This is a genomic window from Nocardia cyriacigeorgica GUH-2, assembly GCF_000284035.1.
Lineage (GTDB): Bacteria > Actinomycetota > Actinomycetes > Mycobacteriales > Mycobacteriaceae > Nocardia > Nocardia cyriacigeorgica_B.
On record NC_016887.1, the window covers coordinates 4,410,509 to 4,467,067 of the forward strand.

A 56,559-nucleotide genomic window follows, 5' to 3' on the forward strand; every position below is an offset into this window, starting at 1 on the left:
CTTGAGAACGTGTGGTTCACGAACCTCGGAAACGGCGTACATCTCGAGGTACCGGAGAATCAGCCTGATCTTGCTGCGATAGCCGTTGTAGGTGCCGCGATCGATCGCTTGCAGCTCGAGCCACTCCCAGCACCATTGAGACATCATCACCCGCGACGCTTCTTTGGTGATGTGCCGCCCCGACTTGATCGCCGCTACCTGCTCCTGCGCCCACGTCTCAGCTTCGCGTGACGTATCGAATCCTCGGGTATGCGGCGCGTGCCGGATCCCATCCTGATAAGCACCGCGCCACTGACGGTTACGCCCGTAGCTTGCCGACCGGATTTTCCGGCCGTTCTCGTCCTTTTCCTTGAGGTGCCAGGTGTCATATGGCTTGAGCGCACGCAGCGGGGGTACAGGTTTCTGTCGAGTCACCATTCCTACCTCGTCGAGCGATTCGGCGGCACTCCTCCGGGAACGTTACAGCCCAGCGGCGCAATAGATTTCCGGAGTCAGCTCGCTTCCCGCCATCCATCGGAGACTCGCGCCGAGTCGCCACCGGTGGTGAGCGATTGTTCCCACGCGAGTAAGTCAGACCACCGATAACGGCGGAATCTACCGATTCGAACGTAGCGTGGACCCTTGCCTAGCGACGCCCAATTAGCGAGTGTTTTTGGAGGTATTTTCAACCTATTCGATACCTCGACGGTGGTCAGCCAGAAATCATCTTCACCTTGCATTCCGCCACCTTCAGACATGCGTTTTACCCACTCTTTCGATATTCAGCAAAGAACTCTCATACCCGGTCACCTCCGCCGGGGCGCGGTCAGTGGATATCGGTCAGCGGCGCCCCGCGGCCCCCTCCTTTCGCCAAGCCATAACCTCGGGCAAGTAGTGCACATACGGACACCATCAGAAGGGCGCCGTTTCAACGCACCGATCGAAACTCTCAGCTGCCCCGACCACCGACTACGGCAGAGCTGAACGAGCTGGGATGTGTCCGGGCAGGTGTTGGCCTCAAGACGCATCGGGGATCGACGCGCAGAATTTCAAAACGCGCGCCCAACCGGTCAACCTCGGGTTCGTTGACCACACGCGGAGTTGGGCGCAATCCGGGTCTTCTAGCGTTGACCAGCAGGTATCGGATTCGCACGCGAAATCTGGTCCATTCAGCTTGACATTCCGCGCCGTATCGAGCGTCCATGAATGCGGGAACCCCACCGGCACCTGCCGGAATCGCGGGTAACCGTCCCGGCCGGGACATGACCATCCATCCCTACTCGAATGGCCGAGGAGCCGTCATGTCCACACCAACGATCGATACCGCAACGACCAGCGCGCCACCGGAACTGCGTACCGACACCGAGAAAGCGCTCTGGGCCGCCCTGAACAGCAACCCCGGTTCGACCGCTGCCGAACTGGCGAGAACCGCCGAAATCGGCGCATCGACCGCGCGAAAAACACTGGCACGCTGGGTCGCCGACCACCACGTCCACCGCGAACCGAAGTCCGACCCCCGCAGCGCCGACACCTGGTCCGCCACATCATGCCCAGCCGACTCCGACACACGCATAGACCAGCCCGAACCCACCACCGAGACCGTGGACCCGGGAAACGAGGGCGAAACCCGCACCGAGCAAGCCGCTGCCGACACCGCCGGTGCCGCACAGAAACCCGAGGGCTCAGAGCCGACCGTCGTCGACAACGGGGAAGCGAAGCCGGACAAGCTGCCGCCGGGCGGGCTGCGTGGACAGGTCGAGGACTATCTGCGTGATCACCCCGGGGAATCGTTCACCCCGCACCAGATCGGCAAAGCCCTCGAACGCTCCTGCGGCGCGGTGCACAATGCCCTGGTCAAACTCGCCGCCACCGGCGTCGCCGACCAAACCAACGACGCCCCCAAGAAGTTCGCACTCAAACCGTAGCGCCGAACACCGGATCCGACGAGACACGGCCTGACCGCCGAAGTCCCATGGATTCCTCCAGGTCCGGTCGAGACATCCATCCCAGCCCTGGCCCGAGTTTTCGGGACCGAGAGTCGGGCACCACAACAATTTCGTGAACTCGAGAGGATTGATCATGTTCGATAGTTCGATGGCAGCGCATGAGATCGCGGCAACCGAGGCGCACCCGTACCGCGTCATCACCGAACCTGTGCCCTACTGGGATGACCTGCTGCTGACCGTCTACGCCATCACCACAACCGGCGAACGGATCCGCGTCGGCGCGATCCGCTCCGAGAACGGCACGCGGTGGCGCTGGCTCGACAAGGCCAGCGAACTGCCCGTCGGCACCGAATTCCCCTCGGCCACTGACGCCGCCGACGCCATGGCTGCCGACTTCTACACGGCATGGAACGGTGTACCCGCGCACCGCGCCATCCCGGCCGTCTAACAACCCACCACTCCGAAACGGACGTAACCCCGCCACCGGTATCCCCGGTGGCGGGTCGCCTTCGTGTGTCAGCGATCGTCGCACCGTTCGGCAGCATGCCGCCGCCCCTCGCCCCGCGAAACGGACACACGCAGGGACGTGAAACTCGTCTCCCGGAGCAGCTCGAGCACCGCCACTCGGCTCGCATCCACCGACACAGGCGGTTACATCGCCGCCCAGAGCGAAGACCTACGCGCCAACACCAGGCTCAACGCAATCAGTCCCTCCACTCGACTACAAACATAGTTGTCGACTATGTTTGTAGTCATGAGTGAGCGTGTGCGGGTCCTGGCCGATGCCGCAATCCGAGTGATCGCAGCATCCGGGCTGCGCGGATTGACCTACCGGGCGGTCGACGTCGAGGCAGGGTTGCCAGCCGGCTCCACATCGAACCGGTTTCGAACGCGCGACGACCTGATCGCTGGGGTAATCGAGCGCATGGCCGATCTCGAGCTCGCAGACCTCGACGCCGCCGAAGGATCTGCTACCAGTGCATTCGACAAATGGGCCGCAGGAGGACTGAGTCAGACGCTGACTCGCTTCGAGTTGATGATTGAAGGTGTCCGGTCTCCACGGGTAGCCAAAGCACTCGAGGAGCAGCGAGCCCGATTCGCAGCCTTGGCCGAGAGTTCGGCTGTCGCCATCCCTTTCGGCCTGACCAGCCCCGAATTGGTGGCAGTGTTCGCCGGTCTTCAGTTCGCTGAGATCACCACCGGGGAGAAAGTCCTGGAAAAGGCACTTACGTGGATCGCCACTCGAGATGATGCAACAACCCAAGCCGATCGTGAACGTTGAAGTGTTGGTTTGAGCGAGGGGGAAGAAATGAGTGTAACCACTAGGTCGGCGCCTGAGGCGCCGTCCGTGAACCGGCCGTCACGTGCCACGGACCGACAGACGGCGAAAGCCTTTCTCGTCGTGGCTGCCACGATTGTTATCCCATATGCGCTCTGGCCCGTGATCATCATCTGGGCGGTGTTGTACTTCGGCGCCCGCGGATTCAAGCGCCTCTTCCTCTGCAGTAGTTGAGTCGGACACAGCTAACGACGGCGGCGGCATCGCCGAACAAGCACAGCAGGTACGGGTTCAGCTCTGTCTAACCAGGCGATAGACCTGACCGTCCGACAGACGCATCCCACGCCCGGCCAACTTCGGGGCAGCCACGCCGGGCATACGGACGACTGCAACATTCTGCGTGATCAGGGTGGCGTCCTCCACGAACAAGATGGGCTTTCCGGGGCCGGGCGACGGCCCGCTTACGGGACCGCTGGTGAGCCGCTGCACGGGGCCGGGGTGAGTGGCGCATCGGCATGTCCGGCGGCGGTCAACGCTTCCAGCACATAACCGACTTAACCAGATGAACAGCCCAGCAGGTGGGCGATTCACGCGCCCGCATTCGGTAACGGAATTGTCGGCGAGCACCTTGGCGACAATGGCCGCGAAACTCGATCTTCGCCAAATCTCAGCTCGCCACGCGCCTCAAACAGACTTTCTCACCAAAATTTCGGGCAATTTCCACCGGCCACGGCGCGTTCGCGCAAGCGACGGACGATACAAGAACGAATCAGCGGCCGGCGCTGCTTTAGCTCAGGAATTACAGGGGGTGGATTGAATAGAAATGAACCCGGGCACGGGAATGGCAGCTGGGTCGATTAGTACATTCACCAGCAAGCCCAGCAATGCCAGCCGACTGAGACCGGCCGCGGGCCGCGCCGCCCCCGCCGACCATGTGCTTCTTTGTCCCCGTACGGGGAGCCTGGGAGACGGTTACGCCGAAAAGTGGCCCGTGAGCTGGGCTTATCGGCGGCGCGCATGGGGCGTCTTAATGGCCCCACCGACCACCCCACCGAACGCCCCACGGAACGCCCCACCGAAAAGCCACCGTCCACAACCCGACCGGGAATCAATATTCGGAACCGATTCAAGAAGTCGCACAGAATCGAATTAAGGGAATTGCACACTCAACTCGAAAAATTGCATGCCAGTCACCTTGGGACCTGCATTATGGCAGTGAAGCGGCGCCCGGAAATCGCGACTCCCTGCGGCCAATATAGCGAATTTGCCGCCACATATCGATGCCTATCTAATTGCTCGATTCCGCTCACGCAGAGTGCGACTGCCGTCTTTCGTTTCGAGGCGGAGCCCGAGGGTGCTCAGATTCCACCTCCACCTCCGGTATCGCCCTGGTCGCCGTTTTTTCCTCTCCGCTCGAACTTTCTTTTCTATCTCTGGTCGGTGCGCCTTTCGAGCAGGTCCAGCGTTTCCGCGGGTGGCGGTCGACGAGCGTGCCCGCCAGCGAGCCCCAGCGCGATGGCGGCATCATGGCGCACGGCCTCGCGCAGCGGCAGCACCCACTCGCCGGCCGCGTCCGCGGCGAGCGTGCCGCGCCAGGAGACGTCGAGCACGCGGCGCGCGGCACGGTCGGAGTCCGAGTCGCCGATGGGTAGCCAGTAGTTCCCGGCTCCGCCGCTGCAACGAAGCGCGACATCCCTTTCCCGGCGGAGTACGCAGGAGCAGGAACAGGTGCAGGCCGGTGCGCAGCCCCACAGCTCCGGCGGGCGCTGCGCGTAGAGGTTCGCTCACCCGTGACCTTGCTCAACGAATCGGCCAGGGCGAGTGACCGAACGGCGTTCACGCGGCATCGTCGAGACCAGACACGGGCCGGGCACATATGCCTGTTCACGGCCGAAACCAGTACCTGACTATCGAGGCCCGACTGAAGGCATTTGAGGCGGCGGTCGCCGAAATTCGACGGCACCTCGGCCTAGGCGAAGAAGCAGCCGGGTGGGCCGGTCTCGGGTATCAGCATCCTGGCCGCAACAGGTGAAACGGCGGCGACCCGTCATACAGGGCGGGTCGCCGTGGTGCTGTAGACCGAACTTTCAGGGCCGGTCGAACTCACCGGCGTGGACTCCGGCGAGGAACGCTTCCCATTCGCTGGGCGTGAAGATCAGCGCTGGTCCGGCTGTGTTCTTGCTGTCACGTACTCCGATATTGCCCCCGTCGAAAAACGCGACCTCGACACAGTTGCCGCCGTTCCCGCTGTAGCTGGACTTGCGCCAGGTCGGGCTGCTGTGGTCGGTGGTCATTGTGAGCCTTCCTCGATTGCTGATGCGATGAGCTTCTTGGAATCAGTGGTGCTGAGGGCGGCCTTCTTCAGGTCGCGCCACACCAGTTCGTAGGCCGAGACTTCCTCGGGTTTTTGGAGGTACAGGGCGCCGGTCAGCGTGTCCATGTAGGCCAGCGACGGCTCGAGCGGCTCGCCATGCTGGTCTTTTGGGAAGTCGAGCAGTGTGAACGCTCCGGAGACCATCCCTGCGTGCATGCCTGCCGTCCACGGCACGATGCGGATCGAGATGCCTTTGCGGTCGGCTGCGTCGAGCAGGGCCTGGAGCTGGCGCCGGAAGACTTCGGGCTCACCGAACGGCCGGCGTATGACGGCTTCGTTGAGAATGACTTCGAGGCGCGGCGCCTCGGGTCTCGATAGCAGGGCTTGACGGTCCATTCGGACACGCACGCGTGCGGCGATGCGATCGTCGCTGACGAAACCGACGGGGGTCCGTCCGAGGCCGGCGGCGTACTCCTCGATCTGTAGCAGGCCAGGCACCAGTTCAGATTCGTATTGGCGTATTGAGGCTGCGGAGTCTTCGAGCATCACATAGAGCCCGAACCAGTCGGGGATCTCGGTTTCGGTCCGGTCGTGCCACCAAGCTTTCTTGCGGCCGTTGCGCGTTTCGGCGGTCAGTGCAAGCAGCAGGTCGCGGTCGGCGTCGGGGGCGCCGTACAACTCGAGCAGCGCCCGCACGATCGGCTCCTGGAACTTCACGCCTTCCGCGCCCTCTTCCATGCGGATGAGCGTCGATCGCCCCAGTCCTACGTGCTGCGCGGCTTCACCCTGCGACAGCCGCCGCGGCTTGCCTTTGCCGTCGACCGCCGGCGCGCTTTCGCGCAGGCGGGTGAGCTGGCGTCCGATGTGGCGCCGCAGAACCGCAGTGCTGACCGACTCCAGTGCCACGTGAGCTCCTCATCGCGTCGGTTGGTGTTTCACCCAAATTAAACATCTCCGCCACGGAGACGGACAAGGACGGTTGCATTCGATCAACAAGCATACTGAACGGTATGAAATACGACTTACTATTTTGATACTGTTTCAATTCAACCATTGCCATATTACGCTGACCGGAGCACACTGTTTCACTAGTGGTTCGGGCCACAGCTCACACCGAGATGTCAAGCGCTGGGCCCTGATTGCGCATAGATGACGACCTGGATTCCTGACATTCAGGAACCTCCGACTGCCAGGGGTGGAGCATGAAGCTCACGAGTCGAGAACTCCTCATCACGCTGGATGGCGGCGAGACCGCACGAGACCGCTGTCGGCGCTATCGGCGCGAACTGTTGCTTCCAGCGGTCGTCCCACCAGGCACGGACAAGATCATCGTCCCGTTGCTGGACGGCGTCATGAACTCGGTGACCGCGCCGTCGAGCTTGGCGATCGGCGCTGTCGAGATACTGGCAATTCGCGGAGAGCTGGGACCGGTCGTGAAAAATGGGCGCCGGATGACGTTCCTGACAACGCCGTCGGTCTACGACAACGACGCGCTGGTCTATCTCAACATCACCGTGGGCGGACAAATCGCGTCCCTGCCATCACCTGCCGATGAAGCCGCTGGGCGACGGCAATGGGTCGTCCAGACGATCGCAGAGGGTGGCCTCCCATCCACGCGGACCGTACTGCGTGCGCTGACTGGGGTGGCACGGCGATGAGACCAACGTTGTTCGGATACCTACGCACCGAGCTCGTCGGCAGCTACATCGTCGAGGTGCATGAGATGATGCGCGAGTTCGCCGAGGGCGAGGGCTTGGTCCTGGGGATTGTCCGGCACGAAACCGGCGCGAATACCAGCGAGCTGTGGCAGTTGCGGCAGGATCTGCTGCGCGCTGAATCGAGGCATGTCATCACGCCGACGCCGACCCACATGGAGGAGGGCCGCGGCCCTGAGCGGATCAGGCAGGTGCGCCAGCTCACGCGCATCCCTGGGGTGCAGGTGTGGTACCTCAGCCCGAGCGAGAATGTGGCTATGGTGCGCCACCTGCGCCGCAATCGCGATATCCCCGCCCCGCAGGTACGCCAGGTGGGCGATTCGCGCAGCGTGGTTGGGCATTTCACGCTCGGCGTGAATTTGGCCGCGCGCGGAATCGTGCAGCTCGAGGTTCACGAGAAGCTCACTCGCGCAGGCCTGCGCCATCTGTGTGCTCCGGCCGAACAGGTCATCCAGGCGGTACTCGAGGAGGTTGCCGCTGCGGCCCAGCCACAGATCTATGCGCGAGTGGCCGCTGGCTACCCGGATCTGGCCCCGCTCGAGCTGGAGGTGTGGCTGCTGCGTGGCCAGGCATGGCTCGAGGTACAGGTGCATGAGCACGGCGATCGGACAGCGGATCCGGTGAGTACCGGTGTGGCTGCTGCGTGGCCAGGCATGGCTCGAGGTACAGGTGCATGAGCACGGCGATCGGACAGCGGATCCGGTGAGTACCGGTGTGGCTGCGGTCGGTGAGCACGGGCGGTGCAAGTCAGCGGTCGGAGGCATGCTCACCTGGGCGCGGCTGCCGTTGACCGTCACACCATCGGTCTTGCCGAGTACTGCGACCACCATGCGGGGCGTGGTCTAATGCGCGCCGTAGGCTTTGTCCGCGAAGACCTCTCCGACGATGTTCCCGAGACAATGCGTGAGCTCCGCGCTGTGGCAGCAAGCCACCATCTGTTGGAGCTTCGTGTCTGGGTCATCGCTGATCCGGCTGTCGCCTTCGCCCTCGCCGCGGATGCCGATGTGGTGCTGGTGCCGACAGAGGCGCATATCCGCGGCTGGATGGACGCCGTGCGGGTTTCCGCCGATGTGTACACCGTCGACCCACCACGTTGTTGGCCGCGCGGCGGTGGACCCGCCCGGCGCCTCGTCAGTGCGCGCAAGCCGAGCTCGGCGGCTCGATGATGGCCGCGCCGACTGTTCATCTGACCGTGCGGTTTCCGGGCACCAACACCGTGTTGCACTACGCGGCCACCTCTGACGCTGCTGAGGCGTTTGCGTCGGCTGCTGCCGCCCAACGCCTCGCTGACGTGCAGATCGACGAATTCGTGACCGACGAGCTTCCCGCACTGCCGTGCCCGGGCCTGTGGCCATAGGCCGGTCATTCCACCGCTCCACCCAACTCTCAGCATGAACGGCTTTCTCAACCCAGATGTCAAGCGGAGATGTCCGGGTAGCCGTTGGCGTCGCTGGCCCCGGCTTACCCGCTGTACTGACAACGATCCGATAGCAGCGGGCCCGGAATCTCCTCTGGTTCCGGGCCCGCTGCCGTTTCGTGGTCGTCTACACCGTGGTGTTCTCCAGTGAGCCGAAGAAGGTTTCGAGGATGGCGTTGTCGGCGTAGGCGAGTTGGGTGTTGGCGGCGTCGGCCTGGCTGAACCAGCGCAGTTCCTGGCCCTCGGTCAGTACGACGTCGTCGATGTCGAAATCGACTGCGGCGGTGAAGGTGTGCTCGATGCCGAAATCGAGGTCGCGGGTGCAGAGGAATTGGACGGTGTCCGGGTCGAGCTGGACGCCGATCTCTTCTTCGATCTCGCGGACGACGCATTCGGCCGGTGTCTCGCCGGCTTCGATCATCCCGCCCAACAGGCTCCACATGTTCGGGTAGAGGATGTCGGGTTTGTCGTCACGCAGGTACATCAGCACCTCGTGATGCGGGTTGACCAGGATGATCTGGGTGCCTTCCTTCTTCGCCATTTCGGGTTGGGTTCCTTTCAGCGTTGGTAGGCGATGGCGATCTTGGTGACTGCGGCGGCGACGTCGTCGACGTCGGTGGCGGTCATCGCGGGGTAGAGCGGCAAGCTGAGGATCCGGTCGGAGACCTCGCGGGCGACCGGGGCGGTGTCGCCGGTCAAGCCGTGTTCGCGCTGATAGTACGGCTGCCGGTTGAGTGCGATGAAGTGAATGCCGGTATTGATGCCCTCCTCACGCAGCGCGGCCACGACCTTGTCCCGGTCGATGGTCAGGGCATCGATGTCGATGTCGACGATGTAGAGGTGATGGGCGTGGCGGACACCGGGCCGGCGGTGGAGTGGGCGGATTGCGGGCAGGTCGGCCAGCAGCCGGTCGTAGCGGTCGGCGAGTGCTGTGCGGGCGGCGATGAAGCCGTCGAGCTTGGGCAGTTGGTGGATGCCGAGCGCGGCCGCGGTGTCGGGCATGTGGAATTTGTGCCCGGCCAGGTACTGCTGCCAGTGCGGGGATCCGCCGACGGCGTGCCGTTTCCAAGCGTCGCGGGAGATGCCGTGCATGACCAGCATCCGCGCCTTCTCGGCGAGGCCGTCGTCGTCGGTGACGAGCATGCCGCCTTCACCGCAGCTGACGTTCTTGGTCGCGTAGAACGAGAAGCAGGTCATCGTCGACCAGGACCCGATCCTGCGGCCGTCCTGCTCGGCGCCGATCGCGTGGGCCGCGTCCTCGATGACGGTCAGCCCGTACTCGGCCGCGAGCGCGCCGATGGCGGCGATGTCGGCGGGTTGGCCGGCCATGTGCACCGGCATGATCGCTCGGGTGCGTGGGGTAATGACCTTCGCGATCGTCTCCGGTGTGATCATCAGTGTGTGCGGGTCGACATCGGCGAAGACCGGTGTGGCGCGGTTGTGGATGATGGCGTTGCCGGTGGCGGCCAGGTGATCGGTGAGGTGATCACCTCGTCCCCTGCGCCGATCCCTGCGGCGGCGATGGCGGCCTGCAACGCACCGGAGCAGGAGTTGGTGGCGATCGCGTGTTTGGCGCCGACGTAGTCGGCGACCATCGCTTCGAACTTCTTCGTGCGCGGGCCGGTCGACAACCTGCCCGACCGCAAGGTCGCGATCACCTCGTTCTCTTCCTCCGGGCCGAAGGACGGCAGCGCGAACGGCAGCGGCTGGGTGCGGATCGGGCGGCCGCCGTCGACGGCCGGGACGACGAGCTGGCGGCGCAGGCTGGCCTCGGTGGATAACGCCGGCTCGGCGGCCGCGGCGTCGAGCCGGGCCGGATCCTCGCGGAACCAGTCGCGAACTTCCCGGACCCCGTCCCGGATCGAATGCGTCGGGGTGAACCCGGTGGCGGCGGTGAACGCGCCGCCGGAGAGCCGGTAGTCGCGGGAATCGCGCGGCCCGCCGGTGAATTCGATTGCGGTGTTGCCGAGCTCGCCGGCGACGGTGCGGGCCAGCGTGCGGATGCGGATGTTCTCGCCGACCACGTTCCAGATCGGGGCCGTCGGCAACTGGTCGGCGGGGATGTGAAGGCAGCGCAGGTAGGCTGCGGCCGCGTCCCGCACGTGCAGCATGGGCCGCCACTGGGTGCCGTCGCCGTCGACGCGGACCTCGGCGCGGGTCATCGCCCGGTAGACCATGGCGTGCACGGCCAGATCGATCCGCATCCTCGGCGACACCCCGAACAGCGTGCCCAGCCGCAGCGAGATCGGGGTGAAGGTGTCGGTCGCGAGCTCGGTCAACGACTGCTCGGCGGCGCGTTTACTGCGCGCGTACTCCGAACGCGGCAACAACGGTGAATCCTCGTGCAGCAACGCATCCGATGCCCCGTAGACCGCGGCGGTGGAGGCGTGGAGGAAGCGGCGCACTCCGCGCTCGCGGGCAGCGAGGGCCAGGCGGTGGAGGCTGTCATGGTTGACCGAGGTGGTCCAGGTGGCGTTCAGTTCGCCAGCAGGGTCGTTCGACACAGCGGCCAGGGCGATGACGGCGTCGGCGCCGTCGAGCAGTTCGGTGCCGAGGCTGCGCACGTCGACGGTCTCGATGCGCAGGTTCGGGTGCGGATCCAGGCATGGGCCGTGCGGGAAGGCGTCGGCGGCGACCACGGTGTGGCCGTGGTCGAGCAACATGGGCACCAGGACCGATCCGAGGTATCCGGCGGCACCGGTCACCAAAATGGTGGCGTTCACGGTGGGCTCCTTTGTGAGGCGGGACCATTACGCCTTTCAGGGGATCGGTGACCACGTGAGTGATCGAGGTGATCACATGAGCCTTCACAAACTCTCACCAGCCCGGGTGTGGCAGGCATATCGTGGTCGGACAACCACATTCGGCAGCCAGGTGGGGTCGGGATGCACGAGACACAATCGACGTTGGGTTCGATGCTGGGGAAAGCCCGCCTCGATGCGGGGATGACCCAACAGGCGGTCGCCAGTCAGTGCCGTGTTTCCCGCTCCTACATCGCCCATATCGAAGCCGGGCGAGCAACGCCGCCGGATCGCCGGTTCTGGATGGCCGCCGATGCGGCCGTGCGCGCCGGCGGAACGCTCGTCAGCGCATACGACGCGCACACCGGGCGACGGTTCACCGTGGACCCCAACCCGGCGGACCTGCACCTGTCCCTCGACCTGAAGGCGTGGATCGACATGAACCGACGAGAGCTGTTGAGTTTCCTCGCCGCCGCCGGGACACTTCCGGCGGCCGCGGTGCTGGCCGGGCTCGACGAGCCCGAACGCGCCCGGCTCGGGTACGCGCTCGGCGGCCGAGTCGACGAAGCCGCGATCCGCCAGCTCGAGGCGGTCTGCGATGTGACCGCCCAGCAATACGAGGCATTCGGCCCGCGAGCGGTCGCCGCGATCCGGCGCGGGCAGGCCGAGCTCGTCGAAACGCTGCTGCCCGACTGCCCTTCCAAGCTCAAACCGCGCCTGCACGCCGTGCGGGCCTCGCTGGCCCGGGTGATCGGCTGGCAAGCCTACGACGCCGGCGACATCCGCACTGCGACCACGCATTACGAGGTCGCCCGCAAAGCCGCCGACGACGCCGGAGACCCGGCACTGACCGCACTAGTGCTCTGCAACGCCTCCCTCGCCGCCACCCGCGACGGACGCCCCGGCCTCGGAGTCGACCACGCCACCGCCGCACACTGGTGGGCCACCCGCGCCGGCGACCGCCTACTCGCCGCCTACGCCCTCGACATGGCCGCCGAAGCCCACGCCGAACGCGGCGACGCACGCGAAACCCGCTCCGCCCTCGCCGAAGCCGACGACCTCGTCCACACGGCCGAATCCGACATGCCGAGCTGGGTATTCGATCGCGCGATCCACGCCGGATTCGCCTCCGAATGCCTGGTCAAACTCGGTGACCGCCAGCCCGCGGTCGACGCCGCCCGCGACTGCGTCGACCTGATCGACCCCGCCTACGCCCTCTCGCGCGGCTTCGCCGACATCGGCCTGGCCGCAGCGCTGTGCCACGCAGGCGACATCGACGAAGCAGCCGCACTCACCCGCACCACCAGCACCGTCGCCACCGCCTACGGCTCACCCCGCCTCGCCACCGAGGTCCACGCCACCCACACAGCCCTGCGCGCTGCCGCACCCAACTCCACTGCCGTCCGCGAACTCGACGCCGCCCTCGCGGTCTGACGTCCGCGGGCGCGGCCCGCGGACGTCGCATGGTGGCCTCGATGCGGCCGGCACAGGGCGGCTTCGCCTGTTGGTGTCCACCGGCGGGCGTCTTCGGGGGCCGAGATGTTGGACAACTGTCATGCCCCGTTCAAGGTGGCGCTCGCCTATCGCGGCTTGTGATGTCCGGTTGCGTGCAGGTAAGCCAGTGTGCCCCAGTACTTGTTGCCGCCCCGTCAGACTTCACGGGGCTTAGGCACACATATTCGACGTTCCCTATCGGGGCAGAATTCGCTTCCTATCACCAGCTGACCAGGACAGCTCCCAGGTCACGCGCGTTCCCATCTCCCACGTGCCCCGCCAGAGCGCAACCAGCGCTACGTATGCGCAGGTCAGAACGATATGAGAGAAGGTGAAGCTGGACCAGGCCAGAAACCAGGTCACGGGTCGCAGATTCGTGCCCTAGGGTGCTCGCTCCAGCTAACGACACCCAAGATCGATACAGCGCCGACAAGCAGCCGTGTCCGCTGCTTTTGCACGGAGCCGGTCGCGTGCTTCACGCAACCTGGTCGGTGGTTGAAACCTGGGCCGAATCACCGCGCGACTCGCCCTTCTGCTGCGGCCTGTCGTGCGCGTAGCCCATACGGCGTGAGGCCACGAGGCTTGAAGACCGCCAGGATCATCGCACCAGCCAGAACCATAGCAGCGGCTGCGCAGTGGACAACGAAAGTCGGCGCCCGTAACTCAGTCAGTGTTGAGGATGGGCGCGCCGCGACGGCGGCATAGTGGTCGACCGTGCGGGTGTAAAGGATCAGGATAGCCGTCGCCACCACGTTGAGCATGAGTTTGAACAGCACCCAGTAATGACGGACCAGACCCCATGGTGTGCCAAGGGATTGAACGATGCCCGTCAATAGCGAACCGACCGATAGCGGCACCAGCACCCACCACGCGAGTGGTCGGACGACGAGATCGATCGCACGCACCACCTGCACGTCGGAACTAGTGATCCCGACGATGGCCAAGGTCAAGAACGTGAGAACCGCGCCGAACCACCCGACCGAGCTGCTGACGTGAACCGTGAGGGCAAGTTTTCGCCCGCGCGGGCTCAGCACCGCACGAGCTCGTCAGTGGTTGGCGCCGCGGCCAACTGAGCGTGTCGCCCCGGCCCGTGCTGACCACCGCTGACGAGCAGTCCGACAACGAGCAGCGCCACTAGGAGCGCGACGACGACTCCGGTCACTTTCACCCAGCGGGGCGTTCTCAGGCCGTGGGCACGTTGCGGTGAGCTGTTGGTCATCAGGAGCCCTTTCGGTTCGAGCGTCATTTCCTTCAAGACAATATGTCGCTATAATAAACAGTCTGTCTACAACGATGGCAGGATGTAACCTGGGCGGGTGCCGAAGTTGTGGAGCGAGACGATTGATTCGCACCGTCGCACGGTGCGTGAATCGATCCTCGACGCTGCCGCACGGTTGGCGATCGAGCACGGAGTGGCGTCGGTGACGATGTCGCGGATCGCCGAGCAGGCCGGGATCGGGCGGGCAACGCTGTACAAGTACTTCCCCGACGTAGGCTCGATTCTTGCCGCCTGGCATGAGCGCCAGGTCGGTCACCACTTGGAGCAGCTGGCGGTGGTGAGCGAGGCCGAGGCCGACCCGACGCAACGACTGGATGTCCTGTTGGGCACCTATGCGCAAATTCTTCGCGAATCCAGGCACCGTCACGACAGCGATCTAGGCGCGATGGTGCACCACAGCGGCCCGCACGTCGACCACGCCGAACAACGACTACGCCAGTTGATGACAGATGCGGTGGCCGCTGCGGCGGCGGCGGGCACGGTGAGGACGGATGCACCCGCGGGTGAGCTGGCAAACTACTGCTTGCATGCGTTGGATGCTGCGGTCTCGGCATCGTCGGACGCCGCGGTAGCCCGACTGATCACAGTGATCCGGGCCGGTTTGGAACCCGCCTGATCAGACATTGATTTCGGAACCGGGCGGGGCGGAATATTTCCAGCAATCGGAGGTAGTCGGTCTGCGTGGGGGTTTGCGCGAGGAGGTGAACGTGATGCTCGGGATGTGTATGCAGATGATGAATATGCTCCGCGACATGTGGAACATGATGTTCCCGTCCATGCCGATGTGAACCGGGCGCCAGCGATAGGCTGTGCTGTGCAGCGCCGTCAGCCGGGTGCCGGCCGATATTCTCCGCGGGCCAGGTCTTGGTCCGCGGTCGGCTGTCTGTCTTTCGACATGCAAGGTCATGTCCCGACTCCCGAGGAGTTCACATGTCTCGACGTTCCATCATCGCTCGAAGGCTCATTCCGTGTGTTGGATTGGTAGCCCTGGTCGTGGCCGGCTGCGGGAATGACGACGATGCCACACCGGTCCATCATTCCTCCACGACTTCGGCCGACTCTGCGACTGCGGCAACCGGCATCGCCCCTGCGGGCACCTTCAACGATGCCGATGTGACGTTCTTGCAGATGATGTATCCGCACCATGACCAGGCCGTGGAGATGGCCGAGCTGGTGCCAACGCGATCCCAGGATCAGCAGGTCATCGACCTCGCAGCCGGGATCAAAGCAGCTCAGCAGCCTGAGATGACCCAGATTCAATCCCTGCTGGCCAGTGCCGGAAAGCCGGACCCCGCCGACGGCACGATGAACCACGACATGCCCGGCATGATGTCGCCGGAGCAGATGTCCTCGCTCGGGGCGATGTCGGGGCCCGAGTTCGACAAGATGTGGTTGCAGATGATGATCGACCATCACCGCGGAGCGGTGGAGATGGCCCAAACCGAGATCGCCTCCGGAACCAACCCCCAGGCAAAACAAATGGCTGAAACCATCGTCGCCACACAGCAGCAAGAGATCGCCCAGATGGAAACACTTCTGGGACAAAAGTGAGCCCGTCCGGCCCGCTCGCGAAGCCCTGGCAGCCTCCCTTGCTATACGGGGCGTGGGACATGCGGGGTCGGAGCGCCGCTGGGTGGTCGGCGCAGTTCGTCGCTTTGCAGCTCGGCCGAGCGACTTGGTCGGCAGAACTCACCACCGGGACGGCCGTGCTGTCGGCCTAGTTATCACAGTGCTCGGCGCTGCATTCGGATGCCCGATAGGCATGACGGAAACGACTGGCCACCGCCGCCGGATCAACGAGCCGCCTACGTTGCTCTCCGGTGTTCGTAATCGGCGTGGGCGAAGGTCAATCCCCACATATCCAGCCCCGAGGTGTCGTGCCGGATATGTGGGATCGGCCGCCCGGGTTCGCCGAGTCGGTGATCAGCCGAGGGCCGCTATCAGCTCCCGGCACGCCGCTTCACAGCGCCGGCATGCCTGCGCGCAGACACGGCAGTGTTCGTGAGCGGTATGGCGTTCGCATTCATCGGCGCAACTCGCGCACGCGGTCGCGCACGCCTCGAGAAACGCCCGGGTCAAGTTCGCGTCGTAACCGGTGTGACGAGACACAACCCTTCCCGTCGTGTCGCAGATGTCGGCGCAGTCGAGATCTGACCTGATGCACTTGACCAGCTCGGCCACGCCCGGCTCGCTCAAACAGGCATCAGCGCACGCGGTACACGCCTGTGCGCATTCGAAACATCGCTCGATGCACGTAGCGAGCACGTTCCGGTCGACCCGGCCGAGATCGGCCGGATACGAGTCGAGCAGTTCAGCGACGGTACCCATGAATTTCCTCCTCGACGACAAGTCCAGCTGGTCGTCAGTGCATTACCCGGCTGCCCGGGCATAAAACCGGCCCGCCGCGGCGGATCGGCTGAGTCAACCGGTCCCGCACATCGGCCCCCACGCAGGCTCATGACTGGCGTCGAGTCAGTACATGGCGGGCGCCACACTTCGGAACGGTTGCCTTACCCCTGACTCATATCTACAGCCTTACTACGTAGATACCGTGCCCCATTCGAACACGCCGAGATCTGGCAAAGACCGTCGTCAACGCCGCCCGCGGTGGCCTGATCGACGAGCAGGCCCTGGCCGACGCCATCAAATCCGGCCACGGCCGTGCCGCCGGGCCGGGCGTGCTGGAGACCGCCCCATGCACCGACAGCCCGCTATTCGAGCTGCCCGAGGTCGTCGCGACCCCGCACCTGGGCGCTCCAACCGCCAAGGCCCAGGAGCGCGTGGGCACCACTGTCGCCAAGTCGGATCGCTCACTGGAATTGGGGACGCCTTGGCCTTTTGCCGCACGCAGGAGGTGTGGGGATTGTCACGTCAAGTAGATACCCTACGGGGGTAAGGTGTCTAGCTATGAGCGGATTCGATCGAGTAGTAGTGGTAGGGGCCTCCTTGGCTGGACTGCGCGCCGTCCAAGCGCTGCGGGACGTCGGCTTCCCTGGGGAGATCACGGTTATCGGCGCGGAAGCACACCTGCCGTATAACCGTCCACCCCTGTCGAAAAGCGCGCTGGACGGCGACGACGATGTCTCACTACCGGGAGCAGAGAGTCTCGGCGACGGATGGTTGCGCGGTCGGCGCGCCACAGCGCTACGCCAACAAGACAAAACGGTCGTCCTCGACGACGGCTCTGAAGTCCCGTATGACGGGCTCGTCATAGCGACCGGCGCACGGCCACGACAGCTCGGCGAACATCCCTCGTGGGTACATACTTTGCGCACGCTCGACGACGCGCTGACACTGCGGGCGGCGCTCGCCAACTGGCCTGATCGAGTGACAATCGTCGGCGGCGGGTTCATCGGCAGCGAAGTCGCTTCCACCGCCCGACGACAGGGCTTGTCGGTAACCCTTGTCGATGCCGGTCCATACCCGATGCTCGCCACCCTCGGCCGCCACGCGGCACGCTGGCTTGCCGGCCACCACACCCGCCACGGCGTCGAACTCGTAACAGGCTCACGAGTAAGGGCGTTCGACGAAGACGGCCTTCCAGCAGTTCGACTGGAGGACGGCCGGTCCATCCAAGCAGAGTTGGTCGTGGCCGGAATGGGCGTGGTGGCGGACACCGCCTGGCTGGAGGGAAGCGGTCTGAAACTCGATAGCGGAGTGATCGCAACGAACACGCTCTTCGCGGAAGGAACCGACACTATAGTCGCGGCAGGCGATGTCGCACGCTGGTCCCACGACCTCTTCGCCGGGGCACTCGTTCGAGTCGAGCACTGGGCCAACGCCAATGAGCAAGGCGCGCTCGCCGCCCGCAACCTCCTTGCCGGACCATCTGCAGCGCAGCCGTACTCGGCTGTCCCTTCGTTCGCCACTCACATACATGGCGCCCGAATCCAGACCGCCGGCCTGCCCTACCTCGCCGATGAGGAGCGTATCGTCTTCGGTGCTGTCGAGGACGATCAGTTTGCTACCGCGTTCTTGGCGAACGGCGTTCTGGTGGGTGCGGTCGCAGTGAATGCCCACAAAGAGTTGAACCGGTTCCGGCGCGCTATCGCCGCGCGGGCGTCCTTGGGGGACATCGCTGTGTGACAGTCCAGTGCGGCGGTCGACCGCAATCACATTCTCGGATGCGCTGGTGGGCCGGTGGCCCGCCGATTCTCGGGCGACTCGCCGTCGGCTGTCAGCGCAGAAGACTACCTGGAGTTGCGGCATATCGACCGGACGCGGAGCGCCCGCCGGACCACTGGCATGCAGCTTCCCGCCAGCATGCGGATGAAAACCGCACGAGACGACCAACCGAGGTCGGCCGATTCATGGATTCGATCCGGCCGACCTCGACTGGAATCGCTACATCATCGGGCAGGTCGAGCCCATCATCCGACAGAGCATGCCGCAGATCATTTGGACGGGGTTCATCTCACCTCCTCCTATCACAGCTCCCACCGGAAGCCGAACGAATACGACGGCCATGAGGCGATTACCACGGCTATAGAGCCTGGCCACCCAACCCCAGCGAACTACTATATACGTACGTAACTAGTAGAGTAAGTGCGGCAGAGAACCTGGATCTATCTGGACGCGAGCTTTCGAGCGCTTCTACAGCAGCCACCCAAACCTGTCAACAACGAGCAGGTTGGCCATCCCCCACACAACGCGACACACGTAGGAGATGCCCACCGGCACTGCCAAGCTCGCCGACCGGTTACGATTTATGTACACAGATAGTATCCAGGTGGGTGGAGTCCCTACCTGTCATCGGCCGCGCTCACAACCACCACAACGGTGGAGTTGAGCGAGGATCAGTTCGAGGAGGAGACCGATTGGCACATCGTTTCGGCGATCTGGAGGCGGTCGTCATGGACCGGATCTGGTCAGCCGACGATACGACAACGGTGCGTGAGGTGTTCGAGGACCTACTCCAAGTCCGGGAGATGGCCTATACCACCGTGATGACCACGATGGATAACCTGCACCGAAAGGGCTGGCTGGAGCGAGAGCGGCGAGGTCGAGCTTACGTCTACTGGCCTTCGTTGAGCCGCGAACAATACAGCGCCAAACTTATGCGCGACGCCCTCGGCGGCGGCCGTTCAGACCTGATTCTCGCGCACTTCGTCGAACAGATCAGCGACGATGAATCGGCGGCTCTGCGGACGGTGTTGCGGGGCGTCGCCGCCCGGCGGGGGAAGAAGGAGTGAGCCTCGCCATCTGCCTGCTTGTCTACGCCACAGTCGTGTGCGTGGTCTCGCCACGGCTACTGCCCCGCCTGACAGGTCTCGGAAGCACCCCAACCGCCGCGGTCGCGGCATGGCTGGTTGCACTGGCGAGCGTTGTTGCCTCATGGGTCGGCGCAGCTATCGCACTCACCGCAGAGCTCGTGCGAACGTGGGACCGGCCGGCCTCGTCGATACTCGGCGCATGTCTCGCAGCGGTACGTACGGCCGGCAGCGGGCACTACGGCTTCGCCGCCCAAATCGGCGTGGCAACATTTGCCGTCGCGCTGTCGGGCTTCTTGATGGCAGTGGCGGTTCGCATTGCCCGAGCGCTCGCACGTGCCCGGAAGATCAGCGCGGAGCATGCCCGGTCGGCACATATCGTAGGGCGCCGTGTGCCGGGCGTGGACGGGGTCGTCATCGACGCGCCAGAGAAGGCCGCGTATTGCGTTGCTGGACGGCCGGGGACTGTCGTGGTCACCAGCGCCGCGGTGGCCGCACTCGATGTCGACCATTTGGAAGCTGTCCTCGCCCATGAACGAGCGCACCTCGATGGGCGACACCACCTTGTGCTCGCGGTAACTCGTGCTCTCGCGAACGTATTGCCGCGCCTCCAGCTGTTCGGCGTCGCTCGGAACGAGGTTGCCCAACTGCTGGAAATGTGCGCCGACGATCGAGCGGCCCGCAGGCACGGGCGGACCACCGTTCTGTCCGCGATTGTTCGCCTGTCCGACGCTCCCGTTCCCCGGCGAGCACTTGGTGCCAGTTCAGTCGGCATCAGCGCACGGATCAGACGACTGGATGGCCCAGTCTCTGCCGTCGAATTGATGCGTTCCCGCCTGCTGCTTTCCGTATTCGCTGCTGTGGTCGGTGCTTCGCCATTTCTCGCAGCCTCCGGCGCCGTCTACGGGTTGGCCATATGCATGCCGCTGACCAGCTGAGCCATAGCCCTTCCCGCGAAACGCAAAGTCATGACGCTCGGAAGGCGGATCTGCCGAGGCGATCACCACCCGACCGAGTTTCGGCCCCGGAAGTCGAGGAGTCGAATGAGGGGTCAGTGGCAGCGCTGCGACGCCGCCTGCTTTCGGTCAGGTCCTGTGCACTGTCCGTGCACTCGTGATGAGCTGCTGGATTGCAGTGGCGGCGCAGGCGACCGCGCAGCGGGCGACGGTCTGGGTGATCTCGTGACCGGCGATTCGTGCCACTGCTATTGACAGATTCCGCACTCTGTACTCCCTTCACCAGGACGGGCGGGCCGATAAGCCGTCTCGCCCGTTCTTTGTTGTGCTGTTACTGCGCGGTGGAGCGGAAGTTGCGCAACCGCAGGCTGTTGCTGACCACGAATACCGAGGAGAACGCCATCGCGGCGCCGGCCAGCATCGGGTTCAGCAGGCCCGCCATGGCCAGCGGGATCGCGGCCACGTTGTAGGCGAAGGCCCAGAACAGGTTGCCCTTGATGGTGGCAAGGGTGCGCCGGGACAGCCGGATCGCATCCGCGGCCGCGCGCAGATCACCCCGCACCAGCGTCAGGTCGCTGGCCTCGATGGCGACGTCGGTGCCGGTGCCCATCGCCAGGCCCAGATCGGCCTGGGCCAGCGCGGCCGCATCGTTGACGCCGTCGCCGACCATCGCGACCACCTTGCCCTCGGCCTGCAACCGCTTGACGGTCTCGACCTTGTCCTGCGGCAGCACCTCCGCGATCACCTCGTCGATGCCCACCTGATCGCCGATCGCGCGGGCCGCGGCAGCGTTGTCGCCGGTCAGCATGATCGGGGTCAGGCCGAGCGCACGCAACTGGGTGATCGCCTGCGCGGAGGTCGGTTTCACCGCATCCGCCACCACGAGCACCCCGCGCGCCTTACCGTCCCAGCCGATCGCGACGGCGGTCTTGCCCTCGGCCTCGGCGGCCGCCATGGCGCGTTCGAGGTCGGCGTCGAGCTGCTGCGACCAGTCGGCCAGCAGCCGGGCCCGGCCGACGATCACCGCGTGACCGTCCACCACGCCCTGCACGCCGAGGCCCTCGATATTGGCGAAGTCCTCCACCAGCTTCAGCTCGCCAAGCTTCTCCCTGGCGCCCTTGGCGATGGCCTGGGCGATCGGGTGTTCGGAGGAATCCTCCAGCGCGCCGGCCAGCGCCAGCACCTCGTCGGCGGCTTCACCCTCGGCGGCGACGACGTCGAGCAGGGTCATCTTGCCGGTGGTGACGGTGCCGGTCTTGTCCAGCACCACCGTGTCGACCCGGCGGGTCGATTCGAGCACCTCGGGGCCCTTGATCAGGATGCCGAGCTGGGCGCCGCGCCCGGTGCCGACCATCAGCGCGGTCGGCGTGGCCAGGCCGAGGGCGCACGGGCAGGCGATGATCAGCACGGCCACCGCCGCGGTGAACGCCGCCGCGATCGCGCCGCCGGTGCCGAGCCAGAAGCCGAGGGTGGCCACCGACAGGGCGATGACGATCGGCACGAAGATGCCGGAGATCTTGTCCGCCAGCCGCTGGGCCTGCGCCTTACCGGTCTGCGCGTCCTCCACCAGCTTCGCCATCTGCGCGAGCTGGGTGTCGGAGCCGATGCGGGTGGCGCGCACCACGATCCGCCCGCCGACGTTGACGGTCGCGCCGACCACCGCGTCGTCCGTGCCGACCTCGACCGGCACCGATTCACCGGTCAGCATGGACGCGTCCACCGCCGAGGAACCCTCGACGATCACGCCATCGGTGGCGATCTTCTCGCCCGGCCGCACCACGAACCGATCACCGACGGCCAACTGCTCCACCGGAATCCGCTGCTCGGAGCCGCCGCGCAGCACCGAGACCTCCTTGGCCCCGAGCTCGAGCAGCGCCCGCAAGGCGGCGCCGGCCCGCCGCTTGGACCTGGCCTCGAAGAAGCGCCCCGCCAGGATGAACGTGGTCACACCGGCAGCGGCCTCGAGGTAGATGCTGCCGGACCCGTCCATCCGCGAGATGGTGAATTCGAACGGGTGCGTCATCCCCGGCGTGCCCGCGGTGCCCCAGAACAGCGCGTAGATCGACCAGCCGAACGCGGCCAGCGTGCCGATCGACACCAGCGTGTCCATGGTGGCGGTGGCGTGCCGCAGGTTGGTCCAGGCCGCCTTGTGGAAGGGCAGTGCGCCCCACACCACGACCGGCGCGGCCAGCGTCAGCGACAGCCACTGCCAGTTGGTGAACTGCAGGGCCGGGATCATCGCCATGGCGATCACCGGCACGGTCAGCACCAGCGAGACCAGCAGCCGGGTCCGCAGCGAGGCGGTGGGATCCTCCTCGACCGGTTCGGCGGCGGCCGTCTCGACCTTCGGCGCGGGCAGGGCGGCGGTGTAGCCGGCCTGTTCGACGGTGGCGATCAGCTCATCGGGGGAGATGTCGCCGGTGAAGTCGACGCGGGCCTTCTCGGTCGCGTAGTTCACCGTCGCGGTCACGCCGTCGAGCTTGTTCAGCTTCTTCTCGATGCGGTTGGCGCAGGACGCGCAGGTCATGCCACCGATCACCAATTCGACCTGCCCGGTGGCGGGTGGTTGTGTCGCGGTGGTCATGGGTCGCTCCGTTTCTCTGGTGCTAGGCAATTGTCGCTCGGTGCGGGGTCGGTGGGGTCGGGGGCCGGGTCAGTGACATCGGCGCATCGGCTCGACGGCCTGTGACGGGGCCGCGAGGGGCATCCGCGGACGGGGCTGACAATCGATTCCGGCCGGTCGAGAAGCCCCGGTCCGATCAGTCGGCCAGTTCGTAGCCGGCCTCGTCCACAGCTGCGGCGATTGCGTCAGGCTCAACCGGTGCTGCGCTGTCGATTGTCACTAGCCCGCTGGCGAGATCGACCGCGACGCTCGTGACTCCGTCGATCCTGCCGACCTCTTCACGGACCGATGAAGCGCAATGGCCGCAGGTCATCCCCCTGACGGTCACAGTGATGGTGTTGCTCATTCGTCTCACCTTCGATGTCGACGACAACTCCGGTTCTAACTATACCCCCGTAGGGTATATTGTCAATTGGGCGCTGCCACACAGGAACACTCAAAGGATCCCGCCGCCAACGGCGTGACATTGGGCCCGCCAGGCAATGACCGCAGCGCCCGAGAAGCTGCCGTCAGCCGTTTCGCCAGCGCACAACTTGCTTCGAACGCACCTCTGGGGCTACGGCAGCCGTGCGTCACCCAGTTGTGGAACTATCCCGAGTTCGGATCAGGACCGAGAGGGCGCGGAAGGCACGGCCCGGCCGGCCCGCCTGAAAGCTGCGAGGACGACACGGGGTCGTAGCCGTTTACTTCACACCGGTAGGCAGGGTCAGCAATACAGGTCGGCCGTCCGCCTGCCACGCCTGCATACCCCCTCGCAAATCGACCACATCCGTGTATCCGAGCGCAACGAGCGCTTGCATCGCATCGACGCTCATGCGTCCGCTCAGGCAATAGATGGCCAGCGGCGTCGCCCGGTCGGCGGGCAATTGCGCTGCCTGCGAGCTGATCTCGTTGTACGGAATCATCCGATCCGTACCGTCCAGATACCCCTCGAAGGGCACGTGAACGTTGATCGTCACCCGCGCAGGCTCGGCCATGGCCGCAGCGAATTCGGCGGGCGGCAGCAGTCGGCTCGATTCAGCTCGGACAGTCGTGGAGGGTGATGCCAAATCCGGTTCACCACCACTCCAGCACGCCGTGAGCTCGACAGCCAGAAGACAGATGAGAAGCAGCACCTGCCACCCTCGCACCAATCCGACGATGCCCACTCCCCCACTGTAGTGCGCAAATCGAGCCGGTCGAATCAGGCAGACCTGACCGCGGTCAATAGGCACCACACCAGCTCGAACTTTCCGCCCCGGCGCCGGCGCTGAGCCGGCCGTGCACACCAGCGAGATGCCGCCCAGCATCAAGTTGCCATATACCCCATGGGGGTATATGCTCGACGGCGTGAGGGAAACAAGATCCGCGAAGACCGGCGATGGCGCCACCCATGCCCGCCCCCGGCCTTCCTTGCGCCGTGCATGCCGTCGGGAACAACCACCCGTTCCGCGATTCAGCCACCGGGACATCGGCCCGACCACCGTTCGAACAACGAAATTCGCTGATCGAGCGCATGTTCCGCTAGCTCGCCACTTTCCCAGCGAGGAGTTCCGTCGTGTGTGAATGCCACTGTCGACGCACCCGTGACCCGCCACTCACAACAACTCGAGGAAGAGTTCCGATGTCCACCCTGTTCGCCCACCGTGACTACCTCCGTCTCTTCATTGCTCAAGTGTCGGGCTTGTTCGGCACCGGCTTGACCACCGTCGCTCTGGGATTGCTCGCCTACGAACTCGCCGGCGGTGACGCGGCCGCCGTGCTCGGCACCGCGCTGACCATCAAAATGGTCGTCTACGTCACCGTCGCACCGATCGTCGGCGCCTACGCCCACCGATTTCCACGCCGAGCATTCCTGACGTCGCTGCACCTTGTTCGTGCCGCCATCGTCCTGGCGCTGCCGTTCGTCGACCAGATCTGGCAGATCTACGTCCTGATCGCCATTCTCCAAACGGCCTCCGCCGCCTACACTCCCACCTACCAGGCCGTCATCCCCGATATCCTTCCCGATGAGCGCGACTACACCCGTGCCCTCTCGGCGACGCAGTTGGCCGCCACGATGGAGACCCTGCTCAGTCCGATGCTCGCCGCGGCCGCGCTGACGGTCATGAGCTTCCACTGGCTGTTCGTGGGTACCGCAATCGGCTTCGCGGTATCCGCAGCCCTGGTCGTCCTCACCCGCATCCCGGACGCGGCCGCCACTTCCGAAGACTCCTTCCGGGAACGGATCACTCTGGGCATGCGTATCTTCGCCGCGACACCCCGGCTGCGTGGCCTCCTCGGGCTGAACCTCGTCGTTGCCGCCGCGGGTTCGGTGATCATGGTCAATACCGTGAACTATGTGCGCGACACGCTCGGCGGGACACAGTCCGGAGTCGCGATATTGCTGGCCGCCAACGGGTTCGGCACAATGCTCGTCGCGCTCGGTTTGCCCCGGGTCCTCGATCGTGTCGGCGCGCGGCCGGTGATGCTCGCTGGTGCTGCCACGCTCGTCCTCGGACTGATCTCGGGAATCGCGCTCTCGACCGCAGGCGGTGGCGACTGGCGTTGGGGCGTCGCGATCGCAGTGTGGGCAATCATTGGATCGGGAACCGCGGCGATCTTGACGCCGACTGGACAGGTCCTGCGGCGATCGTCGCAGCCCGCCGACCGTCCCGCGCTCTTCGCGGCCCAGTTCTCGCTGTCACACCTGGCGTGGCTGCTCACCTATCCGATCGCCGGATGGCTGACCACCGCCGCCGGCTTCACCATGACCTGGGTGACGCTGGCAGTACTCGCAGGCGTGGGAGTTACCGTGGCCACGCGGGCATGGCCTCGTAGGGACCCAGAGGAGATCACGCACCTGCACGAGATCGGCACCATCCCGATGGACCGGCTCGCCGACGCCATTCGCGTGGACGACCGTTTCTACCAGCACACCCATGCGTATGTGATCGACGCGGACCACCGGCACTGGCCGGCCCGCACCGAACGGCAAACGGTAACCGCCATGGCAGCGGCCTGAAGTTTTTCTAACTGCAGTGAGGGCGGGCGTGAGCCCGCCCTCACTGCTCGTGAACTACCCGAAGTTGCAGATCATGATCAGCTCACCATGAGCATCGTGCTCATACCGAATTCACGGTGGCTGCCCACTGAGCACCAGAGCTCGTATGTGCCGGGCTGAAGGGCGACGGTGAGCTCGGTGGTCTCGCCACCATCGACGGTCTCGCTCCGAGCGGAGTTCACGCCGGGGCCTTCGATCACCAGGTCATGTGTCGAATTGCCGTTGTTCTGCACTACGAACGTGTATGTACCCGGCGACAGAGCCGCACTGGACAAAGCGATCGAGAACTCGGTTTCCTCGACCGTCACCCGTGCCGGGTTAACCGCGGTCGGCGATACCCCGTAATCGACGGCGGAACCATCCTCTGCCCCACATGCGACCAACACCGTCGCCAAAGCGGTCGCGGCGGCGACGGCGACTATCCGAGTTGTCCCATTGTCCCCGGTGGATTTCATCGCAACCTCCTCGAGATACGGAAGGCAGCAGTAATTCGATTCCCAAGCATCTCGAAGGCTACGCCTGGTCAACACACCATCGAGCGACTGTCACCGAACTGCAGTACTCGGCTGCGCGGATCGGGCGCCGGTGAGTCATCGGTCCTCCGGGCGCCGATGTGCCCGGCGCGATCGTGTTCAGTGCCTCTGCCGTCCGATCGCTGCGGACGACCACTGGCTCGAGCCGTTGTCGTCTCGTGGATCGTCCCGGTCGGCCGCAGCCTGCGAGCCCGCACGTGCCTGCTCGTCCTGCATTGCCATCGCCACAGGTTCCGGCGGCGAGGTGGCATGCGCGGCCCGGTCGAGTCGATGCAGCGCGAATGCCGCGACGACACCGATCAGCCCCAGCCCCAGCCACACCGCCCAGTCGGCCCCGGCATCGCGCGCGGCGCCCACGACCGCTCCGGCCGCGAGGTTCCCGGCCAGGATCCCGACGCCGACCACAGTGTTGTAGAAGCCGTAGTGAGTGGCTACCAGTTTTCCGCCGGACAGCGACACGACGGTGTCCATCTCGAACGGGAATACCGCCGCCGTGCCCACCGCCAACACCGCAGCCGACATCAAGAGCGCGGCGACGGCAGCGATGGTGCCGAACTGATCCGGGCCCGGGATGACCAACAGAGGCATGAAGGCCGCGGCCAGAATCCCCATACCGACGACAAGGCTGCGGCCGGGCCCCCAGCGCGCTTTGAACCATGCGGTGATACGCAGTTGGCCGACCACCGCCACCACCCCGGACACCACGAACACCGCCGATACCAGCGCCTGCGATCGATCGCCCGCGATGAATTCGGCCTGCAACGGCAGCGCGAGATAGACCTGGAACGACAACACATATGACCCGATCATCGCCACCGCGAACCACACGAATCGGCGGTTTGCGACCACGGTGCGCCAATCGTCGAGCACCGAGGTTCGCTCCGAGGGCTCGGCCGCGCGCCGCGCCGGAAGCGCGAACAGCTGCGCGACCGTCAATGCGGCGAACACGACCGCCGCAGCACCCGCTGTCACCTGGAAGTCGACAGCCATCAATGCCAGCCCGACCAATGGGCCGGCCAGGATCCCCGCCTGATAGAAGATATTGAAGACCGCGAATGCCTCCACGCGGCGCTCACCGGTGTCGGCCGCCAAGTACGCGCGCACAGCCGGGTTGAACAGCGCCCCAGCGAAGCCGGTGGCCGCCGAGGCAATCAGCAACCCCGGCAACGATGTGGCGAATACCAGGAGCGCGAATCCACCGGTGCGCAACAGACAGCCCATCACGATCAACGGCTTGTATCCGAGCCGGTCGGCGAGCGTACCGCCCACCAGAAACATGCCTTGCTGGGAGAAGTTGCGTACCCCGAGCACCAGCCCGACCGCCCACGCGGCCAGGCCGAGCGGTCCGGCCAAATATCCGGCCAGGTACGGCATCAACATGTAGAAGCCCAGGTTGATGCCGAACTGGTTGATCATCAGCAACCGGGCGGCGAGATCGAAGCTGCGGAATTGCCGGATCACCGTCATGAGGCCGCCTTCCCGGCCGTAGCCATGGTCTTGGGGTCGACAACGTTCTCGGAGCGGGTCCATGAGGTCACCACACGCTCGCCGGGATGGGCGATCGTATCCGGTTCAATCGGCGGTGCGACATCGAGCAACCCGTGTTCGGCGAGGTAGCGGTCGTTATAGATGGTGTCGAAGTAGCGTTGGGGGCCATCCGGGAACACCGCCGCGATCGTAGTGTCCGCACCGAAGGTGCGGGCCGCCCATCCCGCGACCAGCCCTACCGCGCCGACGCTCCATCCACCGGACGCATGGTGGGTCGCCGCGAGCGTTCGAGCGGCCCACACCGCCTCCGACGGCGCCACCCAGTGCACCTCGTCGAACGCCGGATAATCGACATTGGATGGGAAGATGCTGGAGCCGAGGCCACGCATCAGGCGGGGGCCGGCCGGTTGGCCGAAGATCGTGGACGCCACGGTATCCACACCGATCAACTTCAGGTCGGGGTTGAATCTGCGCAGCACCCGTGACACCCCCGCAGAGTGACCGCCCGTTCCGACCGCGCATACCAACACGTCGACTTTACCGAGCTGTTCCACCAGCTCGATCGCCAACGATTCATATCCATCGACATTGTCGGGATTGTTGTATTGGTCGGGGCTCCATGCCGTGGGGTCACGTTCCAGCAGCTCTGTGACGCGATCACGCCGCGCTTGCTGCCAACCGCCCGTCGGGTGAGGTTCGGTGACCAGATCGACTCGTGCGCCGTAGGCCGCGAGCAGCTGCGAAACGATCGGTTCCAAACCCGGGTCGGTCACCACGGTGACCGGGTGGCGGTGAACCATTCCGGCGAGGGCCAAACCCAAGCCCAAGGTTCCGCTGGTGGATTCGATGATCGGCGCTCCGGGTGCGAGATCTCCTCGTTCCTCGGCCCGCTGCACCATGTGCAGCGCTGGACGATCCTTCATACCGCCGGGGTTGGCTCCTTCGAGCTTGGCCCAGAACCCACGACCGGCCGGGGCCAGCGGAGCGCCGACCCACAGCACCGGGGTGTTGCCGACAAGGCCCTGGGGTCGCCGGGCCGGGCCTGGTGCACCGTTCAACCCGGCCGGGCCTTCGGCGCGAGCATCGAACATGATGTGGTTCATGACTGTCGCTTCCTGTATCAGAAACCGCCATTCAGGCGGCGCGAACGATGAAGGGGCAGCAAACTCCAGCCGGGCGGCACAACGACGCCGGCCTGCCGCTGACCTGTCAGCGTCGGGCGATACAGAATCGAGTCAGAACATCCCGCCCATATCCGGCGGGCGCGTGGTTGCCGGGTGGACCGCGCACACCGCCGCCGGCAACCGACAACGCGGCTGGAAAGGCGACGACGGCCGCTATCATCATCAAGCCCAGCAGGTGCAGGGACAGAGTTGGTGGCGCTCCGGCCGATGGCAGCGACTTCATGATGCAATGCGCGACGTGCGGCCCGCAGTGATCGTCGATGTCGGCGAGAACCTGGTGATCTTGTCCGTGGACTGCGTGATGGTCAGCATCGACGGCAAGCGCGATCGAAGTATCCGCATGTGCGTCATCTTCGAGAAACCCGCAATCGACCAGCGGCGCGATCAGCAGCATTGCGATCAGCAGCACCAGCAGGGAGCTGCTCCGCCGTAGCCAACCGATGGGGTTCACAGTGGCTTGGACTCTAGCAACCGACTCGCCGGCCACCCGGTAGGACCACGCAGTGAACTGGCGGTCAGCCCATTGCCTCTTCTGCGGCGGCGAGGGCATGTGGGTCGCGTCACCGCCGGCGCTATGTACATACATGCTCGGTGCTTGACGCATCACACCTCCATCCGCCGAATCGCTGGGCCGCCAACCGTTTTCAGTAGGATCGATAGTCCGTCCCAACTTGCCGATCAGCATACCCCTGTGGGGTATCAAGTCAAGTGCGGTCGACCTACCTCGGGAGGTTATCGACGCGCTCCAGTCGCGATAACATTCGCGCAACAATCTACTGCCTGAGTGCGTAATTTCTCTGACTTGTGACCAGATCCACGACCACAGGCCGGATCGGCGACGGCACCACCGTCGGTCGAGCGCGGATCGAGACCGACACGCCGCATACATACCGATGGCTGGCCACGCCGAATTCGGAAGAATCCGCCCTTCGACGCATCAGCGGCCGTTCTCCGGTCGGCTTGCTGCGCAAGCTGACGCTTGAACACCGCGACAAGATAGTAATCTACTATTTCATTTAGTAGAAGATCGGATACTTTGGGACGCAGCGGCGCTCTCTGCGGTTCCGAGAATCGTCGACACATCGAGACACAACGGGTGCGCGGCAGCCGTTGGTTCGCCCCGTCCCATCGAAGCGACAGGAGACCCAGATGTCCCGGTCCTGGCAGTCCCCACTTTCCCTGCCGATGAACAGGCGCGGTTTCCTGGCGGCCGGCGGGGCGACCGCTGCAGCCATCGTGTTGGGCGCGTGTTCGCGGGAGGAACCCGGTGCACGGACAGAAATCGGCCCAGGCTCCGATGCCGTCCGCGCGGCTGAAGACAGCCGCAGAGCCGCCGGCTCGGTGGTTCGTGCGGTGCGCTTGCGAGCCGAGCCGACAACAGTCGACCTCGGCGGTGTCACTGCGCGGACTTGGACCTACGGCGGACGGCTACCGGGCCAGGAGATCCGCCTGGCCCGGGGCGAGGTGTTGCGGGCAGAGATCGCGAACGCACTTCCGGCACCCACGACGATCCACTGGCACGGAGTAGCGCTGCGTAACGACATGGACGGCGTTCCGGACCTTACCCAGTCGCCCATCGCGTCCGGTACGACCTTCCAGTACGAGTTCACGGTCCCCGATGCAGGGACGTACTGGTTTCACCCGCATGTCGGTGTGCAGTTGGATCGGGGTCTTTACGCACCTCTGATCGTCGAGGACCCCGCCGACGGCAGCGACTACGATCTAGAAGCGGTCGTCGTGCTCGACGATTGGCTCGACGGCATCGATGGCCGTGATCCGGACCAACAGCTCAAACAGCTGCTCGACCAGGGAATGGCGGGCATGGATATGGGCGGCATGGGGCACGGTGAAATGGGTTCCGGTGCGTCTGCGCCGATGCAGATGCCAGCGGACCCGAATGCGCCGCTCGGCACAGACACAGGCGACGTCGAGTATCCGTACTTCCTGATCAACGGAAGGCTCGGTACCGACCCGGTCACTCTGACCGGTCGGCCAGGTCAGCGGATTCGACTGCGCATCATCAACGCGGCCTCCGACACCGCGTTCCGGGTCGCGGTCGGCGGACATCAACTGCGCGTCACCCATAGCGACGGATTTCCGGTCGAACCGGTCACGGGCGAATGCCTGCTCATCGGCATGGGTGAACGCTACGACGCCATCGTCGAGCTCGGTGATGGCGTCTTCCCGCTGGTCGCCGCAGCCGAAGGAAAAGCCGGCCAGGGTGTCGCGCTCATCCGTACCTCCGCGGGCGCACCACCGCCGGCCAACGCGCGCCCAGCCGAGCTCACCACCGCACCCATCACTGCCGGCCGCCTCACCGCCGACGAATCGGTGCGCCTGCCGAAGCGCACCCCGGACAGGACGCTCGACCTCACCCTCGGCGCGGACATGACCGAATACAAATGGACTATCAACGGGAAGGCTCACCCGCAGCACACACCGCTGGATGTCACCGAGGCACAGCGGGTCCGCCTGCGTTTCATCAACAAGACGATGATGTTCCATCCCATGCACCTGCATGGCCACACCTACCAAGTCGTCACACCCGCGGGAACCGGGCCCAGAAAAGACACCTCCGTCGTCCTGCCGATGCAGACCGTCGAAGTGGATCTCGACACCAACAATCCGGGCCAGTGGCTGGTTCACTGTCACAACGTCTATCACGGCGAGGCCGGGATGATGAGTGTGCTGTCCTACATCCGGTGACGTGGCCACGGCGCCCACCGTGGTGGTGGGCTATCCACTTCGCGGACCTTATGCGGATTCTCCCGCGTGGCACGGCGTTCCGGACTCTCAGGCGATCGTGATGGTGGACAGCTCTTCCATCAGAATCTGCAAGAGACGGCAGGACCAGCGAAAGAACTCGCCCACCGTAGCTGGGCCCGGCGCAAGCTGCGTTCATCACGGTATCCCAGACGAGCAGCGACAGCCCGCTGCGGCAGTGCCCGCTCCATCAGCCGAGCCTGTTCAGCACGCACGAGATCGACCTCGGCGCGCCAGCTTGTGCCTGCCTCGTCGAGACGACGTTGCAGCGTGCGTGGACTTATATGTAGTCGTGCGGCCACCTCTGTCAACCTCGGCGGACCCGCCGGCAAGCTCGCCGCGATCGTCGCCCTTAGTAGTGCCCGCCAGTCGCCGACCACCTGCGCGCCGCCAAGGAGCAGGTCGGCATGGCTACGCAGGATTTGCGGCAATCCCGGCCGCGGATGAGCCACTGGCGCCAAGGCGTCCGCGGCAAAAAACGTGATCGCGTTGTCGGGCTGCTCGTAATCGATCCTGGTTGTGCCGAGCAAGTCGGCAACTTCCCGATAGGCCGCGCCTCGGGGCGCTCGATGGGCGAAGCCGACTCGGACCGGAACGACTGTCCGCCCCGCCGCCTCGACGACACGCCGAGTCAACACACCAGCGGCGAATTCACCTACCGCTCCGGCCAGTTCGGGCTCCAGATCGCGAGACCGGTGCCGGACGACAACCAAATCTCCGTCCACGCGAACCTCGAGGCTTTCCCGGTCGGCATCGGCGAGAACTGCGAGATAGGTTGCGGCGTCGCGCAGTCCATCGAAGACCGTAAGGCCAGCGGTCAAGAGCTGATCCCACACGCCCAGCTCCCCAGGGACAGCACGGCTCGCCAGCTCGAGGCCCGCCCTCCCCCGCCCGCTGGCCTGGACCAGATATTCCCAGAGCAGCGTCGCGGATGCGGTTGCGACTCGGTTTCGGTCGTCACGGAGAGCCTCCGCGCTGGTCCCTGGGACGATGGCGCGACCGCTACCCGTGAGACCAGCGTCGCGAACCGCAGCGACCAGCAGCCTCATGATGGCGGTGGACACAGTTCCACTCGGCGGCTGCGGCGGCAGGCCTCTTGACGTGTTATGTCCGGTTTCTGGCATGTTCACGCGCCTCCGACGCGTACAGCGGCCTCTACGGTGAAATCCCAGCCCGATGAGGGTGCACGATTTTCACGGAGGACCTGCTGCAATGGAGATCAGCTATTCGACGTCAGTCGGCGAATACGCGATTGCGCTGAGCGTGGAAAGGGAACGTACAGGCTCAGTCCTGGAAGTCACGGTCACGCGAGCAAGTAGACCGGTCACCGACTTCGAGGGGCCGGTGCGGCTGTCGGTTCACCACGGAAATGTTGTAGTGCCCACAGAGCCATTGCTGATGACTGTGCGGCGGGATCTGCCACCACGCATACGCTTTCGCCTCAGCACTCGTTTTCCGGCCGGGTGTCGATTCCAGCTGACGTTCACACACGACGGGCGTACGTACATCGCCGAACTCACCGCGCCGGCCGGCCAGCGCCCACAACACCGCGGCTGGCGCAGCAGTTCGTGTTTCACGGTACCGGCGGGCTGAGACGTCGGCATACCGACTCCAGGTCACCGGCCTGGGCGCAGTTCCGTTCGGCGCGCCTGGCCGTCAGCGCCGATCGATACAGCAGTACAGAAGAATGTCTCGGCCGAAGCCGGACGGAGCTCGCGTGGGAGGGCCACGAACCGAACTCGCAGTGGAGGTGACCTCGATAGGATCGAGCGCACCGGCCAGGGCGATACCCACCACATGTGGTACGGGCACCAGCCGACGATCACCAGCGGTAGGCAGCACTGCGACCTGATCACACAGTGGGGATTCAGACGCGCAGTGAGGGTGCAGGGGGTCGATGGCCTGGACAGCCACGGCCTGCGCATGCTCGAGGCTGTTGTCGTGCGGATGGTGCGGCGGTGGTCCGACTTCGACGAAGGCGCCCGCAATAAGTAGAACGACAAGCACGGTCTGCGTCCACATCACAGAAATCCGACCGCCCAGTCTCACCGCGACAACATAGCAAGCCGAGCGGCCAGGTGCCCTAATGCCAGCTGAATGAGGCTTCGTCCGATTACATAGCTTGCGTTCGGCTTCGATCACCAAAAGGCCGCCGACGGACACCGAGGGGATGTCCGAGTACGAATGGCAGGTTGCCCATCAGCTGGGCTTCAACGGGACGAAACTGCGACACGCACGGTCAGGCAGCACGCTCGGTCGTCGAAGTCATGAGATCGGACACGAATCCACAATGGTTGAGGCGTAGCCTGTAGCCCCCCGAGGGTGCGTACCCCTTCCCAGTCCCGATTCCAGCGATGAACGACCGCCAAGTTGCTCAACTAGTCCGGCCCGCGTGGACAGCATGGCCCGGGGATCCCGCCTGGTTCGTCCTGTTGACCAGGGCCTGGTTTTACGATTTTTCTACGATTTTCACGCGGGACAGCATAGGAGGTTGCGGGAACACCGAAGCAGCATCGGGATCCAGATATAGCCGTCTACCTGCGCGAATAGGGAAATAACGGGAATCGGTGAGCAATGTTGGCGACCTGCGGAAACGCTGTGCCGACTTCATGACCAGTAAAGGATAGCCGTCACCGGGTTGCGCTTATTCCCGGCCGTTCGACGTCACCACGGGGTGAGCCGAGCCACCATCGGGATTCGCCATCGCATACCTATTGAATGAGCCGTTATTCAGCGGTACATTACTCGTCGATAGATGATCGCGGTCCGGCCGTTCCGCCCCGTGATCACCATGGCCGGGCCGTTCCGGCGCGGCGACTTTATCGAACGAGGTAACTCCGATGAGCCGAAACAACCCACAGCACAGCCGCACCCGGCGCACGGTCGCTCGCGTGGCCGTCGCCTCCGCCCTCGCGCTCGCGCCGGTGACGGTGCTGGCTGTCCCGGCGTTCGCCGCACCCGTTGCGCTGGAACCGAGTGCCGGTCTCGACGCTGCCGAGCGGCCCGGTCACGGGCGGCATGGTCACGGTCATGGCCATGGGCACGGGCGCGGTCATGGGCACGGTCATGGCGACTGGAACCACGGCCGGCACGGGCACGATCATGACTGGGACCGGGGCCGTCACGGCAAGCACGACTGGGATCGGGGCCACCACGGTCGCGGCTACTTCCCGCTGCCATCTACCGGCAGCGCTTTCTGACCTGCGCATTCGCCGAGTAACCGGCGAAGTTCGCAATTTTCAATCGGTGCTTGAATCACTGATTGACACATGTTCTACTCATTGCCATGAGCGGAGTAGAAACCGACACCCGCGACCGGCTGCTGTCGGCCGCCGAGCGCCTGCTGCTCGAATCGGGGTATGAGCGGGTGTCCATTCGCGCGGTGTGCACCGCGGCCGGGGTGAATCCGGCCGCGGTGCACTACCACTTCGGGTCGAAACAGGCGCTGGTGGCGGCGCTGTTGCAGAGCAGGCTCGGTCCACTGTGGGAGGCGTCGCTGGACGATCTCGCCGGGCGGGCCGCCACTGTGGCCGAATGCGTCGACGCGGTGATCGACCCACTGGTCCGGCTGGCCGACGATCCGATCGGCCGGCTGCATATCCGATTGCTGGCGCGGCTGGTGCTGGGGCGCCAGGACATCGGCTGGACCGCGCGCTGGTTCACTCTCGAACCGTTCGCCGACCTGCTCCGGCAGCAGTATCCGGCGCTATCCGCGCACGAGGCCCGGTCGCGCTGGATGCTGGCGTTCGATCTCGTTCTGGGACAGTTCGGTTCGCCACTGGCCGAGGACCGCGACCTGTCCCCGCAAGCGGTCACGACGCTGCGCGCGTTCGTGACCGCGGGCCTGTGCGCGCCGGTGGAGGCACGATGAAAACGGTGTTCTCCCCCGCGCGCCTCGGCCCGATCACCTTGCGCAACCGAGTAATAAAGGCGGCGACATTCGAGGGCCGCACCCCGGACGCCCTCGTCACCGACGACTTGATCGACTACCACCGCGCACCGGCCGCGGGCGGGGTCGGGATGACGACGGTCGCCTATTGCGCCGTCTCCCCCGAAGGCCGCACCGACCGTCATCAGATCTGGATGCGGCCGGAGGCGGTGCCCGGTCTGCGCCGGCTCACCGAGGCCGTGCACGCCGAGGGCGCCGCCGTGAGCGCGCAGATCGGGCATGCGGGACCGGTGGCCAATGCCGCGTCCAACCGGCTGCCCGCGCTCGCACCGGGGCGGATGTTCAGTCCGCTCGGCATGGCGCGCACCGTGCGACCTGACGCCGCCGAATTGCAGCGGGTGGTGCGGGCGTTCGCCGACGCGGCCCACACCGCCGAGGAATCCGGATTCGACGCGGTGGAACTGCATTTCGGGCACAACTACCTGGTCAGCTCGTTCTTCAGCCCGCTGCTCAACCGCCGCCGCGACGAATACGGCGGCAGCCTCGCCAATCGAGCGCGGCTGGCGCGTGAGGTCGCCGAGGCGGTGCGCGAGGCGGTGGGCGGCCGGATCGCGGTGCTGGCGAAACTGAATATGGACGACGGTGTGGTCGGCGGGCTACGCATCGAGGAGAGCTTGCAGATCGGGCGCTGGCTCGAACAGGACGGCACCCTCGACGCCCTCGAGCTCACCATCGGCAGCTCCCTGCTCAACCCGATGTACCTGTTCCACGGCGACGCCCCGCGCAAGGAGTTCGCCAAGGCCTTCCCCGGCGCGATGGGCTGGGGCATGCGCCTGGGCGGGCGGTTCTTCCTGCGCGAATACCCCTACCGCGAGGCGTACATGCTGGATCTGGCCCGCCAGTTCCGGTACGAACTGACGATGCCGCTGGTCCTGCTCGGCGGCATCACCAGCGCCGAGACCATGCAGCGGGCCATGGATGAGGGATTCGAGTTCGTCGCCATGGCGCGGGCGTTGCTGCGTCAGCCGGATCTGCTGCTGCGGATTCAGCAGGACGCGAACACCCCGTCGCTGTGCACGCACTGCAACAAGTGCATGCCGTCGATCTTCAGCCGGACGACGTGTGTGCTGGCCGGGACGCTCGCTACGCCCCCGTGACAGCGTGCGGCCGCTCCGTCCGCGCGACAGCGTCCGCCAGGTGCGAACTCGCCGCCTCGAGGGCCGACCGCGCGCCATCCGACAGTTCCGGTGCGCGCATCAACTCTTCGCAGCGACGCGCCAATTCGCGCCGGTCGGTGCCGGGCTGCTGAACCGGCTCGAGCACGACCTCGGCGACGATGCCGCGCGAGCGCAGGATGCGCCGGGCCGAGGTGGCGAAGGTGTCGTCGCCGACGAAACCGGTTGCGGTGCAGGGCTCACCGTGCGCGTCGAGGTAACGCAACCGGATCGGCTGGACGGGCGTGCCTGTGTCGACAGCGGCTTGGAACAGCGCCGGGCGCAGCTTCCCATAGGCGCGCCCACACCAGGTGGTGCCCTCCGGGAAGGCCGCGACCCGTTCGCCGGCGGCCAGGCGCTCGGCGATCTGGGCGACGACCCCCGGCAGCGCACGCAACCGTTCACGCTCGATGGGAATGATCCGCATCAGCTCGGCGAGCCGGCCGAGCATCGGCCAGTCGATCAGATCCGCGCGGGCGACGAAACTCAGCGGCTGCACGGCGGCCAGCACCACCACATCCGACCAGCCGATATGGCCGGCCACCACCAGCACACCCGTGCCGGGCTCGGCGTACCGGGCCCGCCCGTCGGCGTCGGCACCCCGGTTGTCGATCACGCGCAGTTCGATACCGCAGCTGCGCAGGACACCGCGAGCGTATTCGCGCTGCAACCACTCTCGCCGGCGAGCCGGGGTGAGCACATGCGCGGCCGGATAACTGGCCAGCAGCCCGGCCAAGCGCAAGGCGCGGCCGGCGACACGGGCCGAACCGGCGGTATCGGCGGCCTGTACGCATCCCGGCCCGCACGGGCTGATCGGCATCCAGGAGTGGGTGGCGGTCGCGGGCGGGGCGTCGAACACCATGACGCTCACCGTCCGCTGTCGAATCCGGCGGCGGCGCCCTGCAACCGCTCCAGGTATCGGGTGTTGATGGTGTCGAGGCCGAGCAGGGCGACGAAATCGGCCACCGCGAAATCGGGGTCGTGGGCGGGTTCACCGCAGATCTCCGCACCCAGCCGCAGGTAACCGCGCAGCAGCGGCGGCAGCTTGGGGCGCGCGGGCGGGGCGAGCTCGTCGAGCGACTTGCCGTCCACCACGACGGGGCGGTACGGCTCGACCCGGCGCTCGGGGTCACAGGCGTGCCGGCCGAGCAGCAGGTCGCGCACGCCGCGCACGTTCACTCCGGCCGGATCGTCCGGGTTGTCACGCATCGGCACCGACACGCACCCCATCACCCACTCGTATCCGGTGAGCTGGATGTAGTGCAGGATGCCCGCCCACATCAGCGTCAGCACCGAACCGTTGCGGTGATCGGGAACCACGCAGGCGCGGCCCATTTCGACGATCCGGTGGCCGGTGGGGTCGAGGCGGGTGAGGTCGAATTCGGTGGCGGTGTAGTAGCCGCCGGCGGCGGCGACCTTCTCCGGCGGCAGCATCCGGTAACAGCCGACGAACTGTTCGGTCAGCTCATCGCGGACCAGCAGGTGATCGCAGTGCTCATCGAACCGGTCGGCGTCCAGACCGGTTCCGTCATCGGGGATCTCGAAGCCGGGTTCGGCGGCGAAGACGTCATAACGCAGGCGCTGGGCGGCCGTGCGGTGCTCGGTGTCGGAGGAGACGACCAGTGAATACCGAGACCGTTCCACCCCGGTGTCCGTCGGTCGAGCCTGGGCTGTCAACACGGACGTAATAGTCATATCCGTTATGAGGCCAGCCGCAGACTGCGCCGGAGCGTCCGCCGAGTGTCGCGTGTATGCCCGTTCGGTGAACGAGACGGCCGTCACACCCGGCGTTCACCGCGGCGTCGACGCGCGTTCCCTGCGGCGTCGGCAGCACACAACCGAGCGCGCTGCCCGAGGCCCGGCAGCGCGCTCGACGCGAGGAATACAGCCTGGTCAGGCCGCCATTGACGGTTGCTGCTCGGCGGCGGGTCGGTCCCGGTCGATCTCGGCGAAGCCCGGGCGGCCGTTTCCGGTGAAGGCGACCAGCCAGCCCATCACCGCCATGAACCGGTTGCGGAAGCCGACCAGATAGAACAGGTGCACCGCCAGCCACATGTACCAGGCGATCAGGCCCTTGAACTTGATCTTGTCGCTGACCTTGGCGATGGCGCTGCGCCGGCGGATCACCGCCATGCTGCCCTTGTCCCAGTACTCGAACTCGGTGCCGGGCAGCTTCTTACGCCGGATGATGTCGGCGGCGTGCCTGCCCTCCTGCATGGCGACCGGCGACTGGCCCGGGTAGCCCTTCAGCGAGGTCATATCGCCGATGGCGTAGATATCGGCATAGCCGCCGACGGTCAGGTCCGGGTTGATCAGCAGCCGTCCGGCACGGTCGGTCTCGGCGCCGGTGGCCTCGGCCAGGATCTTGGTGAAACCGCTGGCCTGCACGCCGGCCGACCAGACGACGGTCTCCGCGGCGATGCGGTGTTCGACGCCCTGCTTGTCCTTGACGGTCACCTTGCCGGGCTCGATATCGGTGACGAAGGTGCCCAGCAGCACCTCCACCCCGCCCTTGGTGAGCGACTGCTTAGCGTATTCCGACAGCCCGCCACCGAACGGCGGCAGCACCTCACCGGCACCCTCGACCAGGGTGACCGACACGTCCTGGTGGTAGTAGCGCTTGGCGAGTTCGGCCAGCTGGCCGGCCACCTCGACGCCGGTGGCGCCCGCGCCGACCACGACAAAGCTGAGCAGCCGCTCCCTGGTCTCCTTGTCGGCATGCTTCGCCGCAGTGAACACATGGTCGATCTGGGCGCGCAACCGCTTGGCATCGTCGATGGTCTTGAGCGCGAAGGTCTTCTCGGCGAAATCGTCGCGACCGAAATACGACTGGTTGGCGCCGGTGGCGGCGATCAGCGAGCCGTAGCGGATGCGGCGCGGGCCCTCGGCGGTCGCGTAGACGAGTTCGGCGGCATCGGGATCGATGGAGGTGACCTTGCCCAGCCGGACGTCGGCGCGTTCGTGCCTGCGCAGGATCGAGGCGATCGGCGGTGCGATCTCGTCGGCGGCCAGCACACCGGTCGCGACCTGGTAGAGCAGTGGCTGGAACAGATGTTCCGGCGTGCTCGAGATCAGCACATAGTTCACGTTCGATTTGGCCAACTGCTTGGCGGCGGCCAGGCCGCCGAAGCCCGATCCGACGATGACGACTTCGGCAAACTCCGGTTCCGCGGCCCGTACCGCTTGCGTATTACGCATCCTCACAACACCCCTGTTGATCATGACAGCCTGTTCATCATGAAGAACCGTTATCAGGACCCGAGATATTTCAGCCGTCAGGGCGCATAATTCAGATGACTCTTATCTGCATCACTAATTAATGGAGGTAACGGTGGAGCTGCGCCAGCTCACCTACTTCGTCGCGGTGTGCGAGGAGCTCAGCTTCAGCAGGGCCGCGACCCGCTGCTTCATCTCGCAGTCGGCGATCAGTCATCAGATCGCCCGGCTCGAGCACGACCTCGGCGTCCAGCTCTTCGAGCGGTCCACCCGATCGGTGGTGCCGACCGACGCGAGCACCAGACTACTTCCGCTGGCCAAGCAAATGCTCAGTCTGGAGTCTGCCATCCGCGCCGCGGTCCGCACCTCCCGGCCGCGGATCCGGCTGGCGGCGAACATGTCGTTCGCGACCCGCTCGCTGTCGGCCATCGCCGGCGCCCGCGACGCGCATCCCGGCGCCGAGATCGAGTTCGTGATCAAACCCTTCCGCCAGCGTATCGCCGCGGTCGCCGACGGTGACTGTGACCTCGCGCTGATCCGCGGCAGCGTGGATCAGCCGGGGCTGACGGTCGAGCAGCTGTGGGTGGAGGATCTGATGATCGCCACCGCCACCTCCCATCCACTGGCCGGGCGCACCGATGTGACGTTGACCGACCTCAGCGCCTATCCACTGCTGCTGCCACCGGAGTCCGAGCAGGTCCTGCTGCACAATGTGGTGCGCGCGGCCTTCGCCGATCAGCCCGCCGGCCCCACCTACGGCCCGCCCATCCCGCCGGACCATACGGCCACCATGGAGCTGATCAATCATCCGGACGCGTGGACGATCCTGTACGCCAACAGCCCGACCGAAGGCATCGCCACCTTGGAGTTGGCTGGTCATCCGTTGCGCGTGCCGGTATCGGCCGTGTTGCGCACGGGTGCGCGGCGGTCGCCGATCCTGACGACGCTGCTGGCGGCCCTGCACTGCGCGTGAGGCGCGATCAGGACAGGGCTTGCGCGACCGCGAGATCGCGCGCGAGTTCAAGGTCGTCGTCCTCGACCGACCAGACGACCTGCTCCACCGCACGCATGAACGCCCAGCCGCGGGCTCGTTCGGAATCCACCCCCAGCGCGTCGGCGGTCACGGCCACCATCCGGCGCGCATCGTCCGCATCCGGCCTGCTCTGCACCTGTTTGACGATCAGGAACCCGGCGTCGAAGGCCGCCTCACCCAGGTACGGTTTCGGGTCGATCACCAGCCACGGTTCGCGTTCGGCGGCAACGATATTGCCCAGATGGGTGTCCCGGTTGACGATCAGCAGCGGGCCGTCGGGTACGGCGAGTTCGGTGCACCAGCGGCGGGCCTGATCGAGCAGCGGCGCGGGGATCGCGGAGGTGATCTCCGGGTCTTCGGGCCATTGTGCCCATTCGGCCACCAAGTCGGCGGTCGACGGCGGCGCCGGATATCCGGGCGGCAGCTCGCCGGGTTTGCGGCGCAGACGCCGATACAACTCGGCGGCGATCAGCACCTTCCCCGCGTTCTCGGGCTCCCCTTCCAGCGGTGGACTCGGCTGACGCAGCAGCGGTTCACCCGGCCGCGCCCACTCGAGCAACATGGCACCGCTGCCGGGATCGAAGTCGTAGAGCCGGATGGCGCCGTCACCGGCGTAGCAGTGCAGGCCGGCGGGCTCACCGGCGTTCTCCTCGTCGACGAAGGGAACCTTCAGCACGGCGACGGAATCATCGTGGCTGCGCACCGGTGCGACGAACGAATGGGTGCCGCCGCCGAAGGGTGCGCCGATCAGCTCGAGGTCCCAGTCGCGGCAGCGGGCTGTCACGAGTTCCGGCAGGGCCGCAAGCCAGCGCTCGCCCTCCTCGTCGAAGAAGTCGCGGATCGATTCGGCCACGTCCGGCGGCAGTGCGATCGTCACGCTGCCAGCCTGGGGTGCGGCTGCGCGTCAGGCAAGCGAATTCCGCGCGGCGAGTTCGGCACGGACGCCGGCGTCGCCTCGTAGACCTCGGCGTTCGGTGCGGCCCGGACGATGCCGCGCACCGTTACCGGCCGGCCGATATCGTCGACACTGACGCTGATGAAGACCTGACGCGGACAGGTCGCCGCTCAGCGCCCGGGGATCGCGCTGGTCAGCGGTATCGAGTCGCCGCTCGGCGCGACCGGTGCTCAGCGCCAGCAGTGCCCAGCGCCAGCAGTACTCAGCGCCAGCGGGTGGCCGCGCGCTGAGCGACCCGATAGGCGATCCACCGTTTGGTGGACGGGGATGTCGCACAGATCAGCGCGGTGCCCACGACGACCAAGAGCGGGAAGTAAGCGAGGAGCGCGAGCCAGACTCCCGTGACGGCGATGGCAATGCACACGATGATGCCGAGCAGGGTCGCGATTGCCGAACAGATGATCGTCAGGATCCGGCCCACGGGTCTGCCTGCGAGCAGGAGCAGACCGGCGCCATTCCACAACAGGGCCACGATGGTCACCAGGCCGAGTGGCAGCAGGTTTTCCTGCAACAGATGCTCGCGCCCGTCGCCGAGCGCCTTCACGGTTTCCACCACGCCCAGGACGAAGATGCCCGCCGCGAGCACACCGAACAGCTGCGTGATGATTCCGGCGGTGAGCGCGGTCTTCATCGGGGGCTTCGGACCGTACGCCGGATTCCACGCCGCCGGACCATAGCCGGGCGCGGCAAACCGTCGGCCGGGACCGGGCATCGGGGCGCCGCGGTGCGGCGGCCACGCGGCAGGCGGCGCGGCGACATGTGCCCCGCCGTCCGGTCCGACCGACCCGGCCTGCACGATCGTCGGCGACGATGCCAGCACCGGCATCGCCACATGCCTACCCTCGAGCGCATCCCGCATCGCGGCGGCGAATTCCCCACAGCTGCCGAATCGTTCGTCGCGGCGCTTGGCCATCGCGCGGCCGAGCACGGCGTCGACTCCCGGCGGCAGATCCTTACGGAAGTCGGTGAGTCGCGGCACGGGCTGGGAGATGTGGCCCATCACCACCTGACCCGGATTGGTCGAGGCATACGGCGATTGCCCGGCCAGGACCGCGAACAGGGTACAGGCCAGCGAGTATTGATCGCTGCGCGCGTCGACCACTTCACCGGAGAGCTGCTCGGGCGAGCCGAAAGCGATGGTGGCGGTGAAGGTTCCGGTGGCGGTGAGTTTGGTGTTGGCGTCGGTGAGCCGGGCGATACCGAAATCGGTGAGCACCGCGTGCGCTTCCCGATTGGCGTCGGCCTCGGCGAAGAGAATGTTGGCGGGCTTGATATCGCGGTGCAGCACACCCTGCCCGTGCGCGTAGTCCAGCGCGGCCGCCGTCTCGCCGATCAGCCGCACCGCCTCGATGGCCGGATGCGCGCGACCGTCCCAGGACGCCGCGTCGGTGCCGCGAATGTATTGCATGGCGATCCACAGGTGCCCGTCGTCGGCGCCGCGATCGTAGACGCCGACGATCCCCGGATGATCCAGCCGCGCAACCACATCGGCCTCGAGCTCGAACCGCCGCGTCAGCTCCGGATCCTCCGAGACCTGCCGATTCAGCAGTTTCAACGCCACACTGCGCGGCAACCGCGGATGCCGGGCCAGATACACCGTGCCCATGCCACCCTGCCCCAGCACACCTTCGAGCTGATACCCGGCGAAGGTCGTACCCACCCCCAGCACGCCTGCTCCTTCCGATCGCGGTCGAACACCGCGACGCTACCGGACAGACTGATCCGCCCGGGGTTCAACCTCAGAAGACCAGCGCCGACCACGCGATCTCGATCGCGAATGGGTACGGGAACGACACCCCGAGCGCGGAATCCGGCGACCATTCACCCGCCAGAAGATAGTTGGACGACCGGAGTGGGCGGACACCCGGCGGCAGCTCCGCATAACCGATCTCGAGGATGTACACGCGGATCGCACCGATACCGGTGAGGTCGGACTTCAGCTCGACTTCCCAATACGAGGGGATACCCGCACTCGCGTACCGAGCCTTCTTCGCTTCGACTTCTCCCGGCGTGTTCGATGGGGACAACACTTCGCCGACCAGAACCGTATCGGCGGCGCGGACATCGGCGCCCGGAGGGAGGCAGCGGTGGACGAGGAAGTCGGGGGTGACGAAGTCGGATTTTCCGGTGTGCCCGAAGAATACGTTGGTCTCGAGGTTCACTCGCCAGCATCGCTCGGAGTGCGAGGCCATATCCGCCCGCGCGCCCTGTTCGATCTCGTGGGTGAGCCGCCGCATTGCCAGCTGGTGTTCACCCGGACCGCGCCGCACCCACACCACACGCCGATCCCACAGCTCGATCTGCGCGGCAATCTCTTCTGGCAGCTTTTCCAGCTCTTCCCAGCTCATGGAGTCGGGCAGATCAGGACGCTCGTCGCTCGAAGCAATCGGCATGGCCATGCGAGCATGATAGCTCGCTGGCATCGAAGAGATCTGTGGCCTCGACCGATGACGGTCGAGGCCACAGATTCGCCATTCAACGCACCAGGGTTCAGCCCTTGTGCGACTTGACCGCTTCGGTCAGCTGCGGGGCGACGTTGAACAGGTCGCCCACGATGCCGTAGTCGGCGATCTCGAAGATCGGGGCCTCTTCGTCCTTGTTGACCGCGACGATGGTCTTCGAGGTCTGCATGCCGGCGCGGTGCTGGATGGCGCCGGAGATGCCCAGGGCGATGTAGAGCTGCGGGGAGACCGTCTTACCGGTCTGACCGACCTGGAACTGACCCGGGTAGTAGCCGGAGTCGACGGCGGCACGCGAGGCACCGACGGCGGCACCGAGCGAGTCGGCCAGCTGCTCGACGACCGAGAAGTTGTCGGCCGAACCGACACCGCGGCCACCGGAGACCACGATGGCGGCCTCGGTGAGCTCCGGACGGTCACCGGCGACGACGGGCTCGCGCGAGGTCACCTTGACCACGCCCTCTTCCTGCGCCGGAACCTCGACGGTGACCTTCTCGCCGGCACCGGCCTGCGGAGCGGCCTCGACCGCACCCGGGCGCACCGAGATCACCGGCACGTCGCCGGTGGCCTTGGCGTCGACGGTGAAGGCGCCACCGAAGATGGAGTGCACGACCGAGCCATCGGCGTTGACGCCGATGACGTCGACGAGCAGGCCGGAGCCGATGCGCGCGGCGAGGCGGCCCGACACCTCCTTGCCCTCGGCGGAGGCGGCGACGATGACGGCGGCGGGCGAAGCGGCCTCGACCAGGCCGGCCAGCACGTCGACCTTCGGGGTCACCAGGTAGTTGTCCACATCGTCGGACTCGGCGATGTAGATCTTCTCGGCGCCGGCCGCGGCGAGCGCGTCGGCCAGCTTCTCACCGGTGCCCGCGGTGCCCAGCACCACGGCGGACGGCGAGCCCAGGGTACGGGCGGCGGTGATCAGTTCGGTGCTGACCTTCTTGACCGCACCGTCGGCGTGCTCGACGAGCACAAGTACTTCTGCCATTTGTGTTCTCTCCTAAGCAGTCTCGTACGAGCGGATCAGATGATCTTCTGACCGATGAGGTACTGGGCGATCTTGGTGCCGCCGTCGCCCTCGTCGGCGATCTTCTCGCCCGCGGTACGCGGGGGCTTCGGGGTCGAGGCGGTGACCGCGGTGCCCGCGTTGGCCACACCCACGGTGTCCGGGTCGATGCCCAGGTCGGCCAGGGTGAAGGTCTGCACTTCCTTCTTCTTGGCGGCCATGATGCCCTTGAAGGACGGGAAGCGCGGCTCGTTGATCTTCTCGGTGACCGAGACGATGGCAGGCAGGTTGGCCTCGAGCTTGAACACGCCCTCGTCGGTCTCGCGCTCGCCGGTGATCTTGTCGCCGTCGACGGTCAGCTTGCGCAGGTGGGTCAGCTGCGGGATGCCCAGGTACTCGGCGATGATCGCGGGCACGGCACCGGCGCGGCCGTCGGTGGCCTCGTTACCGGCGATGACCAGCTCCACGCCTTCCACCTGGCCGAGCGCGCCGGCCAGCACCCACGCGGTCTGCACGGCGTCGGAGCCGTGGATCGCCGGGTCGTTGATGTGGATGGCCTTGTCGGCGCCCATGGACAGCGCCTTGCGGATGGCCTCGGTGGCGCGGTCGGGTCCGGCCGACAGCACGGTGACCTCGCCGCCCTGCGCCTCCTTGATCAGCAGCGCTTCCTCGACGGCGCGCTCGTTGATCTCGTCGAGCACCGCGTCGGCGGCCTCGCGGTCGAGGGTGAAGTCACCATCGGAGAGCTTGCGCTCGGACCAGGTGTCGGGAACCTGCTTGATGAGTACGACGATGTTCGGCATCGGTCTTCGTCGACCTCCTGTTCTGGGTACACGGGTATGGGCGGTCGGTCGCACGATCCGGCGGGCCGTACGTCCATGTGAGTCGCTCAGGGCGTGACACTACCCTACGTTAAGTTACTGGTGGGTAACTTACTCCGCGAGGGCGCCGAACACCAGACCGGGAACAAGTTCACCGGCCCGTACCAGTAACGTCAGAACGATGAGTGAGGCTGTGATTCCTGCCGCAGTAGGCGAACCGGCACCCATGACCGCCGCGACGCCGGGCGCACTCGACCCGCTGCCGCTGACCGGCGAGCGCACCGTGCCTGGAATCGCCGAGGAAAACTACTGGTTCCGCAGGCACGAGATCGTCTACGCACGACTGCTCGAGCGCTGCGCAGGCAAGACTGTGCTCGAGGCCGGTTCCGGGGAGGGTTACGGCGCCGACATGATCGCCGGTGTCGCCACCCGGGTGATCGGGCTGGACTATGACGCGAGCGCGGTCGAGCACGTGCGCGCGCGATACCCGCGGGTGGAGATGATCCAGGGCAATCTCGCCGACCTGCCGCTGGAGGACGCCTCCGTCGACGTGGTGGTGAATTTCCAAGTGATCGAACATCTTTGGGATCAATCCCAGTTCCTGCGGGAATGCCTGCGGGTGCTGCGGCCCGGTGGCGAACTGCTGATCAGCACCCCGAACCGGATCACCTTCTCCCCCGGCCGCGACACCCCGCTCAACCCGTTCCACACCCGCGAGCTGAACGCCGCCGAACTCACCGAACTCCTCGTGGACGCCGGTTTCGAGGTGTCGCTGATGACGGGCGTGCATCACGGCCCGGCGCTGAAAGCCTTGGACGCCAAGCACGGTGGCTCGTTCATCGACGCGCAGATCGAGCGCGCGCTGGCCGGTGAGCCCTGGCCCGCCGAACTCACCGCCGACGTTGCCGCCGTCACCATCGACGATTTCGCCCTGACCCCCGACGACATCGATGCGAGCCTGGATCTGGTGGCCATCGCGGTGAAGCCTTGACCGACAACGCACAACCCGTGCCGGGCCAGTTCACCCTGGTCCTGCATTCGCATCTGCCCTGGCTGGCCCATCACGGCCGTTGGCCGGTGGGCGAGGAATGGCTCTACCAGTCCTGGGCGGCGTCCTATCTGCCGGTCGTCGAGGTCTTGAGAACCCTTGCCGCCGAAGGACGTTCGCATCTGCTGACCCTCGGCATCACGCCGGTGCTGGCGGCGCAGCTCGACGATCCGCATTGCCTGGCCGGTATGCATCACTGGCTGGGCAATTGGCAGTTGCGCGCCGACGAAGCCGCCATGGCGGGCAATATCGCGCTAGGCCGCCACGAACACCGGTTGGCCGCGGCCGCGCTGGCGGAGTTCGAACAGCATTGGCGCCACGGCGCCGCGCCGGTGTGGCGGCAGCTGATCGATGCCGAGGCGATCGAACTGCTCGGCGGCCCGCTGGCCCATCCGTTCCAGCCGCTGCTCGACCCCCGGCTGCGCGAATTCCAGCTCACCGAGGGCCTGGCCGACGCCCGGCTGCGGTGGGGCCACACCCCGGCCGGGATCTGGGCGCCCGAATGCGGTTACACCCCCGGCATGGAGGTCGGCTACGACGCCGCGGGTGTGACGCATTTCATGGTCGACGGGCCCGCGCTGCGCGGCGATTCCAGCCTCGGACGCCCCGTGCGCGAGTCCGAGGTGGTGGCCTTCGGACGCGATCTGCAGGTCAGTTACCGGGTGTGGTCGCCCAAGTCCGGGTACCCGGGCCACAGCGCCTACCGCGACTTCCATCACTACGACCACGCCACCGGTCTCAAACCCGCCCGGGTCACCGGCAAAACGGTCGCGGGACCGGACAAGGCGCCCTATGACCCCGAGCTGGCGGCCGCCGCGGTGCGCGCCGACGTCGACGACTTCGTGGCCACGGTGCGCGAACGGCTCATCACCGAATCGGCGCGGATCGGACGGCCGGCACTGGTGGTGGCGGCGTTCGACACCGAACTGTTCGGACACTGGTGGCACGAGGGTCCGCAGTGGCTGGCCCAGGTGCTGCGCGCGCTGCCCGAGGCGGGCGTCACCGTCGGCACGCTGGCCGACGCGCGGGCCGGCGGGTACGTCGGCGAGCCGGTGCAGCTGACCGATTCGTCCTGGGGCTCGGGTAAGGACTGGCGGGTCTGGGCCGGCGATCAGGTGCGTGACCTGGTGGAACTCAACGACGACGTCGTCGCCCTTGCCTTGGACACGGTCGATAAGATGCGCGCGGAATCCTCGGCGACCGGCCGCGACCAGGTGGCCGATCAGCTACTGCGCGAGGCCATCCTGACCGTGTCCAGCGACTGGGCCTTCATGGTCAGCAAGGACTCCGCCGCCGGGTACGCCCGCGAACGCGCACATCAGCACGCGCATGCCGTCCGCGAAATCGCGGCGGCCGTCGGGGCCGGTCAGCTCGCCAAAGCACGGCAGTTGGCGGCAGGATGGGGGGCGGCCGACGGATTCTTCCCGGCCCTGGACGCGCGCCGTTTGCGCGCTGCCACCGCAGAAGGACATACATGAAGATCTTGATGGTGTCGTGGGAGTACCCGCCGGTCGTCGTCGGCGGGCTGGGCCGGCACGTCCATCATCTGGCCACCGAGCTCGCTGCCGCAGGCCACGAGGTGGTCGTGCTGGCGCGCCGCCCCACCGGCACCGATCCGTCGACCCATCCCACACACTCCTACATCGCCGACGGCGTGCTGGTGGTCGCCGTCGCCGAGGACCCGCCGTTCTTCGATTTCGGCGAGGACATGCTGGCGTGGACGCTGGCGATGGGCCACGCCATGGTGCGCGCGGGCGTGGCGCTGAACAAGCCGGGTATCGGCGAGGGCTGGACACCCGATGTGGTGCACGCCCACGACTGGCTGGTGGCCCATCCCGCCATCGCGCTGGCCGAGTACTACGACGTGCCGCTGGTGTCGACCATTCACGCCACCGAGGCCGGACGCCACAGCGGCTGGGTCTCCGGCAAGGTGAACCGCCAGGTGCATTCGGTGGAGTGGTGGCTGGCCAACGAATCCGACGCCCTCATCACCTGCTCGACGTCGATGCAGGACGAGGTGGAACGGCTCTACCAGCCCGACCGCATCCCGCTCACCGTCATCCGCAACGGCATCGACGTCGGCGCCTGGACCTTCCGGCCGCGCCCGCCCCGCAGCGGCCCGCCGCGGCTGCTGTATGTGGGCAGGCTGGAATACGAGAAGGGCGTGCAGGATGCGATCGCCGCGCTGCCGCGGATCCGGCGCGCCCATCCCGGCACCACGCTCACCGTCGCCGGTGTGGGCACCCAGTTCGAATGGTTGCGCGAGCGGGCCCGGGTGCACCGGGTGGCGCGGGCGGTGAATTTCGCCGGCCAGCTCGACCACGCCGAACTGCTCGGCTGGCTGCACGGCGCCGACGCCATCGTGCTGCCCAGCCGCTACGAACCGTTCGGCATCGTCGCACTCGAGGCGGCCGCGGCGGGGACTCCGCTGGTCACCTCCACCGCCGGTGGGCTCGGCGAGGCCGTGATCGACGGGGTGACCGGCGCGTCGTTCGAACCGGCCGACGTGGACGGGCTCGTCCAGGCCGTGCGCGCGGTGCTCGACGATCCGGCCGCCGCCCAGGAACGCGCCTACGCCGCCCGCGAGCGGCTGACCGCCGATTTCGCCTGGGATGTGGTGGCCGCCGAAACCGCGCAGGTGTATCAGGCCGCCAAGCGCCGGGTGCGCACCCCGCTCGGCCGGCCGGTGATCACCATGCGCCCGCTACCCGAACGCGATCCGAGCCAGCCGGTCTGACCGGCCGTCACTCCTGCGGCGCGAAGACGAAGATCTCGCCGATCCGGGTCGCCACGACCACCTCACCGTCGGCGCTCACCGAGGTGCCCGTGGTGGTCCCCTGTGCGCCCGGCAGCACATCGGAATCAAGGGTCTGACCGGTCTCGGTGTCGAAGGTGATCAGGTTGAGGCCCTCGCCGATGGCGGCGACGGTGTAGCCGGTGTGGCCCGCGGTCTGGGCCGGGGTGCCACGGTGGCCGAGATCCTTACGCTCCCAGACCTGTTCGACGGTGTCGCCGTTGTCGCGCAGGGCGAGCAGATAGCCGTCGTCGCCGGCCGGGATGATCAGCCCGTCGTCGGAAACCGAGATGCCGCGGCGCGGGGTCCACTCCAGCGGATGCACCCATTTGGTGCTGCCTTCCAGCGCGTCCACGGCGATGAGCCGGTCGCTGTTGTCGCCGACGTAGACCGTTCGCCCGTCCGCCGACAGCGCCGGGCTGGTGGCGCTGCCACCCTCGAGCATCTCCGCGCTCCACAGCTGCTCGACCTCGCCGTCGGCGTAGCGCAACGCCACCAGCGAGGCGCGGGCCTCACCCGGACGCCACACCGTCGCGTAGAAACGGCCCGATGCGGTGTCGATGGGCGAGACATTGGCGACCGCGCACTGCGGGCCGCCGGTGGGGCAGTCGGCCAGGCCGTCACCCGACGGCGGCCAGCTCAGCGCGGGAAGCTCCAGATAGTCGGGCTGGCCGAGCAGCTGCATGGTGGGCACCAAGCGCTGGCCGGTCTGCCGCGACAGCACATCGACCTGACCGGCCTGGGTGATGGTGAGCAGATTGCTGTCGCCGGTGAACTGCAACGACACCGGCACACCGGCGACCGCGGTGCGCCAGCGCGGCTGACCGAGGTAGTTCATCGACGTCACGCCGCTGTCGTCGCCGACGTAGACGTTGGTGAGGCCGTCGATCACCGTCGGCGACGAGACCGCGTTCGGCCCCATCGGATTACAGAACCGCTTGCGCCCGGTGGGCATCTGGAAGGAGAAGATATTGCAGCCCGACGGCGTGCGGGTGGTGACGAACATCTGTCCCTCGGCCGCCACCCCGACCGGCGTCGCGATCGGCCCGCCCACCGGACGCGACCACTGCAGCTCGACCGCGTGCGCGCCGGTGACCGGGCTGGTGCCGCTGTTGCGGGCGTCGTGATGGGGGCCCGGCCAGCCGAGTCCGGGGCCGACGGTGATGTCGTCGACGTCGGTGCCGCAGCCGGTGAGCACCACCGCGCCCACCGCGAGTAGCGCCGCCGCCGTCTGCGCCCGCAGCCGTGGCCGGCCGGATACAGCTCGTACGCCGCCGCTTCGCACCTGCTGCTCTCCTTCACACGCGATCTGCCGTGATCAACTCCCCGCGCGCCCGCGCGTGCCAGTGAGGTTAGCCGACGGGTATCGATCCGCTCGGGGCAGCACGTCAGTAGGCTGTGTGCGCGATAGGCGGACACACGACGGGAGAGCAGTTCGTGACGAGCATGTGGGGCGCACCGTTGCGTTCACGGTGGCGGGGATCGCGGCGCCGCGATCCACAGCAGGCGCGTTTCCTTACCCTGGCCTCGCTGCGCTGGGTGATCGCCAACCGGGCCTACACGCCGTGGTATCTGGTGCGCTACTACCGGCTGTTCAAGTTCCGGCTGACCAACCCGCATATCGTCTTGCGCGGCATGGTGTTCCTCGGCCGCAATGTGGAGATCCACGCGACGCCGGAGCTGGGCCGGATGGAGATCGGCCGCTGGGTGCACATCGGCGACGGCAACGCCATCCGCTGCCATGAGGGCTCGCTGCGCATCGGCGACAAGGTGGTCTTCGGCAAGGACAACGTCGTCAATACCTACCTCGATATCGAGATCGGCGAATCGACGCTGGTCGCGGACTGGTGCTACATCTGCGACTTCGACCACAAGATGGACGACATCACCATGCCGATCAAGGATCAGGGCATCGTGAAGAGCCCGGTCCGCATCGGCCCCGACACCTGGATCGCCGCCAAGGTGACGGTGCTGCGCGAGACCCGCGTCGGCCGTGGCTGTGTGCTCGGTGCACACGCGGTGGTGAAGGGCGAGATCCCCGATTACTCCATCGCTGTCGGCGCACCGGCGAAGGTGGTCAAGAACCGCAAGGCGGCGTGGGAATCCGGAGCCGAGCAGCGCGCGGCCTACCTGGCGGCGCTCGAGGACATCGAACGCAAGAAGAACGGCGCCCCCGCCGGGGCATGAGCCCGCCACCCGCGCGGGCCGGCTGATGTAGCGCCCGGTTGTCGGACCGATCCATTACCGTCTGCCCCATGACGAGGTACGCGGCGCTGTTGCGCGGGATCGCCCCGATGAACCCGAACATGACCAATGACAAGCTCCGAGGCGTGTTCACCGGGCTCGGTTTCGAGGCGGTCGCCTCGGTGGTGTCGAGCGGCAATATCGTCTTCCGCACCGCCGAGACCGATCCGGCCGAGCTCGAAGACCGGATCCAGCAGGGCCTCAACCAGGAGCTCGGCATTCCGGGCGGCACCATCCTGCGCGACTACGACGAGCTGCGCGCCCTGCTGGACTCCGACCCGTTCGAGGGGCTCACCCACGGACGCGGCACCTACCTCACCGCGACGTTCCTCAAGAGCACCAGCACCGAGCCGATCGAGCTACCCGAGAATCCCGATCCGCTCACCCGCGTCGTCGGCTACGACCCCGCCGCCCGCGTCTTCCTGTTCGTCGTCGACAACAGCACGCCCCGCACACCCGATTTCATGGCGTGGCTGGAACGCACCTACGGCAAGGACATCACCACCCGCACCTGGCTGACGGTGCAGCGGGTGGTGAAGAAGATGGAAGCGATCGGCTAGCGCCCGCCTCGCGACGGTCCCGGCACAGTCGTGAGGCGCCCGGCGTTATCGAGCGGACGCGGCCGCACACAGGAACACGGTCGCGTCGCGGCCGATGCGGGTGATCACGAGCGTATGCGGCTGCGAGCCCGCAGGTTTCAGGCGACGGCGCAGCTGATCGGGATCGACGTCGACGCCGCGCACCAGGATTTCCAACGCGCCACAATCACGGCTACGCAGTTCGGCCCGCAGCAACTTCTCCCGGAAGGCGAGCCGGTCGAGCACGCGGAAGCCGCGCACACCGTCGGGCACCCGGTCGCCGGTGAGGTAGGCGATACGCGGGTCCAGCTGCCACAGGCCGTGTTTCGCGGCGTAGTGGCGGACGAGACCCGCGCGAACGACGGCACCGTCGGGATCGATGATCCACTCCCCCGGCTCCCGCTCCGGGATCTCGTCGGATTCGGCGTCGGTGAGGGTGGTGGCGCGGCCGGTGGACGACAGCACGGTCGCGCGACGGCTGACGCCGTGCTCGGTCAGCCCCGCAGACCATAGGCAGGCTTCCCGGACCGCACCGTCCAGCGACACCACCTCGACCTCGCCCGGCCAGTCGAGGGCATCGAAATCCAGTCCGGGAGCACACTTCACGGCCATATCGCGGCCGGAATAGGCAGCGAGCAGATCGGGCAACGGTGGCTGCAGCTTCGCCGGGTCGTGGGTGCGTTTGCCGTCGGCCCGTCGCGCCGGGTCGGCGATGATCACCGTGTCACGGCTACAGGGGACCAGCGCGTCGGCTCGGGCCAGTACAGCGCCCCGACCGACATTGTGCTGCGCCATCGCGAGGCGAACCTCGTCCAGATCGCTGCCGATCACCGCCGGGCACACGCGCGCCAGCTCGGCCAGTTCGGCGCCGATCGAGCAGGTCACATCGTGCACCGCACGACCGGCGAGCCGGGTGGCTCGATGCCGCGCGACCAACGTCGGGGTGGCCTGCTGGAGGGCGTCGTCGGTGAACAGCCACTCCCCCGCATCGGCGAGTTTGGCGACGGCCCGGCGGCGCAGCCGCACGGTCTCGATCAGTGCCGCCGCCCGGTCGCCGTGGTCGCGGCGCACCCGCTCGAGATCCCGCAGGTGCGTCGCCGGGGTCAGCTCCAGCCGGTCCACGTCGGCCAGTGCGGCGGCGCCCGCCGCACCGGCCAGGAAGACGACGTCCTCGTGGCTGAAGCCGTAACCCACTACTGGCCCGGAGCGCCCGGCTTCACGCCGGTGATCATGGCGTTGTAGAAGAACTGGCGCGGCACCACGCGGCGCATGACGTTCTCGTCCACCCAGCTCAGGCCCAGCCACGCCTTGTACATGGCCATGCGGTAGCGCCAGGTGAGCTTCTCGGCGGGCACGGCGGCCTCGAAGGTGCGCACCGGCCAGCCCCACAGCGCCGCGGCGAACTCCTCGGTGTGCGCGGCGACCTCGACGGCGCCGGCCGAGCGGGCCATCGCCTCGAGCTGGTCGGGGGTGAAGGTGTGCAGGTCGACCACGGCTTCCAGGGCCGCGGCGCGGGAGGACTCGTCCAGCTCCTCCTGCGGACGGCGCCAGCTCGCCAGACCGGGCAGCTTGGTGAGGTTGGTGGTGGCGCCCCAGGTGATGCGACCGAGCCAGCGGGCGTAGAAGTTGCCCGCGGTGGTGGGCTCACCGGCGAAGACCAGGCGACCGCCCGGCTTGAGCACGCGCAGGCATTCCTTCAACGCGAGTTCCACGTCCGGGATGTGGTGCAGCACGGCGTGGCCGACGACCAGGTCGAAGGTGTTGTCCTCGTAGGGAATGGTTTCGGCGTCGGCGACGCGGCCGTCCACGTCCAGGCCGAGGTTCTGCGCGTTGCGCAGGGCGACCTTCACCATGCCCGGCGACAGGTCGGTCACCGAACCGCTCTTGGCCACCCCGGCCTGCATCAGGTTCAGCAGGAAGAAGCCGGTGCCGCAGCCGAGTTCCAGCGCCCGGCCGTAGGGCAGCGCCACGGGCCCGACCGCGGCGTCGAAGCGGCCGCGCGCGTACTCGATACACCGTTCGTCATAGGAGATCGACCATTTGTCGTCGTAGGTCTCGGCTTCCCAGTCGTGGTAGAGGACCTGGGCGAGTTTGGTGTCCTTGAGCGCGGCTTCGACCTCGGCCTCGGTGGCATGCGGGTTCGGCGCGGGGTCGTCGTGGCGTACCGTCATGGTCGCCTAGCCTAAACCCTCGCTATAGGTCGTCTGATACCAGTGGGTGGGATCGTGCGCTAGTCGGCAGATCAGCGTCCGACGAACTCCGCCGAGCCGGGCCCGTCGGCCAAATAAGAACGTGTTCCTATCAGGCGATCTTCGGTACCGAACAGCTCCGACCACGCGATTCGGGCCCGATCGTGGCCGTGCGGGCCGGCCTCGAACACCGCTTTCGCCGCCGCCAAGGCGCGGGCCGGGCCGTCCAGGAAACCGCGCGCCCACCCCACTGCGGCGGTGTAGACGTCGTCGGGTGCCACGACCTCGTCGACCAGTCCGAGGGCGCGCGCTTCGTCCGGTTCCACGAAGCGTCCGGTGTACACCAGATCCTTGGCCGCGCCTGACCCGATGAGCGCGGTGAGCCTGCGGATACCGGCCAGCGGGATCAGGCCCGCCTTGATCTGCGGCAGTCCGAGCTTGACGTTGTCGCCGATGACGCGGCGGTCGGCGCCGAGGGCCAGTTCCAGACCGGATCCGAGCGCGTACCCACTGATCGCGGCCACCGTCGGCTGTGGCAGCCGGGCCAGGCAGCCGAGCGCGTGCTGGAGATCGGCGGCCACGGCGGTGGCCTGCTCGGCCGAGAGGGCAGCCAGTTCGGCGAGATCGTCGCCGGCGCAGAAGACGCGCTCGTCGCCGTAGACGACCACCGCCCCGATCTGCGGATCCTCGCCGATGGCATGGGCCGCGCCGGCCAGCTCCCGCACCACCTGGATGTTCAGCAGGTTCATCGGCGCACGGGCGATGCGCAGCACCGCCACCCGGCGTTCGGTGTCGCCGTCCAGCTCGTCCACGGTCACGAATTCGGCCATGGCTGGCACGCTACCGGGTGCGCGCCGGATCTCTCATTCGCGCGTGGAGCCTTGCAGCTTGCGCTGATCGGGGAGGTCGTCGAAGTAGCGGGCGCAGTCGGGGAAGCTGAGCGCCTTCCTGCCCTCGGCGGCGCTGAAGACCGGTTCGATCGGGTCGATGTCGCGTTCGGCGGCCAGGATCTCGGCGGTCGAGGCGTAGCCTGCCAGCGCGTCCAGTTGGGCCCAGGTGGGCGGCAGCAGGATGTCGGACCCGGCCCGCCAGCGGTCGAGCGCCTCGGCCGGGGTGCGCCACTGCACCTCGGCGGCCTCGGAGGTGGCGCCGTCGGCGCGCTGGCCCACT

The 56,559-nt window shown here is 66.5% G+C and carries 54 protein-coding genes and 2 pseudogenes (2 of these 56 only partly in view); 27 read left to right on the forward strand and 29 right to left on the reverse strand.

The window, feature by feature from the left end; genetic code table 11:
* On the reverse strand, positions 1-417 hold the 5' end (the start) of the coding sequence (locus NOCYR_RS19990; protein ID WP_081505454.1) for a tyrosine-type recombinase/integrase. It extends 867 nt beyond the left edge of the window; only the first 417 of its 1,284 coding nucleotides appear in the window; it begins with the start codon at positions 415-417; its stop codon lies off the left edge, out of view.
* A gap of 74 nt (positions 418-491) precedes the next feature.
* Entirely contained in the window at positions 492-737 is a 246-nt protein-coding gene (locus NOCYR_RS28555; RefSeq protein ID WP_306306395.1) for a helix-turn-helix transcriptional regulator, read from the reverse strand.
* 543 nt (positions 738-1,280) lie between these two features.
* Here NOCYR_RS28555 and NOCYR_RS19995 point away from each other — a divergent pair.
* From NOCYR_RS19995 to NOCYR_RS30060, 3 genes are all read left to right on the forward strand, one after another.
* A complete protein-coding gene (locus tag NOCYR_RS19995) occupies positions 1,281-1,904 on the forward strand; it encodes a hypothetical protein (RefSeq protein WP_014352216.1) in 624 nt (207 codons plus the stop codon).
* 154 nt (positions 1,905-2,058) lie between these two features.
* The gene (locus NOCYR_RS20000; protein WP_014352217.1) at positions 2,059-2,373 is read left to right on the forward strand and encodes a hypothetical protein; all 315 of its coding nucleotides are present in this window, start codon (positions 2,059-2,061) and stop codon (positions 2,371-2,373) included.
* 306 nt (positions 2,374-2,679) lie between these two features.
* A complete protein-coding gene (locus tag NOCYR_RS30060; RefSeq protein ID WP_174343944.1) occupies positions 2,680-3,207 on the forward strand; it encodes a TetR/AcrR family transcriptional regulator in 528 nt (175 codons plus the stop codon).
* Positions 3,208-4,631: 1,424 nt separating this feature from the next.
* On the opposite strand, the gene NOCYR_RS20015 is transcribed toward NOCYR_RS30060, so the two are convergent.
* The 3 genes from NOCYR_RS20015 to NOCYR_RS20025 form a co-directional block, all read right to left on the reverse strand.
* Positions 4,632-4,814, reverse strand: a complete 183-nt coding sequence (locus tag NOCYR_RS20015; RefSeq protein ID WP_014352220.1) for a hypothetical protein — start codon at positions 4,812-4,814, stop codon at positions 4,632-4,634.
* Between the two features lie 477 nt (positions 4,815-5,291).
* The gene (locus NOCYR_RS20020) at positions 5,292-5,498 is read right to left on the reverse strand and encodes a DUF397 domain-containing protein (RefSeq protein WP_014352221.1); all 207 of its coding nucleotides are present in this window, start codon (positions 5,496-5,498) and stop codon (positions 5,292-5,294) included.
* Entirely contained in the window at positions 5,495-6,424 is a 930-nt protein-coding gene (locus NOCYR_RS20025) for a helix-turn-helix domain-containing protein (protein ID WP_014352222.1), read from the reverse strand. The genes NOCYR_RS20020 and NOCYR_RS20025 overlap by 4 nt, the downstream gene beginning before the upstream one ends.
* A 296-nt stretch (positions 6,425-6,720) precedes the next feature.
* On the opposite strand from NOCYR_RS20025, the gene NOCYR_RS20030 reads away from it, so the two are divergent.
* The 3 genes from NOCYR_RS20030 (at position 6,721) to NOCYR_RS29365 (ending at position 8,399) form a co-directional block, all read left to right on the forward strand.
* Positions 6,721-7,176: a hypothetical protein gene (locus tag NOCYR_RS20030; RefSeq protein ID WP_048833555.1), complete on the forward strand. Its 456-nt coding sequence runs from the start codon at positions 6,721-6,723 to the stop codon at positions 7,174-7,176.
* Positions 7,173-7,910, forward strand: a complete 738-nt coding sequence (locus tag NOCYR_RS20035) for a hypothetical protein (RefSeq protein ID WP_148280697.1) — start codon at positions 7,173-7,175, stop codon at positions 7,908-7,910. The genes NOCYR_RS20030 and NOCYR_RS20035 overlap by 4 nt, the downstream gene beginning before the upstream one ends.
* Before the next feature lie 261 nt (positions 7,911-8,171).
* Entirely contained in the window at positions 8,172-8,399 is a 228-nt protein-coding gene (locus tag NOCYR_RS29365; protein WP_158430182.1) for a hypothetical protein, read from the forward strand.
* 378 nt (positions 8,400-8,777) lie between these two features.
* On the opposite strand, the gene NOCYR_RS20050 is transcribed toward NOCYR_RS29365, so the two are convergent.
* Positions 8,778-9,191 carry an NUDIX hydrolase gene (locus NOCYR_RS20050; protein ID WP_014352226.1) on the reverse strand — a complete coding sequence of 138 codons (414 nt, stop codon included), beginning with the start codon at positions 9,189-9,191 and terminating at the stop codon, positions 8,778-8,780.
* A 17-nt stretch (positions 9,192-9,208) separates the two neighbouring features.
* Positions 9,209-11,373: pseudogene (locus NOCYR_RS31040) on the reverse strand (aminotransferase class I/II-fold pyridoxal phosphate-dependent enzyme).
* 162 nt (positions 11,374-11,535) lie between these two features.
* Between NOCYR_RS31040 and NOCYR_RS20065 the strand changes: the two are divergent.
* A complete protein-coding gene (locus NOCYR_RS20065) occupies positions 11,536-12,825 on the forward strand; it encodes a helix-turn-helix domain-containing protein (RefSeq protein ID WP_081505456.1) in 1,290 nt (429 codons plus the stop codon).
* A 572-nt stretch (positions 12,826-13,397) separates the two neighbouring features.
* On the opposite strand, the gene NOCYR_RS20070 is transcribed toward NOCYR_RS20065, so the two are convergent.
* Positions 13,398-13,919 carry a hypothetical protein gene (locus NOCYR_RS20070; protein ID WP_014352230.1) on the reverse strand — a complete coding sequence of 174 codons (522 nt, stop codon included), beginning with the start codon at positions 13,917-13,919 and terminating at the stop codon, positions 13,398-13,400.
* A gap of 282 nt (positions 13,920-14,201) precedes the next feature.
* Here NOCYR_RS20070 and NOCYR_RS20075 point away from each other — a divergent pair, with 282 nt between their 5' ends.
* Both NOCYR_RS20075 and NOCYR_RS20080 read left to right on the forward strand, forming a co-directional pair.
* Positions 14,202-14,780 (forward strand): TetR/AcrR family transcriptional regulator, encoded by a 579-nt coding sequence (locus NOCYR_RS20075; protein WP_014352232.1) that lies wholly within the window; start codon positions 14,202-14,204, stop codon positions 14,778-14,780.
* Positions 14,781-15,094: 314 nt separating this feature from the next.
* The gene (locus NOCYR_RS20080) at positions 15,095-15,715 is read left to right on the forward strand and encodes a DUF305 domain-containing protein (RefSeq protein ID WP_228792679.1); all 621 of its coding nucleotides are present in this window, start codon (positions 15,095-15,097) and stop codon (positions 15,713-15,715) included.
* Positions 15,716-16,087: 372 nt separating this feature from the next.
* Here the strand turns inward: NOCYR_RS20080 and NOCYR_RS20085 are convergent, their stop codons facing one another.
* Entirely contained in the window at positions 16,088-16,492 is a 405-nt protein-coding gene (locus tag NOCYR_RS20085) for a four-helix bundle copper-binding protein (RefSeq protein ID WP_036538568.1), read from the reverse strand.
* A 245-nt stretch (positions 16,493-16,737) separates the two neighbouring features.
* Between NOCYR_RS20085 and NOCYR_RS28570 the strand changes: the two are divergent.
* The 4 genes and pseudogenes from NOCYR_RS28570 to NOCYR_RS28575 form a co-directional block, all read left to right on the forward strand.
* Positions 16,738-16,968: pseudogene (locus tag NOCYR_RS28570) on the forward strand (NAD(P)-dependent oxidoreductase); the annotation flags it as partial.
* Positions 16,969-17,071: 103 nt separating this feature from the next.
* The gene (locus tag NOCYR_RS20090) at positions 17,072-18,250 is read left to right on the forward strand and encodes an NAD(P)/FAD-dependent oxidoreductase (protein ID WP_014352235.1); all 1,179 of its coding nucleotides are present in this window, start codon (positions 17,072-17,074) and stop codon (positions 18,248-18,250) included.
* A 731-nt stretch (positions 18,251-18,981) separates the two neighbouring features.
* Entirely contained in the window at positions 18,982-19,356 is a 375-nt protein-coding gene (locus NOCYR_RS20095) for a BlaI/MecI/CopY family transcriptional regulator (protein WP_014352236.1), read from the forward strand.
* The gene (locus NOCYR_RS28575) at positions 19,353-20,312 is read left to right on the forward strand and encodes a M56 family metallopeptidase (protein WP_130917366.1); all 960 of its coding nucleotides are present in this window, start codon (positions 19,353-19,355) and stop codon (positions 20,310-20,312) included. The genes NOCYR_RS20095 and NOCYR_RS28575 overlap by 4 nt, the downstream gene beginning before the upstream one ends.
* A gap of 349 nt (positions 20,313-20,661) precedes the next feature.
* On the opposite strand, the gene NOCYR_RS20105 is transcribed toward NOCYR_RS28575, so the two are convergent.
* The 3 genes from NOCYR_RS20105 to NOCYR_RS30600 form a co-directional block, all read right to left on the reverse strand.
* A complete protein-coding gene (locus NOCYR_RS20105; RefSeq protein WP_014352237.1) occupies positions 20,662-22,914 on the reverse strand; it encodes a heavy metal translocating P-type ATPase in 2,253 nt (750 codons plus the stop codon).
* A 175-nt stretch (positions 22,915-23,089) separates the two neighbouring features.
* A complete protein-coding gene (locus NOCYR_RS20110; RefSeq protein WP_036539195.1) occupies positions 23,090-23,299 on the reverse strand; it encodes a heavy-metal-associated domain-containing protein in 210 nt (69 codons plus the stop codon).
* 337 nt (positions 23,300-23,636) lie between these two features.
* The gene (locus tag NOCYR_RS30600) at positions 23,637-24,101 is read right to left on the reverse strand and encodes a rhodanese-like domain-containing protein (RefSeq protein ID WP_231855969.1); all 465 of its coding nucleotides are present in this window, start codon (positions 24,099-24,101) and stop codon (positions 23,637-23,639) included.
* Positions 24,102-24,556: 455 nt separating this feature from the next.
* On the opposite strand from NOCYR_RS30600, the gene NOCYR_RS20120 reads away from it, so the two are divergent.
* The gene (locus NOCYR_RS20120) at positions 24,557-25,936 is read left to right on the forward strand and encodes an MFS transporter (protein ID WP_014352240.1); all 1,380 of its coding nucleotides are present in this window, start codon (positions 24,557-24,559) and stop codon (positions 25,934-25,936) included.
* Positions 25,937-26,013: 77 nt separating this feature from the next.
* On the opposite strand, the gene NOCYR_RS20125 is transcribed toward NOCYR_RS20120, so the two are convergent.
* The 3 genes from NOCYR_RS20125 to NOCYR_RS20135 all read right to left on the reverse strand — a co-directional run bounded on the left by NOCYR_RS20125 (position 26,014) and on the right by NOCYR_RS20135 (position 29,099).
* Positions 26,014-26,430, reverse strand: coding sequence for a cupredoxin domain-containing protein (locus tag NOCYR_RS20125; RefSeq protein WP_048833557.1), 417 nt, complete (start codon positions 26,428-26,430; stop codon positions 26,014-26,016).
* 177 nt (positions 26,431-26,607) lie between these two features.
* A complete protein-coding gene (locus NOCYR_RS20130) occupies positions 26,608-27,975 on the reverse strand; it encodes an MFS transporter (protein ID WP_014352241.1) in 1,368 nt (455 codons plus the stop codon).
* On the reverse strand, positions 27,972-29,099 hold the full coding sequence (locus tag NOCYR_RS20135; protein ID WP_014352242.1) for a PLP-dependent cysteine synthase family protein: 1,128 nt from the start codon (positions 29,097-29,099) through the stop codon (positions 27,972-27,974). Before NOCYR_RS20135 ends, NOCYR_RS20130 begins: the two co-directional genes overlap by 4 nt.
* Between NOCYR_RS20135 and NOCYR_RS29370 the strand changes: the two genes are divergently transcribed.
* The 3 genes from NOCYR_RS29370 to NOCYR_RS20150 all read left to right on the forward strand — a co-directional run bounded on the left by NOCYR_RS29370 (position 29,098) and on the right by NOCYR_RS20150 (position 31,886).
* Positions 29,098-29,613 carry a hypothetical protein gene (locus tag NOCYR_RS29370; RefSeq protein ID WP_130917368.1) on the forward strand — a complete coding sequence of 172 codons (516 nt, stop codon included), beginning with the start codon at positions 29,098-29,100 and terminating at the stop codon, positions 29,611-29,613. The two genes, NOCYR_RS20135 and NOCYR_RS29370, sit on opposite strands and share 2 nt — an antisense overlap.
* 371 nt (positions 29,614-29,984) lie before the next feature.
* Complete coding sequence (locus NOCYR_RS20145) at positions 29,985-30,200, forward strand: hypothetical protein (RefSeq protein WP_036539192.1); 216 nt, start codon at positions 29,985-29,987, stop codon at positions 30,198-30,200.
* 129 nt (positions 30,201-30,329) lie between these two features.
* Positions 30,330-31,886: a multicopper oxidase family protein gene (locus tag NOCYR_RS20150; RefSeq protein WP_036538648.1), complete on the forward strand. Its 1,557-nt coding sequence runs from the start codon at positions 30,330-30,332 to the stop codon at positions 31,884-31,886.
* 119 nt (positions 31,887-32,005) lie between these two features.
* Here the strand turns inward: NOCYR_RS20150 and NOCYR_RS28580 are convergent, their stop codons facing one another.
* Complete coding sequence (locus NOCYR_RS28580; RefSeq protein WP_081505459.1) at positions 32,006-33,067, reverse strand: AraC family transcriptional regulator ligand-binding domain-containing protein; 1,062 nt, start codon at positions 33,065-33,067, stop codon at positions 32,006-32,008.
* Between the two features lie 88 nt (positions 33,068-33,155).
* Between NOCYR_RS28580 and NOCYR_RS29375 the strand changes: the two genes are divergently transcribed.
* The 4 genes from NOCYR_RS29375 (at position 33,156) to NOCYR_RS20175 (ending at position 36,989) form a co-directional block, all read left to right on the forward strand.
* Positions 33,156-33,536, forward strand: coding sequence for a hypothetical protein (locus tag NOCYR_RS29375; protein WP_130917371.1), 381 nt, complete (start codon positions 33,156-33,158; stop codon positions 33,534-33,536).
* Positions 33,537-34,783: 1,247 nt separating this feature from the next.
* Positions 34,784-35,143 carry a hypothetical protein gene (locus NOCYR_RS28585; protein ID WP_014352245.1) on the forward strand — a complete coding sequence of 120 codons (360 nt, stop codon included), beginning with the start codon at positions 34,784-34,786 and terminating at the stop codon, positions 35,141-35,143.
* 86 nt (positions 35,144-35,229) lie between these two features.
* Entirely contained in the window at positions 35,230-35,814 is a 585-nt protein-coding gene (locus NOCYR_RS20170; RefSeq protein WP_014352246.1) for a TetR/AcrR family transcriptional regulator, read from the forward strand.
* On the forward strand, positions 35,811-36,989 hold the full coding sequence (locus NOCYR_RS20175) for an NADH:flavin oxidoreductase (RefSeq protein ID WP_014352247.1): 1,179 nt from the start codon (positions 35,811-35,813) through the stop codon (positions 36,987-36,989). The genes NOCYR_RS20170 and NOCYR_RS20175 overlap by 4 nt, the downstream gene beginning before the upstream one ends.
* Here the strand turns inward: NOCYR_RS20175 and NOCYR_RS20180 are convergent.
* From NOCYR_RS20180 to NOCYR_RS20190, 3 genes are all read right to left on the reverse strand, one after another.
* Complete coding sequence (locus tag NOCYR_RS20180) at positions 36,976-37,917, reverse strand: lysophospholipid acyltransferase family protein (RefSeq protein ID WP_014352248.1); 942 nt, start codon at positions 37,915-37,917, stop codon at positions 36,976-36,978. The two genes, NOCYR_RS20175 and NOCYR_RS20180, sit on opposite strands and share 14 nt — an antisense overlap.
* Positions 37,914-38,741 carry a GNAT family N-acetyltransferase gene (locus tag NOCYR_RS20185; RefSeq protein WP_048833561.1) on the reverse strand — a complete coding sequence of 276 codons (828 nt, stop codon included), beginning with the start codon at positions 38,739-38,741 and terminating at the stop codon, positions 37,914-37,916. Before NOCYR_RS20185 ends, NOCYR_RS20180 begins: the two co-directional genes overlap by 4 nt.
* A 198-nt stretch (positions 38,742-38,939) precedes the next feature.
* Positions 38,940-40,244 carry an NAD(P)/FAD-dependent oxidoreductase gene (locus tag NOCYR_RS20190; protein WP_014352250.1) on the reverse strand — a complete coding sequence of 435 codons (1,305 nt, stop codon included), beginning with the start codon at positions 40,242-40,244 and terminating at the stop codon, positions 38,940-38,942.
* 133 nt (positions 40,245-40,377) lie between these two features.
* On the opposite strand from NOCYR_RS20190, the gene NOCYR_RS20195 reads away from it, so the two are divergent.
* Positions 40,378-41,235: a LysR family transcriptional regulator gene (locus NOCYR_RS20195; protein WP_014352251.1), complete on the forward strand. Its 858-nt coding sequence runs from the start codon at positions 40,378-40,380 to the stop codon at positions 41,233-41,235.
* 7 nt (positions 41,236-41,242) lie between these two features.
* On the opposite strand, the gene NOCYR_RS20200 is transcribed toward NOCYR_RS20195, so the two are convergent.
* The 5 genes from NOCYR_RS20200 to NOCYR_RS20220 form a co-directional block, all read right to left on the reverse strand.
* Positions 41,243-42,172, reverse strand: a complete 930-nt coding sequence (locus tag NOCYR_RS20200; RefSeq protein ID WP_014352252.1) for an aminoglycoside phosphotransferase family protein — start codon at positions 42,170-42,172, stop codon at positions 41,243-41,245.
* Positions 42,173-42,452: 280 nt separating this feature from the next.
* Complete coding sequence (locus NOCYR_RS27980) at positions 42,453-43,919, reverse strand: serine/threonine-protein kinase (protein WP_014352253.1); 1,467 nt, start codon at positions 43,917-43,919, stop codon at positions 42,453-42,455.
* A 70-nt stretch (positions 43,920-43,989) separates the two neighbouring features.
* The gene (locus tag NOCYR_RS20210; RefSeq protein ID WP_231855970.1) at positions 43,990-44,649 is read right to left on the reverse strand and encodes a Uma2 family endonuclease; all 660 of its coding nucleotides are present in this window, start codon (positions 44,647-44,649) and stop codon (positions 43,990-43,992) included.
* Between the two features lie 91 nt (positions 44,650-44,740).
* The gene (locus NOCYR_RS20215) at positions 44,741-45,697 is read right to left on the reverse strand and encodes an electron transfer flavoprotein subunit alpha/FixB family protein (RefSeq protein WP_048833562.1); all 957 of its coding nucleotides are present in this window, start codon (positions 45,695-45,697) and stop codon (positions 44,741-44,743) included.
* A 35-nt stretch (positions 45,698-45,732) separates the two neighbouring features.
* Positions 45,733-46,518, reverse strand: a complete 786-nt coding sequence (locus NOCYR_RS20220; RefSeq protein WP_014352256.1) for an electron transfer flavoprotein subunit beta/FixA family protein — start codon at positions 46,516-46,518, stop codon at positions 45,733-45,735.
* Between the two features lie 244 nt (positions 46,519-46,762).
* Between NOCYR_RS20220 and NOCYR_RS20225 the strand changes: the two genes are divergently transcribed.
* Genes NOCYR_RS20225 through NOCYR_RS20235 form a run of 3 tightly spaced genes read left to right on the forward strand, consistent with a single transcriptional unit; the run spans position 46,763 to position 50,321 of the window.
* Positions 46,763-47,527 (forward strand): class I SAM-dependent methyltransferase, encoded by a 765-nt coding sequence (locus NOCYR_RS20225; RefSeq protein WP_014352257.1) that lies wholly within the window; start codon positions 46,763-46,765, stop codon positions 47,525-47,527.
* The gene (locus NOCYR_RS20230) at positions 47,524-49,062 is read left to right on the forward strand and encodes a glycoside hydrolase family 57 protein (protein ID WP_014352258.1); all 1,539 of its coding nucleotides are present in this window, start codon (positions 47,524-47,526) and stop codon (positions 49,060-49,062) included. The genes NOCYR_RS20225 and NOCYR_RS20230 overlap by 4 nt, the downstream gene beginning before the upstream one ends.
* Positions 49,059-50,321 (forward strand): glycosyltransferase family 4 protein, encoded by a 1,263-nt coding sequence (locus NOCYR_RS20235; protein WP_014352259.1) that lies wholly within the window; start codon positions 49,059-49,061, stop codon positions 50,319-50,321. Before NOCYR_RS20230 ends, NOCYR_RS20235 begins: the two co-directional genes overlap by 4 nt.
* 7 nt (positions 50,322-50,328) lie before the next feature.
* Here NOCYR_RS20235 and NOCYR_RS20240 read toward each other — a convergent pair whose 3' ends face one another.
* A complete protein-coding gene (locus NOCYR_RS20240; protein ID WP_231855971.1) occupies positions 50,329-51,663 on the reverse strand; it encodes a PQQ-binding-like beta-propeller repeat protein in 1,335 nt (444 codons plus the stop codon).
* Positions 51,664-51,824: 161 nt separating this feature from the next.
* Here NOCYR_RS20240 and NOCYR_RS20245 point away from each other — a divergent pair, with 161 nt between their 5' ends.
* Both NOCYR_RS20245 and NOCYR_RS20250 read left to right on the forward strand, forming a co-directional pair.
* Entirely contained in the window at positions 51,825-52,565 is a 741-nt protein-coding gene (locus NOCYR_RS20245) for an acyltransferase (protein ID WP_014352261.1), read from the forward strand.
* A 68-nt stretch (positions 52,566-52,633) separates the two neighbouring features.
* Positions 52,634-53,182: a DUF1697 domain-containing protein gene (locus tag NOCYR_RS20250; protein ID WP_014352262.1), complete on the forward strand. Its 549-nt coding sequence runs from the start codon at positions 52,634-52,636 to the stop codon at positions 53,180-53,182.
* Between the two features lie 45 nt (positions 53,183-53,227).
* Here the strand turns inward: NOCYR_RS20250 and NOCYR_RS20255 are convergent, their stop codons facing one another.
* From NOCYR_RS20255 to NOCYR_RS20270, 4 genes are all read right to left on the reverse strand, one after another.
* Positions 53,228-54,394 (reverse strand): THUMP-like domain-containing protein, encoded by a 1,167-nt coding sequence (locus NOCYR_RS20255; RefSeq protein WP_014352263.1) that lies wholly within the window; start codon positions 54,392-54,394, stop codon positions 53,228-53,230.
* Complete coding sequence (locus NOCYR_RS20260; protein WP_014352264.1) at positions 54,394-55,371, reverse strand: class I SAM-dependent methyltransferase; 978 nt, start codon at positions 55,369-55,371, stop codon at positions 54,394-54,396. Before NOCYR_RS20260 ends, NOCYR_RS20255 begins: the two co-directional genes overlap by 1 nt.
* Before the next feature lie 71 nt (positions 55,372-55,442).
* Complete coding sequence (locus NOCYR_RS20265; RefSeq protein WP_014352265.1) at positions 55,443-56,219, reverse strand: enoyl-CoA hydratase-related protein; 777 nt, start codon at positions 56,217-56,219, stop codon at positions 55,443-55,445.
* Between the two features lie 33 nt (positions 56,220-56,252).
* On the reverse strand, positions 56,253-56,559 hold the end of the coding sequence (locus NOCYR_RS20270; protein ID WP_014352266.1) for an NUDIX hydrolase. 503 nt of this gene lie beyond the right edge of the window; only the last 307 of its 810 coding nucleotides appear in the window; the start codon falls outside the window, past its right edge; its stop codon occupies positions 56,253-56,255.

What these genes read in the sequence shown, in the direction of transcription:
- NOCYR_RS28555 (WP_306306395.1), bottom strand. Translation starts at nt 737, where the DNA reads ATGTCTGAAGGTGGCGGAATGCAAGGTGAAGATGATTTCTGGCTGACC.
- NOCYR_RS19995 (WP_014352216.1), top strand. Translation starts at nt 1,281, where the DNA reads ATGTCCACACCAACGATCGATACCGCAACGACCAGCGCGCCACCGGAA.
- NOCYR_RS20000 (WP_014352217.1), top strand. Translation starts at nt 2,059, where the DNA reads ATGTTCGATAGTTCGATGGCAGCGCATGAGATCGCGGCAACCGAGGCG.
- NOCYR_RS30060 (WP_174343944.1), top strand. Translation starts at nt 2,680, where the DNA reads ATGAGTGAGCGTGTGCGGGTCCTGGCCGATGCCGCAATCCGAGTGATC.
- NOCYR_RS20020 (WP_014352221.1), bottom strand. Translation starts at nt 5,498, where the DNA reads ATGACCACCGACCACAGCAGCCCGACCTGGCGCAAGTCCAGCTACAGC.
- NOCYR_RS20030 (WP_048833555.1), top strand. Translation starts at nt 6,721, where the DNA reads ATGAAGCTCACGAGTCGAGAACTCCTCATCACGCTGGATGGCGGCGAG.
- NOCYR_RS20035 (WP_148280697.1), top strand. Translation starts at nt 7,173, where the DNA reads ATGAGACCAACGTTGTTCGGATACCTACGCACCGAGCTCGTCGGCAGC.
- NOCYR_RS20050 (WP_014352226.1), bottom strand. Translation starts at nt 9,191, where the DNA reads ATGGCGAAGAAGGAAGGCACCCAGATCATCCTGGTCAACCCGCATCAC.
- NOCYR_RS20065 (WP_081505456.1), top strand. Translation starts at nt 11,536, where the DNA reads ATGCACGAGACACAATCGACGTTGGGTTCGATGCTGGGGAAAGCCCGC.
- NOCYR_RS20080 (WP_228792679.1), top strand. Translation starts at nt 15,095, where the DNA reads ATGTCTCGACGTTCCATCATCGCTCGAAGGCTCATTCCGTGTGTTGGA.
- NOCYR_RS20085 (WP_036538568.1), bottom strand. Translation starts at nt 16,492, where the DNA reads ATGGGTACCGTCGCTGAACTGCTCGACTCGTATCCGGCCGATCTCGGC.
- NOCYR_RS20090 (WP_014352235.1), top strand. Translation starts at nt 17,072, where the DNA reads ATGAGCGGATTCGATCGAGTAGTAGTGGTAGGGGCCTCCTTGGCTGGA.
- NOCYR_RS20105 (WP_014352237.1), bottom strand. Translation starts at nt 22,914, where the DNA reads ATGACCACCGCGACACAACCACCCGCCACCGGGCAGGTCGAATTGGTG.
- NOCYR_RS20110 (WP_036539195.1), bottom strand. Translation starts at nt 23,299, where the DNA reads ATGAGCAACACCATCACTGTGACCGTCAGGGGGATGACCTGCGGCCAT.
- NOCYR_RS20120 (WP_014352240.1), top strand. Translation starts at nt 24,557, where the DNA reads ATGTCCACCCTGTTCGCCCACCGTGACTACCTCCGTCTCTTCATTGCT.
- NOCYR_RS20125 (WP_048833557.1), bottom strand. Translation starts at nt 26,430, where the DNA reads ATGAAATCCACCGGGGACAATGGGACAACTCGGATAGTCGCCGTCGCC.
- NOCYR_RS20130 (WP_014352241.1), bottom strand. Translation starts at nt 27,975, where the DNA reads ATGACGGTGATCCGGCAATTCCGCAGCTTCGATCTCGCCGCCCGGTTG.
- NOCYR_RS29370 (WP_130917368.1), top strand. Translation starts at nt 29,098, where the DNA reads ATGACTGTCGCTTCCTGTATCAGAAACCGCCATTCAGGCGGCGCGAAC.
- NOCYR_RS20135 (WP_014352242.1), bottom strand. Translation starts at nt 29,099, where the DNA reads ATGAACCACATCATGTTCGATGCTCGCGCCGAAGGCCCGGCCGGGTTG.
- NOCYR_RS20150 (WP_036538648.1), top strand. Translation starts at nt 30,330, where the DNA reads ATGTCCCGGTCCTGGCAGTCCCCACTTTCCCTGCCGATGAACAGGCGC.
- NOCYR_RS28580 (WP_081505459.1), bottom strand. Translation starts at nt 33,067, where the DNA reads ATGCCAGAAACCGGACATAACACGTCAAGAGGCCTGCCGCCGCAGCCG.
- NOCYR_RS29375 (WP_130917371.1), top strand. Translation starts at nt 33,156, where the DNA reads ATGGAGATCAGCTATTCGACGTCAGTCGGCGAATACGCGATTGCGCTG.
- NOCYR_RS28585 (WP_014352245.1), top strand. Translation starts at nt 34,784, where the DNA reads ATGAGCCGAAACAACCCACAGCACAGCCGCACCCGGCGCACGGTCGCT.
- NOCYR_RS20170 (WP_014352246.1), top strand. Translation starts at nt 35,230, where the DNA reads ATGAGCGGAGTAGAAACCGACACCCGCGACCGGCTGCTGTCGGCCGCC.
- NOCYR_RS20175 (WP_014352247.1), top strand. Translation starts at nt 35,811, where the DNA reads ATGAAAACGGTGTTCTCCCCCGCGCGCCTCGGCCCGATCACCTTGCGC.
- NOCYR_RS20185 (WP_048833561.1), bottom strand. Translation starts at nt 38,741, where the DNA reads ATGACTATTACGTCCGTGTTGACAGCCCAGGCTCGACCGACGGACACC.
- NOCYR_RS20190 (WP_014352250.1), bottom strand. Translation starts at nt 40,244, where the DNA reads ATGCGTAATACGCAAGCGGTACGGGCCGCGGAACCGGAGTTTGCCGAA.
- NOCYR_RS20210 (WP_231855970.1), bottom strand. Translation starts at nt 44,649, where the DNA reads ATGGCCATGCCGATTGCTTCGAGCGACGAGCGTCCTGATCTGCCCGAC.
- NOCYR_RS20215 (WP_048833562.1), bottom strand. Translation starts at nt 45,697, where the DNA reads ATGGCAGAAGTACTTGTGCTCGTCGAGCACGCCGACGGTGCGGTCAAG.
- NOCYR_RS20220 (WP_014352256.1), bottom strand. Translation starts at nt 46,518, where the DNA reads ATGCCGAACATCGTCGTACTCATCAAGCAGGTTCCCGACACCTGGTCC.
- NOCYR_RS20225 (WP_014352257.1), top strand. Translation starts at nt 46,763, where the DNA reads ATGACCGCCGCGACGCCGGGCGCACTCGACCCGCTGCCGCTGACCGGC.
- NOCYR_RS20235 (WP_014352259.1), top strand. Translation starts at nt 49,059, where the DNA reads ATGAAGATCTTGATGGTGTCGTGGGAGTACCCGCCGGTCGTCGTCGGC.
- NOCYR_RS20245 (WP_014352261.1), top strand. Translation starts at nt 51,825, where the DNA reads ATGTGGGGCGCACCGTTGCGTTCACGGTGGCGGGGATCGCGGCGCCGC.
- NOCYR_RS20250 (WP_014352262.1), top strand. Translation starts at nt 52,634, where the DNA reads ATGACGAGGTACGCGGCGCTGTTGCGCGGGATCGCCCCGATGAACCCG.
- NOCYR_RS20260 (WP_014352264.1), bottom strand. Translation starts at nt 55,371, where the DNA reads ATGACGGTACGCCACGACGACCCCGCGCCGAACCCGCATGCCACCGAG.
- NOCYR_RS20265 (WP_014352265.1), bottom strand. Translation starts at nt 56,219, where the DNA reads ATGGCCGAATTCGTGACCGTGGACGAGCTGGACGGCGACACCGAACGC.